Raw genomic sequence first — 57671 nt, forward strand, 5'->3', positions numbered from 1 at the left:
TGGTGGCAAAGAAGTAAAACTAAGCTTCAAAGCCAAAATCAAAGCAGGAGCGAACCTATCTGGATATGTGACTAAAGAAGGACAAACACAAGTACCAAACAAAGCACAATACAGAGTAGACCTTCCAAACAAACCAGGTGTAACAAAAGACTCAAACGTAGTACCAGTAACACCACCAACACCAAGCGAACCAGAGATCAAGAAAGATGTAAATGGAAAAGCAAGTGAAACATTACAAAATCGAGATGAAGAATTCACATACAACATAACTACAAAAGTACCAGAAGACGCAACAGCGTTTGAAGTACACGATACAATCGAAGGAGTATTAGAATTCTCAGGAGATAAAGGTGGAGCGAAAGCAACACTAAATGGAAAAGACTTAGCCGCTGAAAGAATTACAACAGATGGACAAACAATCAAAGTAACTCTAACAGAAGACGAAGTAAAAGCTAATGGAGGTAAAGAAGTAAAACTAAGCTTCAAAGCCAAAATCAAAGCAGGAGCGAACCTATCTGGATATGTGACTAAAGAAGGACAAACACAAGTACCAAACAAAGCACAATACAGAGTAGACCTTCCAAACAAACCAGGTGTAACAAAAGACTCAAACGTAGTACCAGTAACACCACCAACACCAAGCGAACCAGAGATCAAGAAAGATGTAAATGGAAAAGCAAGTGAAACATTACAAAATCGAGATGAAGAATTCACATACAACATAACTACAAAAGTACCAGAAGACGCAACAGCGTTTGAAGTACACGATACAATCGAAGGAGTATTAGAATTCTCAGGAGATAAAGGTGGAGCGAAAGCAACACTAGATGGAAAAGACTTAGCCGCTGAAAGAATTACAACAGATGGACAAACAATCAAAGTAACTCTAACAGAAGACGAAGTAAAAGCCAACGGCGGAAAAGAAGTAAAACTAAGCTTCAAAGCCAAAATCAAAGCAGGAGCGAACCTATCTGGATATGTGACTAAAGAAGGACAAACACAAGTACCAAACAAAGCACAATACAGAGTAGACCTTCCAAACAAACCAGGTGTAACAAAAGACTCAAACGTAGTACCAGTAACACCACCAACGCCAAGCGAACCAGAGATCAAGAAAGATGTAAATGGAAAAGCAAGTGAAACATTACAAAATCGAGATGAAGAATTCACATACAACATAACTACAAAAGTACCAGAAGACGCAACAGCATTCGAAGTACACGATACAATCGAAGGAGTATTAGAATTCTCAGGAGATAAAGGTGGAGCGAAAGCAACACTAGATGGAAAAGACTTAGTCGCTGAAAGAATTACAACAGATGGACAAACAATCAAAGTAACTCTAACAGAAGACGAAGTAAAAGCCAACGGCGGAAAAGAAGTAAAACTAAGCTTCAAAGCCAAAATCAAAGCAGGAGCGAACCTATCTGGATATGTGACTAAAGAAGGACAAACACAAGTACCAAACAAAGCACAATACAGAGTAGACCTTCCAAACAAACCAGGTGTAACAAAAGACTCAAACGTAGTACCAGTAACACCACCAACGCCAAGCGAACCAGAGATCAAGAAAGATGTAAATGGAAAAGCAAGTGAAACATTACAAAATCGAGATGAAGAATTCACATACAACATAACTACAAAAGTACCAGAAGACGCAACAGCGTTTGAAGTACACGATACAATAGAAGGAGTATTAGAATTCTCAGGAGATAAAGGTGGAGCGAAAGCAACACTAAATGGAAAAGACTTAGCCGCTGAAAGAATTACAACAGATGGACAAACAATCAAAGTAACTCTAACAGAAGACGAAGTAAAAGCAAATGGTGGCAAAGAAGTAAAACTAAGCTTCAAAGCCAAAATCAAAGCAGGAGCGAACCTATCTGGATATGTGACTAAAGAAGGACAAACACAAGTACCAAACAAAGCACAATACAGAGTAGACCTTCCAAACAAACCAGGTGTAACAAAAGACTCAAACGTAGTACCAGTAACACCACCAACACCAAGCGAACCAGAGATCAAGAAAGATGTAAATGGAAAAGCAAGTGAAACATTACAAAATCGAGATGAAGAATTCACATACAACATAACTACAAAAGTACCAGAAGACGCAACAGCGTTTGAAGTACACGATACAATCGAAGGAGTATTAGAATTCTCAGGAGATAAAGGTGGAGCGAAAGCAACACTAGATGGAAAAGACTTAGCCGCTGAAAGAATTACAACAGATGGACAAACAATCAAAGTAACTCTAACAGAAGACGAAGTAAAAGCGAATGGAGGCAAAGAAGTAAAACTAAGCTTCAAAGCCAAAATCAAAGCAGGAGCGAACCTATCTGGATATGTGACTAAAGAAGGACAGACACAAGTACCAAACAAAGCACAATACAGAGTAGACCTTCCAAATAAACCAGGTGTAACAAAAGACTCAAACGTAGTACCAGTAACACCACCAACACCAAGCGAACCAGAGATCAAGAAAGATGTAAATGGAAAAGCAAGTGAAACATTACAAAATCGAGATGAAGAATTCACATACAACATAACTACAAAAGTACCAGAAGACGCAACAGCGTTTGAAGTACACGATACAATAGAAGGAGTATTAGAATTCTCAGGAGATAAAGGTGGAGCGAAAGCAACACTAGATGGAAAAGACTTAGCCGCTGAAAGAATTACAACAGATGGACAAACAATCAAAGTAACTCTAACAGAAGACGAAGTAAAAGCCAACGGCGGAAAAGAAGTGAAACTAAGCTTCAAAGCCAAAATCAAAGCAGGAGCGAACCTATCTGGATATGTGACTAAAGAAGGACAAACACAAGTACCAAACAAAGCACAATACAGAGTAGACCTTCCAAACAAACCAGGTGTAACAAAAGACTCAAACGTAGTACCAGTAACACCACCAACACCAAGCGAACCAGAGATCAAGAAAGATGTAAATGGAAAAGCAAGTGAAACATTACAAAATCGAGATGAAGAATTCACATACAACATAACTACAAAAGTACCAGAAGACGCAACAGCGTTTGAAGTACACGATACAATAGAAGGAGTATTAGAATTCTCAGGAGATAAAGGTGGAGCGAAAGCAACACTAAATGGAAAAGACTTAGCCGCTGAAAGAATTACAGTAGATGGACAAACAATCAAAGTAACTCTAACAGAAGACGAAGTAAAAGCCAACGGCGGAAAAGAAGTGAAACTAAGCTTCAAAGCCAAAATCAAAGCAGGAGCGAACCTATCTGGATATGTGACTAAAGAAGGACAAACACAAGTACCAAACAAAGCACAATACAGAGTAGACCTTCCAAACAAACCAGGTGTAACAAAAGACTCAAACGTAGTACCAGTAACACCACCAACACCAAGCGAACCAGAGATCAAGAAAGATGTAAATGGAAAAGCAAGTGAAACACTACAAAATCGAGATGAAGAATTCACATACAACATAACTACAAAAGTACCAGAAGACGCAACAGCATTCGAAGTACACGATACAATCGAAGGAGTATTAGAATTCTCAGGAGATAAAGGTGGAGCGAAAGCAACACTAGATGGAAAAGACTTAGTCGCTGAAAGAATTACAACAGATGGACAAACAATCAAAGTAACTCTAACAGAAGACGAAGTAAAAGCTAATGGAGGCAAAGAAGTAAAACTAAGCTTCAAAGCCAAAATCAAAGCAGGAGCGAACCTATCTGGATATGTGACTAAAGAAGGACAAACACAAGTACCAAACAAAGCACAATACAGAGTAGACCTTCCAAACAAACCAGGTGTAACAAAAGACTCAAACGTAGTACCAGTAACACCACCACCGTCTGATCCAACGAAACCTAATATTGTAAAAACTGTTAATAACAAGCAACAACAGGTATTAAGTAAAATTGATGAGGAATTTGTATATAGAATTTCTACAACAATGCCGGAGAATGCGGAACAGTTTAATGTACTAGATAAATTAGAAAGTGTGTTAGAATTTAGTGGTAAACCTGAAGTTAGTGTTAATGGTAAGAAAGTTAATACGAAAATTACTCAAAATGATGGTGAATTAAATGTAGAATTTAAAGGCGATTTTGTTAAACAAAATGCTGGAAAATCTATTGAAATAGAATTTAAAGCTAAAATTACTAAGGATGCAGATTTATCAAAATACAGAGATTCTGGATATGCTGTACCGAATGAAGCTCGCTATATTGTAAATAATGATCCAAAAATTACTGGTAAAACACCACCAGTATTCGTTACACCACCACCAATTAAAATAGTACCACCAAAACTAGGTGAGAAATCAATTAACTCAGAAAATGGTGAAGAGAATGAAACTCTTAGAGAATTAAAAGTAAATAATGAAGTATTTAGATACGACATTAAAGAGCGCTTAGGGATTAATCAAGACTACAAACAATTTGCTATTAGTGACGATTTAGAAAAAGTACTAGATATTCTTAAAGCTGAGGTTCGAATCGATGGTGAAAAAGTAGATACTATAGCTGTAAATAAAGAATTAGCTAAATTAAATGATGAATTAACTAAAGTTCAAAATAAACTTCAACAAGCTAAAGGTGAATCAACAGCAAGAAAAGACGCGAGAGATTCAGAAATTAAATTAACTGATAAAAAACAACAATTAGAAGTAGTAAATTCTAAGATAAAATCTGAGAAAATTAGAGAAAAAGTTGTTGAATTAAATAAAGAAAAAGTTCTTCTTGAAAAAGATATAGAAACATTAACTAGTGAATTAGCTGAAAAACAAAAAACTATTGGAAATAATAGTATAAATAAAGAAGAATTGGAAAAAGTTGTCCATGATTTGAATAAACAAATTAAGGATTATAAAGAATCAGATAAATTTAAAGCAATTGAATTACTAAATAATGCTTTATCTACAAGAAATGATAAGAATACAATAGATAAAGAAGCGTTGAAAAAAATCGGAGATTTAGTAGTTAAAGATAATACTGTAGTATTTGAGGTTACAAATAAAGATATCTTAAAATTATTAGAAGGTAGAGAAGTTACATTATCAATCTATGCTAAGATAAAAGATAATGTAGATTTATCTAAATACAAAGATGAAAATGTGATAAAAGTACCTAATGAAGCTAAGATAATTTTTGACCATAAGCCAAAAGTTACTAATAAGGTATATGTATTACCGAAGCCTAAAGATCCGACACCACCGCCAGGAGAGGTTCCACCAATTCCTGAGATTCCAAAAGAACCGAAACCTAAGAAACCAACCCCACCAACACCAGAAATTCCAACACAACCAAAACCTAAGAAACCAACACCACAAGTACCAACTACAAAAGTGGAGAAAGCATTGGCGAAAACGGGAGTTACTACAAGTACAAGTACAGGATGGTTAGGAGTAATAGGGTTGATAGCTTTACTATTCGTAAGAAAATATTCTAACAATAGAAAAGATAAATAATAAATATGCACTTGATTTGTAAATAATCAAGTGCATATTATATAATCATAGTACACGCAAATATTCTTTACATATAAATTATATTAGTGATTAAAATGAGAGAAGGGGAATTATAAGGTGAGGAAGAATATTATAATAATAACAAGTATATTTTTATCTATATTGGCAATAGCTGTATTTTTATTTGTAGATGGAAATAATACTCAAAAGAAAGAAAAAAATAATATCTCGATTAATTATCAAGAATTTGTTAATAAGAAATTACCAGATATTACAGTGTATAGTAAAGAAAACAAGGAGATTTCAATAAAATCAATATCCTCAGGGAAACCAGTATTTATGATGTATTGGGCAAGTTGGTGTCCAGATTGTCAAAAACAGTTACCTATTATTAAAAAATTATATGATGAATATAAAGATAAGATAGAATTTATATTGATAAATATTGCGGATGGAGAGAGAGAGACGCAAGATAAAGCACTTTCGTATTTAAAAGACAAGGAGTATAATTTTAACTATTATTCCGCTACGGAAAACGCAATAGATTTATTAAAGATTAACACTATTCCTACAAAAGTGATAGTATCAAAAGATGGTATAGTAAAGAATATACATATAGAAGAATTTTCATCATATGAAAAATTAAAGAAAGATATAGAAGGTGAAATATAGCGATTCTTTAATTGCTGGAAATAGAATAGAGTGTAGTATGTTATTAACTACACTCTATTTTTATATTGTATTACGCATCAGATCTAGCGAATTTATTTTTCATATTACAGCTTGCTGTAAATAGTGCTTTATCTAATAAATCATCTGTTTGAACTTTAAGTTCTTTAGCAATTTTATCGTTAGCTTTTTCTAGATAATTTTTAGCAGCTTCTCTTGATACCTTAGTTTCTATAAACTCTTCATCATATTTATTAAGAAGTTCTCTTGATTGTGATTGGACTTTTAATTGATAACGTTCAACATGTGAAGCAGTATCTGCAAAATGAGCATCACAAAGAGCTGCAATTAAGCGATTAGTCCAGTAGAAGTTTTCTGTTGTTACTTGGTTAGTTGTGTTAGATAGGTATTCAGGTGTGCGATTAATGTTAGTGTAGAATGGAACAATAGCATTAAATACACAAGAACCAACAGCTAACCATTGAATAGATTTAAGTTCGTCAGGCATATATGGTCTTATTTGAACCAATCCTAAGAAGTTAGTACGATTTATACCGATTGGACGTAAAGTACCTTTTTTAACAGAATTAATGTTTTTAGAGTATGAATCGTATTCAGTTCCTTGGTAGTGGTGAGATAATCCATATTTAATATCTTCAACTGTTATTTTTTTCTCTGGTACTCTAGCCCAAGGTAAATTATCAGAGTCTGGTCGATAGTCAGAATTTATACCATCATAAGTGTTACTTGTTGGATTGAAATAACGTTGAAGAATCCAAGCACGCGGTGTATTGTATGTATGATCGGCATCACTACGGCTACCGAAAGCGTGACGTGGATTAAAGTTTCCATCGATTGATAAGTCTAGGTGATATTTATCAACAAATTCTTTTAAATCAGAAGAGCACATGTACTCTTTTCTAGCTCCAAAAGCATCTTCAAAATCAAATTTATCGATACCAAGTTGGTTTGGCATAATAACATAACTATCATCAGGAACACGGCGTGCCATCCAATGATGTCCACCTATAGTTTCAAACCACCAAATTTCGTTTTCATCTTGGAATGCAATTCCGTTCATTTCATAAGTACCATATTTTTCTAAAAGTTTACCTAGAAATTCAACACCTTCACGTGCAGTTGCAATATATGGCATTACTATTGTATAAATATCCTCTTCACCGATTCCACCTACTTGTTCAGGTACATAATCAGCGTCTCCTGGATTACCAACAGCAGGTTTATATTCTACTAATGGATCAGCTCCAAGGACACGTTCATTAGATGTAATAGTTTCAGTAGCGCTCATAGAAACATTATATTCATTAGCACCACATTGTCCCCAAATACCATTATCTAAAATAGCGTTAGGTACTGCAGTATAACGTACCGGATTATTAGGTAATTCGATTTCTACTTTTGAAATAACAGATTTATATTTACGAGGTTGTTCCTCTGGACTTACGTTTATGAATTTTTTCGATCTAAACACTCCTGAGGGTGAGTCCTCAGTACGAGCTACCATAGTTGAACCGTCGTAACTAGCATTTTTTCCTACAAGAATAGTTGTACATCCCATAATAATTCTCCTCCTAATTTGTAAATAATTGATTTTATATATGTTATGTAAAAATGTTTATTCTCGTAGAGTTTTTAAAAATATAATTTTCATAATATTTCCCCCTTAAATGAAATATTCTTTAATTTTATTGTAGTACTTATAAACATTTTATTCAAGCGATATGAAGAAATATCGTAAAAAAATAATTTTTTTAAAGAAAATAAAGATTTTATTAAAAGGAAAAAGAATAATAAAAAATTAAAAACATTATAAAATATAAAAATTATTGAAGATGAAAAAATAGAAAAATAAAATTATAAAAAGTATATTTTTATTACAATATTTATGATATAATAACCATGGAAACGATTAAAGAAAGGTTGGGAGATTAGAAGAAAGTAGTACAAATGATTTTAGAGAAGATTTTTATTAAAACTGTGTAATTATATATAGTTTTTTTATTTTGACTACCGTACTAATCATATTTAGGAAAAAGTGATGTATGAAAAATTATTAATGAAAACAGCCTTACTTGCAGGAAAAATCCTAATGGAAAATGGCGCTGAAGTTTATAGAACAGAGGATACACTAGAAAGAATTATAAGAAAAGGTGTAGGAGAAGTTAGAACGGATGAATATTATACACACGTTACCTTAACCGGTATTTTTATTAGAATAGAAGGACTAGGTACTGATTTCAGAAGGGTTAATGATAGAACGTATAATTTAACGAAGACAACAGCGGTCAATACACTATCTAGAGCATATACATCTGGACAGATCAGCTTACTAGACATGTATGATGCACTAAAAAGAGTACAAGAAGAAAAGAGTCCGATAAAAAATTGGTTTAAAGTTCTTTGTTCAGGGATTCTTAGTGGAAGTATTGTATTAATTTTTGAAGGAAGTTTTTGGGATGTAATTCCCGGAAGTATAGCTGGAGCAGTAGCATTTTATGTCTATGTAAAAGTTATAGGGTATTTAAAAGCTCCATTCATTTCAGAATATATAAGCACCTTTGCAGGAGGCGTAGCAGGTTATTTAGGTTTTGCATTGTTGAATGGTCAGTCTTTAAGATTAGCTATGATAGGTGCTGTAGTGCCACTTGTACCTGGTATTACGATAACGAACTCCATGAGGGATATTATAGCCAAACAATTTATTTCTGGAACAATTCGTTTTATAGAAACATTCTGTGTAGCTTTTGCGCTAGGTGCGGGAATTGTAACAGTTTATTATCTTGTTAGATTGTTAGGAGGTGCATTATAATGATGGCAGTATTAAGTCATGCTTTATTATTACTATATCACTTCGTTTTTAGCTTTATATCATCAGTTTCATTCGCAATTGTTTGTGATGTTCCTAAAAAAACTTTAGCTACAGGTGGAGTTATTGGTGCAATAGGTTGGTGTGGATATTGGGAAATGTGGAGTCATGGACAAAGTGTATTCATGTCGAGCTTAGTGTGTTCACTACTTCTAGCAAATATAAGCCAAATATGTGCGATTAAATTTAAAAATCCTTTAACAGTATACTTCGTACCTGGATTGGTTCCAGTAGTACCAGGGGTTACGATTTACGATGCATTTAGAACATTATTATTAGATGAATACGGAAACTCTGCAAAAATTTTCCTAAATAGTTTTTACGGAGCAGTAGGACTTGCAGTAGGGATAATAATCGCTGACTCAATATTTAGAGTGGTGTTAAGTCCGTTATTGCAAAAAAGACAAGAAAGTAAATAAAAGTTGATGTAAAAGTATCTTCACTTAAATAAAAAGAGTGGAGATATTTTTATTAACTAAAGAGATGATATACATTCTTTTTTTCTTCCAAAATATATAAGACTATGTTATATTTATATAAACACAAGGGATTAGCTTACGAATAAACGTAGTAGTATCGTCATTACGAAAGAATATTTTCCGGTGCTACTTTAAAAAGCGAGACTTGGTTGCTATGCAATCGGTCTCGCTTTTTTGTTTTAAGATTGGCTGAAAGGCAATCAAGTTACTTTGTAAAGAAATTATAAAGAGAGGGCAAAGCGATGAAATATTTTTATCAAAAAGATAGCGAAGAAATATTAAGTGAATTAGAAACTAGTAATTCAGGGTTAAGTGAAAATGAGGCAAAAAGCCGTCTAGAAAAGCATGGGTTAAACAAACTTCCTGAAGCGCCTCGTCCAAGTGCTTTTCAAATATTTTTAAACCAATTTAAAGACTTGATTGTGTTAATTTTAATAGTTGCGGCGGTTATTTCTGGATTTACAGGAGATCATGAATCTTCAATAGTAATTATTATCGTGCTAATTATTAATGCGATACTTGGAACAACACAGACGCTTAATGCACAACGTTCGGTTGATAGCTTAAAACAACTATCAGTTCCAAAAGTTAAGGTAATTCGTAATGGAGTTAAACAAGAGATTAATTCTGAACAACTAACAGTTGGAGATATTATAGAGTTTGAAGCTGGAGATATGATAGTGGCGGATGCGCGTATTATTGAAGCAAGCTCACTACAGCGGCTAGGTTGTTTATGATCTAGCCTCTGTAGTGTTTTTAGCAAGAAATAGATATCGCTATTTTTATAATATAATTGTTTTTGTAAGGAGTTAATATTTTTTTTATTTTAGGCCGATTTAATGCAGTTTAATAATGTTTTTTATCTGCTATGGGGTTAAAATCCTTATTTAAGAAATAATTGGACATGAAAAATTAGTTATGATATAATATTTTGAGACAGGCCTAGGATTAATAATTAAAACAATTGTTTCTTAAGGAGTAAAAAAAAGTTGTAGATTAAAAAAAAGTTGTAGATATAATAAAGCTAAGCTTTTGAACCGGAAAGTCTATGAGGCGCTGACTAAAGAAATTAAAAAGTATGATTTATTTTAATCGTACGTGTAGATTGGAAAGTAAGTGATAGTTATGCGATTTTGCATAAGGGAAATTACTTTAAATATGGAGCTTCCTAAAATTAAGGAGTAATAGTACCTAATAAAAATTTGAATTTGAAATCATCATAGGCATCCCACCTTAGTGTGATGATTAATTCAAAATTTTATAAAGTAAAGGAAGTAGCTAAGAAATATACAATGAATAATAAAAATACTAGGAGGTAGGATTTAAATGAAGAAAAGTAAAATTATTCAAAAAACGGTTAAACTTTTTTTAGCCTTTGTCATGTTCTTAGGGGTTCTTTTTCAAAATAGTAGTTTAACATCTGCGCAAGGAACAGAAGTGGATCGCGTTAATACAAAAATAACTAGATTTGAAATTAAGAATCATGATGGAACTCCTGCACCAGGATATCATTATTGGAATGAATATAGACTAGATATGGATTGGGATGCTAGTTCGTATGGAAATCAGTTAAAACAAGGGGACTATTTTATTGTTAAGTTACCAGAACAGTTTAAATTTCCAACAGACGGACCGACAGTAGATTTTAAGCTTTACGCACCAGATGGTAAAACAGTTATTGCTAATGCACATGTTAATTCTAATGGAGAACAAGGTGGGGGAACAGTAAAAGTTACATTTACAAAATACGTAGAAAATAGAGAAAACGTGAAAGGTAACTTATACTTACAAGCAGGATTTGCTCACAGTAAAATAAATGAAGGTGGAGACAATATAATTGATATACAAATAGGAAGTGTAAAAAAATCTACAAATATCAAAATAGGACCAAAACCTACTATAAAAAATGAAACATTTGCTAAATGGGGAGCGACAGTTCCTGGAAATGATAATCAAGCCAAATGGGTTTTACGTATTAATCATATAAAAGGTAATTATTCAAATTTAACTATCTCAGATAGACTTTACGTAGATGAAGGTAACTTGCCACCTACAATTCATTATATTAGAGATTCTTTTGTGTTATACGAACTTGAATATGATCAATATGGGTATACATCAAGAGTTGTTAATGTTTATAAATATAATGATCTTAAAGACTTTATAAAATTTTCTGGAAATGATACACAGTTTACCTTTGAGTATAGTAAAAAATTTGGAGATATAAATGGTAGACAATATCGCCTAACATATAATACAACATATATTCCACAACTTAAATTAAAAAATGAGGGTATTTTCAAGAGTACTGAAACAAATATAATATATAGAGCATGGTTTAATAATGCAGAAGCTGGTGGTACTGGACAAGGGGATTTAATCCAAAAAATTAAAATTTTTAAAGTTGATGAAAATGATAGGCAAATTAAACTTCCTAACGCAGAATTTTTAATTACAAAAGTGAAAGATGGATCTACTTTTACATTGAGAACAGATGCACAAGGAGAAGCTGTTTCTGAGAAATTAGAACCTGGGAAATATAAAATTAAAGAAACGAAAGCACCTGATGGCTATATACTTGATCCTACAGAAAAAGAAGTAAATGTAGTTGAAGGTGAAGTGTTATTTTGGACAGCAACAAACGCTAAAATAACAAATATAGATATTGCTGGCAAAAAAACATGGGATGATGCGAACAATCAAGATGGAAAACGTCCAGATAAGATTAAAGTAATCCTAAAAAAGACAGTAGATGGAACAACGACAACAGTAGTTGAAAAAGAAGTTAAAGCAGATGCTGATGGAAATTGGAAGTATGAGTTTAATAATCTACCAAAACATGAAAACGGGAAACTAATCACATACAGTATAGATGAAGAGGACGTGCCAGGATACGAAAAAGAAGTTACAGGCTACAATCTTAAAAATAGTCATACACCAGAAAAAGTAAGTGTAGCAGGAACAAAAACATGGGATGACTCAAACAACCAAGATGGTAAACGCCCAGACAAGATTAAAGTAATCCTAAACAAAACAGTAGACGGACAAACAACAAAAGTAACAGAAAAAGAAGTAACAAAAGACAACTGGAACTATGAGTTTAACGATCTACCAAAATATGAAAATGGAAAAGAAATCACATACAGTATAGACGAAGAAGCCGTACCAGGATACGAAAAAGAAGTTACAGGCTACAATCTTAAAAATAGTTATACACCAGAAAAAGTAAGTGTAGCAGGAACAAAAACATGGGATGACTCAAACAACCAAGACGGAAAACGCCCAGACAAGATTAAAGTAATCCTAAACAAAACAGTAGACGGACAAACAACAAAAGTAACAGAAAAAGAAGTAACAAAAGACAACTGGAACTACGAGTTTAACGATCTACCAAAATATGAAAACGGAAAAGAAATCACATACAGTATAGATGAAGAAGCCGTACCAGGATACGAAAAAGAAGTTACAGGCTACAATCTTAAAAATAGTTATACACCAGAAAAAGTAAGTGTAGCAGGAACAAAAACATGGGATGACGCAAACAACCAAGACGGAAAACGCCCAGACAAGATTAAAGTAATCCTAAACAAAACAGTAGACGGACAAACAACAAAAGTAACAGAAAAAGAAGTAACAAAAGACAACTGGAACTACGAGTTTAACGATCTACCAAAATATGAAAACGGAAAAGAAATCACATATAGTATAGATGAAGAAGCCGTACCAGGATACGAAAAATCAGTAGAAGGATATAACCTGAAAAACACACATACACCAGAAAAAGTAAGTGTAGCAGGAACAAAAACATGGGATGACGCAAATAACCAAGACGGAAAACGCCCAGACAAGATTAAAGTAATCCTAAACAAAACAGTAGACGGACAAACAACAAAAGTAACAGAAAAAGAAGTAACAAAAGACAACTGGAACTACGAGTTTAACGATCTACCAAAATATGAAAACGGAAAAGAAATCACATACAGTATAGATGAAGAAGCCATACCAGGATATGAAAAAGAAGTTACAGGCTACAATCTTAAAAATAGTTATACACCAGAAAAAGTAAGTGTAGCAGGAACAAAAACATGGAATGACGCAAATAACCAAGATGGGAAACGCCCAGACAAGATTAAAGTAATCCTAAATAAAACAGTAGACGGACAAACAACAAAAGTAACAGAAAAAGAAGTAACAAAAGACAACTGGAACTATGAGTTTAACGATCTACCAAAATATGAAAATGGAAAAGAAATCACATACAGTATAGATGAAGAGGCTGTACCAGGATATGAAAAATCAACAGATGGTTATAATTTGAAAAATAAATATACACCAGAAAAAGTAAGTGTAGCAGGAACAAAAACATGGGATGACGCAAATAACCAAGACGGAAAACGCCCAGACAAGATTAAAGTAATCCTAAATAAAACAGTAGACGGACAAACAACAAAAGTAACAGAAAAAGAAGTAACAAAAGATAACTGGAACTACGAGTTTAACGATCTACCAAAATATGAAAACGGAAAAGAAATCACATACAGTATAGATGAAGAAGCCGTACCAGGATACGAAAAATCAGTAGAAGGATATAACCTGAAAAACACACATACACCAGAAAAAGTAAGTGTAGCAGGAACAAAAACATGGGATGACGCAAATAACCAAGACGGAAAACGCCCAGACAAGATTAAAGTAATCCTAAACAAAACAGTAGATGGACAAACAACAAAAGTAACAGAAAAAGAAGTAACAAAAGACAACTGGAACTACGAGTTTAACGATCTACCAAAATATGAAAATGGAAAATTAATCAAATATAGCATAGATGAAGTAGATGTACCAGGATATAAAAAATCTATAAAAGGATATGACCTTACAAACAAATACATTCCACCAAAACCAAAATTACTTAATACAGGAAGCGCGCCAAGAGAAGTAGGAGGCTTAGGAGTATTGGGGTTACTAGCAGGATATGTGTTAATTAGAAGAAAAAATAAAACAAACTAAGTTATAGATATAGATAGTTTATTAAAAAATACGAGACATATAAAAAATATGTCTTGTATTTTTGTTTTCATTAAGTAAGTAAGAACTAAGCTTAATTGTGAAAGTATATAAACAGTTTGGAGAGATAAGCAAAGAGTTTAATCAAAGAAAAGATAAGAATAAAAATAAAAAATATAAGTGGATTATATTAGGGGAATATTAGAGTGACAAAATATTTCTTATTTAATTTATCTAGTAATTAAAACTATATGAGCAGAAAAATGATAAATAAAATAATTAATAATTATATTCTATACTTAATATTAAAGTTTGCTTTATGAATATAAGACTTAATTTAATTGATATTATCGTAATTTATTAATTTAAAGTTTTTAAATTTGGTAATTAGACATTAAGTGATAATTATGATATAATCTTAGCCAAGCAAAGTTGTATTTTTGTAAAAAATAGAGTTGTTAAAAAAGAAAAACATTATGATTATAGAGATGATAACTATATCTTTTGAAATAAAAAGAGCTAAGTAGACTGGCTATAAAAATTAATAAGCATAATTAACTTTATATTTTAATGTAGTGGGAAAGTTTATTGCAATCATACAATTTTGTCTAAGAGACACTGCTTTTATATTATACTCCTTAGTAATAAGAAATAACAACTTTAACATGATAACAAAAATATGGCAACAAAAAGTTGGAATAGAAAATAAAAGTTAATAGTGACGTTTTTCACAAAAATTAATTTACAGTATTTATAAAGTAGAAATTAAGTAAGTATTTAAGGGGTAGTAGGTATGAAGTAATAAAAAATATTATGAAGTAATAAAAATATTAGGAGATAAAGTTATAATGATAAAGAATAAAATTATTAAAAAAGCATTTAAGTTGTTTTTAGCTTTTTCACTGCTTTTAGGAATTCTGCTGCAAAATAGCAGTTTATCAGTTGTAAAAGCAGAAGAAGCAAATCGTGTTAACACAAAAATAACTAGATTTGAAATTAAAAATACTGATGGTAGTGCTGTTCCACCTGGGCAGGAATATGGTTATTGGAACCAATTTCGACTAGATATGGACTGGGATGCAAGTTCGTATGGAAACAAATTAAAAGAAGGGGATTATTTTATAGTTACATTACCCGACAAATTTAAATATCCAACAGATGGTCCGACAGTAGATTTTCCACTTTATACACCAGATGGTAAGACTGTTATCGCCAATGCGCATGTTAATTCTAATGGTGAAAACGGTGGTGGAACAGTAAAAGTTACATTTACAAAGTATGTAGAAAATAAAGAAAACGTAAAAGGTAATTTGTATCTACAAGCAAGATTCGCTTTTGATAAAATAAAAGAAGGTGAAAACAACGTAATTATTGTTTCAATCGGAGGCGTTCCAACTTCTGTTGATATTAAAATAGGGAAAAAACCTATTATTGAAAATGAAACATTTGCTAAATGGGGAGAAAAAGTTCCTGGAAAAGAAGACGAAGCTAAATGGGTTTTACGTGTCAACCATAAAAAAGGAAATTACAAAAATGTGACAATATCAGATAAACTTTATGTAAATACAGGATCTTTGCCACCGGAGATTCATTATATTGTAAATTCTTTTGTGATACATAAGGTTGAATATAATGAGTTTGGAAATACAACAAGAGTTGTTAGTACTCATAATTATGATGAATTAAAAGATTTTTTACATTTCTTTGATAATAATACAAGGTTTATATTTGATTTAAGTAAAAAATTTGGGGATATAAATGGTAAGCAGTATCTTTTTGAGTATAGATCTACATATACTCCACAACTGATGTTAAGAAATGAGGGAGTATTTCATAGTACAGAGAAAGATGAAATATCGCGAGCGTGGTTTAAAAATTCAGAAGCTGGTGGCGGTGGACAAGGTGATTTAACTCAAAAAATTAAAATCTTTAAAATAGATGAAAAAAATAATAAAATTAAATTACCTGATGCTGAGTTCTTAGTTACAAAGATAGCAGATGGGTCTACTTTTACATTAAAAACAAATGCACAAGGAGAAGCAGTTTCTGATAAACTTGACCCAGGTGTGTATAAAATTAAAGAAACTAAAGCACCTAAGGGTTATGAACTTGATGAAACGGAGCGAGAAATAACAGTAGTCGAAGGAGAGGCGTTATTCTGGACAGCGACAAATGCAAAAATAAAAGCGTCAGTAGAGTTAGGTGCTAAGAAAACACTTGAAGGAAAGGCGTTAGAAGCAAACAAATATAGCTTTACATTGAAAAAAGAAAATGGTGAAATTATAGAAACAGTGGAAAACGCAGCGAATGGAGATGTTAAATTCAAAGCTCTGACTTATGATCAAGAAGGAACTTATAAATACAAAATCTCTGAGGTTCAAGGAAATGAACAGGGTATAACGTACGATCAAACTGAACATGAAGTAGTAGTAACGGTAACAACAGATAACGCTACAAACAAACTAAAAGCAGAAGTATCAAAACAACCAGATCAAGTTAAATTTACTAACAGATACACACCAGCAGCAGATGTATCAGTAGAATTAGGGGCTAAGAAAACACTAGAAGGGAAAGCGTTAGAAGCAGAAAAATATAGTTTCACATTGAAAAAAGAAAATGGTGAAGTTATAGAAACAGTGAAGAATGCAGCGAACGGAGATGTTAAATTCAAGGCTCTAACATATACAGAAGCACAAATAGGAAAACATAAATACAAAATTTCGGAAGTAAAGGGTTCTGAGACAGGAATAACATATGATGAAACTGAGTATGAAGTAGAAGTAACAATAACGAAAGATAACGCTACTAATAAACTAAAAGTAGAAGTATCAAAACAACCAGATCAAGTTAAATTTACTAATATATACACACCAGCTAAAACTGAAATTTCAGTAACTAAAGCTTGGAAAGATGCAGATAATCAAGATGGGAAACGTCCAGAATCAATTATTGTAAAACTTTTAGCTGATGGAAACGAGACTAACAAAACGGTAGAATTAAATGCAGGAAATAATTGGACAGCGAAATTTACTAATTTAGATGCAGATAAAGGTGGAGTACCTATTAAGTATACAATAGCAGAAGTAAATGTTCCGGCAAGATATACTTCAGTAATAAGCGGAGAAGCGAAGACTGGACTTACTATTACAAACAGCTACACACCAGAAGTAATAAATGTATCAGGAACAAAAACATGGGATGACGCAAATAACCAAGACGGAAAACGCCCAGACAAGATTAAAGTAATCCTAAATAAAACAGTAGACGGACAAACAACAAAAGTAACAGAAAAAGAAGTAACAAAAGACAACTGGAACTACGAGTTTAACGATCTACCAAAATATGAAAACGGAAAAGAAATCACATATAGTATAGATGAAGAAGCCGTACCAGGATACGAAAAAGAAGTTACAGGCTACAATCTTAAAAATAGTCATACACCAGAAGTTGTAAATGTTCAAGGAACAAAAACATGGGATGACTCAAATAACCAAGATGGAAAACGTCCAGACAAGATTAAAGTAATCCTAAACAAAACGGTAGACGGACAAACAACAAAAGTAACAGAAAAAGAAGTAACAAAAGACAACTGGAACTACGAGTTTAACGATCTACCAAAATATGAAAACGGAAAAGAAATCACATATAGTATAGATGAAGAAGCCGTACCAGGATACGAAAAAGAAGTTACAGGCTACAATCTTAAAAATAGTTATACACCAGAAAAAGTAAGTGTAGCAGGAACAAAAACATGGGATGACTCAAACAACCAAGACGGAAAACGCCCAGACAAGATTAAAGTAATCCTAAATAAAACAGTAGACGGACAAACAACAAAAGTAACAGAAAAAGAAGTAACAAAAGACAACTGGAACTACGAGTTTAACGATCTACCAAAATATGAAAACGGAAAAGAAATCACATATAGTATAGATGAAGAAGCCGTACCAGGATACGAAAAAGAAGTTACAGGCTACAATCTTAAAAATAGTCATACACCAGAAGTTGTAAATGTTCAAGGAACAAAAACATGGGATGACTCAAATAACCAAGATGGAAAACGTCCAGACAAGATTAAAGTAATCCTAAACAAAACGGTAGACGGACAAACAACAAAAGTAACAGAAAAAGAAGTAACAAAAGACAACTGGAACTACGAGTTTAACGATCTACCAAAATATGAAAACGGAAAAGAAATCACATATAGTATAGATGAAGAAGCCGTACCAGGATACGAAAAAGAAGTTACAGGCTACAATCTTAAAAATAGTTATACACCAGAAAAAGTAAGTGTAGCAGGAACAAAAACATGGGATGACTCAAACAACCAAGACGGAAAACGCCCAGACAAGATTAAAGTAATCCTAAATAAAACAGTAGACGGACAAACAACAAAAGTAACAGAAAAAGAAGTAACAAAAGATAACTGGAACTACGAGTTTAACGATCTACCAAAATATGAAAATGGAAAAGAAATCACATATAGTATAGATGAAGAAGCCGTACCAGGATACGAAAAAGAAGTTACAGGCTACAATCTTAAAAATAGTCATACACCAGAAGTTGTAAATGTTCAAGGAACAAAAACATGGGATGACTCAAATAACCAAGATGGAAAACGTCCAGACAAGATTAAAGTAATCCTAAATAAAACAGTAGACGGTGTAACAACAAAAGTAACAGAAAAAGAAGTAACAAAAGACAACTGGAACTACGAGTTTAACGATCTACCAAAATATGAAAACGGAAAAGAAATCACATATAGTATAGATGAAGAAGCCGTACCAGGATACGAAAAAGAAGTTACAGGCTACAATCTTAAAAATAGTTATACACCAGAAAAAGTAAGTGTATCAGGAACAAAAACATGGAATGACGCAAATAACCAAGATGGGAAACGCCCAGACAAGATTAAAGTAATCCTAAATAAAATAGTAGACGGACAAACAACAAAAGTAACAGAAAAAGAAGTAACAAAAGACAACTGGAACTACGAGTTTAACGATCTACCAAAATATGAAAACGGAAAAGAAATCACATACAGTATAGATGAAGAAGCCATACCAGGATATGAAAAAGAAGTTACAGGCTACAATCTTAAAAATAGTTATACACCAGAAAAAGTAAGTGTAGCAGGAACAAAAACATGGGATGACGCAAACAACCAAGACGGAAAACGCCCAGACAAGATTAAAGTAATCCTAAACAAAACAGTAGACGGACAAACAACAAAAGTAACAGAAAAAGAAGTAACAAAAGACAACTGGAACTACGAGTTTAACGATCTACCAAAATATGAAAACGGAAAAGAAATCACATACAGTATAGATGAAGAAGCCGTACCAGGATATGAAAAAGAAGTTACAGGCTACAATCTTAAAAATAGTTATACACCAGAAAAAGTAAGTGTAGCAGGAACAAAAACATGGAATGACGCAAATAACCAAGATGGGAAACGCCCAGACAAGATTAAAGTAATCCTAAATAAAACAGTAGACGGACAAACAACAAAAGTAACAGAAAAAGAAGTAACAAAAGACAACTGGAACTACGAGTTTAACGATCTACCAAAATATGAAAACGGAAAAGAAATCACATACAGTATAGATGAAGAAGCCATACCAGGATATGAAAAAGAAGTTACAGGCTACAATCTTAAAAATAGTTATACACCAGAAAAAGTAAGTGTAGCAGGAACAAAAACATGGGATGATGGAAATAACCAAGATGGGAAACGTCCAGATAAAATCAAAGTAATCCTAAACAAAACAGTAGATGGACAAACAACAAAAGTAACAGAAAAAGAAGTAACAAAAGACAACTGGAACTACGAGTTTAACGATCTACCAAAATATGAAAACGGAAAAGAAATCACATACAGTATAGATGAAGAGGCTGTACCAGGATATGAAAAATCAACAGATGGTTATAATTTGAAAAATAAATATACACCAGAAAAAGTAAGTGTAGCAGGAACAAAAACATGGGATGACGCAAATAACCAAGACGGAAAACGCCCAGACAAGATTAAAGTAATCCTAAATAAAACAGTAGACGGACAAACAACAAAAGTAACAGAAAAAGAAGTAACAAAAGATAACTGGAACTACGAGTTTAACGATCTACCAAAATATGAAAACGGAAAAGAAATCACATACAGTATAGATGAAGAAGCCGTACCAGGATACGAAAAATCAGTAGAAGGATATAACCTGAAAAACACACATACACCAGAAAAAGTAAGTGTAGCAGGAACAAAAACATGGGATGACGCAAATAACCAAGACGGAAAACGCCCAGACAAGATTAAAGTAATCCTAAACAAAACAGTAGACGGACAAACAACAAAAGTAACAGAAAAAGAAGTAACAAAAGACAACTGGAACTACGAGTTTAACGATCTACCGAAATATGAAAACGGAAAAGAAATCACATACAGTATAGATGAAGAAGCAGTTGCTGGATATAAGAAAACTATAGATGGTTATAATCTGAAAAATACTTATATCCCACCTAAACCAAAATTACCTAATACAGGAAGCACATCAACTGAACTAGGTGGATTAGGATTTTTAGCTGCATTAACAGGATTGGTATTAGCTAGAAGAAAAAATAAAACTAATTAATAAATAGTTTATACGAGAAATACGAGACATAGAGCCAAAATATGTCTCGTATTTTTGATTTTTTATGATACAATTAGGATGGGATAAATAAATTAGAATTTATTGAGGAAAAGATGAAAATAGAAATTAGAGAAGTTATAAATAAGGAAGAAAAAGAAGAGATATCCAAGGAAGTACTTTATGATTTACCAGAATGGTTTGGACTTCCTGAAAGCACAGAAAATTATATTATAGATTCGTAAGATAAACCATTATTGGCTTTTTATGTGAATGATGAAGTCGCAGGTTATATTGTTTTAAATGCAACGAGTAAGGATTGTGCAGATATTTTTGTTATGGGTGTTAAGAAGAAATTTCATAGAATGGGTATTGGATTAAAATTGAACAATGCATTTGAAATCTTGGCTAAAAAATTAGGATATACATACTCACAGGTGAAAACAGTTAAGACAGGTTGCTACAAAGAGTATGATATTACCAATAAGTTTTATATAGCGATGGGCTATAAAGAATTGGAATGTTTTCCTACTCTATGGGATGAATGGAATCCATGTCAAATATATATCAAATACCTTGGAGAATAATAAATTTTGAATTATGAAATTATCAACAAAAATAGACTCTTTGTTAAATTCAATTGATGGAGAAAAATAGAATTATCTATATTGTTATATTTTATAAAAGGAACTTTTAACAAACGAAACTTAAGTATAAGTTAATTTATAATATCACTATGCTAAAAAATAATTATGTGATACACTGTAAATATAGATTAACGAGAAAGGGATATAGAAATGAAGAAGGGTAAGAGTTTAGAAGATTATGGATGGATAATAAATGTTTTAGCTCTGATTGTTGCTATTTTCAGTCTATGGTATAGTAGTCAATCTGCCAATTCTGCAAAAGAATCTGCTGATTTTGCAAAAAAAGCTAATATTATTCAGATAGAGACGTATAAATTTGAAGAATTAAATAAGGATATTGAGACAATACAAAGATTATATGCAAAGTATAAACATAATTCAAAACTAGTTTTGGAATCTAGTGACTTAGAAGAATTGGAAAAAGTTTTTGAAGGACTAACTGGACATATAGACATTGATGAAAAAGACGATTCAACTAATTATGCTAAAGTGAAGAAATCTGGAATAAAATTAAAAGAAGCTTGTGAACGTTATATTTAATTCTTAAAATCTACAGATAAAGAAGTATCAAATAATCAAAAAATTAAAGGCAAAGGTAAACTCGTCAATACAGGATCTCTACCAGAGTTAGAGAAATTGCTTAGTGAGTTTAAAAAAGAAAAAAGAGACTATTTAAAAAATAAATAAAATTTATAATATGGAATTGATTTATAGAGATGATAGTGATTGATCTGACCCCAAAAAGTTAGACTTAGGATAGCGTAGTAGTTATAATGACTGCGACGCTATCTTTTTTATATTTATACAGTCATATGTTTTATTCTATATTGCTTAGGACTTAACCATCCTAGTTTCTCTTTTATTCTCTCTTCATTATAATATTTTATATATTTTTCAATAGCTAATTTCAGTTCCCTATAACTATTATATGTTGTTCCATAGTATATCTCTTGTTTTAATATTCCGAAGAAATTCTCCATTATCGAATTATCCAAACAATTTGCTTTTCTAGACATACTTTGGTAAATACGTTCTTCTTTTAACCTTTTCGAGTATGCCTTCATTTGATAAGCCCATCCTTGATCAGAGTGGAAAGTTCTCCTATAAGGGGATTTAGCTGTGACTTTAATAGCTTTTTCTAGCGCATCCATTATATTTTTAGCTGATGGGCTCTCACTTATACTATAGCTTATTATCTCACCATTATATATATCCATAAATGGGTCTAAATAAAGTTTCTTTACTACTAATTTACCTCTCTCACTAACTTCATAATATTTAAATTCAGTTGTGTCTGTAGTGATTTTCTAATGTGGAATATTAGTATTGAATCGTCTTCTAATTCTATTCTTAGCTGTTTTTCTAATTTTCCCTTTATATGAATTGTATTTTCTACTTTTTCTAGTGAATGATGTAACCTGTAATCCTAATTTTTGTATAATTCTTTGAACTTTCTTTTTGTTTATAATATATCCTAAATTACGTAATGCACCACGTCTATAACCATAATCTTTGTTATTCTTTCTTATTTCTAATATTTTCTCTTCAATTTCTTTATTTGGATTAACTCTATCGAATCTCTTCTGCCAGTACATATACGTTGCTTTTGGCATTTTTGCATATAAAAGAAGGTCTTTAAGTATGAATTCTCCTCGGAGACTGCTTATAATTCGCGCCTTCTTTTCATTTCTGCTTCTTCCGCTAAACGCAATCTCCTCGCTTCTTTTAAAAATGCATTTTCTATCCTTAGTTGTAGTAATTGATCTTCTAATTCTTTTACATATTCTTTAGATATATTATCAATTGTGGTTTGACTTGTTGTTTCCTTACTTAACTTTTTAGTTGATTTAGCCATTGAGATTTCCCGACCTTTCCTTCGTTCTCTCAATGCATCAGGACCAGCTACTCTAAAGCGATTAACCCAGTTACAAATAAGTGCTGGATTATTTATACCTTCTTGTAAAGCTATGTCATTGTATGAGAGTTCACTTGTTAAGTATAATTCTACAACAAATATCTTTTTTTCGAAAGAATATTCTTCATTTTTTCTAGAACGACGTAATCCTTCATCTCCATATTTCTTATATTTGGCAACCCAAACTTCAATATTATTATGAGATTTTATAGCATACTTTTTCGCTAACGATCTTATGCTTATATTTTCATTTATATACTCTAGTACGACTTTCTTTTTAAATTCAAAATTATATTTAATCATAAAAATATCGACCTCCAAAAAGTTAGATTTTTTGGTCTAACTTTTTGGGGTCGGTACATTTATTATTATGTCTTTTTTTTTATTTGCAATGTATGGTGAGGTGTGGTACACTTTAAGTGAAAGATGTATGGTGGATAGTGGTACACTTAGAAAGGAGGTTACTATGTTTAAAATTGATTCATTATCAGATAAACCAATTTATAAACAAATAGTAGATCAAACTAAATCTATGATAAGCAAAAACTTATTGCAAGAGGGAGATAAATTACCATCGGTAAGAGAATTTTCTAAAATGTTAGGTGTCAATGTTAGTACGATACAAAAAGCTTTTCAACAGCTGGAAAGTGAAAAAATAATTATAACAATTGTAGGGAAAGGTACTTTTATCACTAATAACTTTGATAGTATTATCCCAAATTATAAATTAATAGATTCTATAATTGAAGAATTGGTTAGGGAAGTAAAGATAAGGGGAATCTCGGAAGAAGATTTATTAGAAAAAATTAAGTTAGAATTTCGAAAGGATGATTAATAATGAATAATAAGAAGATAGATGTAAAGTTAAAAGAATTAATCATGGAATGGAGATTTTTGGGATTATCGATGGAGAAATTGTGTGAAGTGATTTCTGAAAAGCTAAAGGAGAAAAATTATGAAACTTGCGATAAAGAATATTAATAAAAAATTTTCAATAAAGAAAGTATTAAATAATGTTAGTTTTACTGTAAATGCTGGAGAAATTGTAGCACTTGTTGGTAGAAATGGAAGTGGGAAAACAACTTTATTAGAGATTTTATCAGGAATATATAGTCAAGATTCTGGGGAAATAGAAATTGAAGGCATAGATAATAAAAATATAAGAAAACAACTGATTTATATACCGGATAGATTCGATTATTTCAAAAATTCTAAAATTAAAAAGGTTTGTGAATTTTACAAATTAGCCTATGAAAATTTTGATGAACAATATTTTAAAACAGAATTAGAAAAAATTAAATTATTACAGACTAGCAGATTATCTGAATTATCAAAAGGACAATTAGCCATTTTTAGTTTGATTTTGGGGATTTCATGTCGAACAAGGTTTATCTTTTTAGATGAACCGTTAGACGGAATAGATGTGATAAATACTAAAATGATAGTTGACTATATTTTGGATGCTCAAAGTGATGGGATTGGATTATTAATTAGTAGTCACCAATTAAATGCTTTAGAAAATATAAGTGATAAGGTTGTCTATTTAGATGATGGAATTGGAATAGGTGAAGAAATTAATAAGGATGAGTATAGTAAATATCAATTGGTGTATCAAGAAAAGATACCAGAGGAGTTACGTTGTAATCCTAATTTAAGAATTATTAGCAATATTGGAAGAGTTTATGTGGTTATTGTGAGGGGAAGTTATGATGCTACTCATGACATTATTCAAGATGAAGATCTTCTTCAATATGATAAACTACCTATTGTATTAGAGGATATCTTTTTATTAAATAGTAAAGGGGAAGATGAAAATGTGTAAAGATATTTTAAAAATCATTCGTATATACTTAAAACAATATTCAATAATGTTAATTATACTATTAATTGCTTTTTCGACATTTGCTGCTACAACTACTAATAAGCGATTAAATGAATTAAAAAATGGAGTTGCAGCTTATGATTTTCAATTAACAACAGGCATAGCTAAGGAATTGGAAATAAGAAAAGGAGCATCTAATGATGAATTAAATCAAAAAACACACGAACTGTATAAGTTAAAAGAAGAATATCAGAAAAATTATAAAGAAAAATTGTCAAAAGAAAAATTAGATGAGATGAAACATTCTTATGCGGTTGGAGCATATTTACATAATTTTCCAAGTTCTCCAATATGGACATTTTATACTAACAATGAGGATCTAAATGTACTTACAGGTGGAGGAAGTGAAAAATACAAACAATACTTAACTGAAGAAGAACTGAATAACGTTCCTAAATATAAAGAATGGTCACGAATGCAACCCGGTAGCAAGGAGTACTTTGATAAACAAGAGGAATTAGATAAAGTATATCCACCAGCATTAGATATTAGTAATGTAAAAACATTAACCTTCTTAAAAGAAAATTTAGAAGCTAGTAAAGTTAAGTTGAAAGAAACTATGTTTAGCGAAGGAACTAATATTGGTTATTATATTTTGATAACTTTAATCCCGTTGTTAATCTTTGGAGTTGAATATCATACTAATTTTGGTAAATTTGTAGCGAGCTTACCTTATGAAAAAGAGAAAGTATATTTTGCCAAAGTAATTTTATCATTTTTAACTTTAATAGTTACTTATATTTTAACAGGTCTAGTTAATATAGCGGTTATAAGCAATAGTTTGTTAGGAGAAATTTATAACGTGTCAGCGGTATTTGAAATAAACAATAAAGTATATATACTGGGAATAGGTCTAGTATTATTAGGAGCTATTTTATCAAGTTTTTGTGGAAGTATATTAAGCATAGGTGCGATGTATATTCCGGCTCTTACACTGATATATTATCCATTGGGAGTGTGGATTGCTATAGGAAGATTGTTCTTTGTAAATTATCTTCCAGATGGACCGTTTCTTAATAATATACCAAGGATGCCAATATTTTATTATTTCGGCTACACTCCTTGGAAGAATATTATTATTTATCTAGTTATTTTAACAATAATTATGCTGTTAGCAAGTAAGGTTTATAAAATACACAATGTAGAAAAAGAAGGTGAATTTTTCACAATAGAAAGACTGTCATTAGTGGGATATTTTATATTATTAATGGGAATATTTGCTTTTTCACTGGTAATGCTAACAGAAGTGTTTACTATTAGCCAAGGTGTATCCTTAGCATTAACGATATTATTAATACCAGCTATAGTTTGGAAATTAGTTAGAACAAAAATAAGAGTATAAAATTAAAAATAATTAGAAATCATTCTTTATTTTCCGACAATTCTATGGAGTTTTGTAAAGTTTTCAAGAGAAAATACACAATTTTTCAAAAAAATGGTTGACACATAAAAAATTTACTGATATACTTAATAACAAGTTAATGATTCACACGTCGATAAGATAAGTAAAAGTGAAAGATGGTAAAGAGAGTCTCGGTTGGTGAAAAGAGATCGTATTGGAAACTTTGAAAATGGTCTTTGAGTGTTAATGGTCGAATAATTAGGCCTTTACGGGTGAGCCCGTTATAGCTTCAGGGTATAACATCAAATTTGATGCGTACTTTTTGAGTTGATATTTGTGAGAATATCATAAAGTAAGGTGGTAACACGTAAATGATTAGACGTCCTTGCAGAAGCGTAAGCTTCTGTGAGGACTTTTTTATTTCTCAAAATAATCACAAGGATACTTAACTTACAAAATAATACAAAATTTCGGAGGAAAGTAACATGTCAGAATTACTAAATATTTACAAAACTTTAAAAAATAAAAAATGGGTGAACTTAAGCCACAAGATTGATGAAAATTCACCTAAGTTTCCAGCACTTCCTGCCCTAGAAAAAGAAAATGTCTTTACTTTAAAAGATGGTTTCTATGTTCAAAAATTCTCAGTAGTAGGTCAATATGGAACACACATTGATGCACCAATTCACTTCGTAGAAGGTGGACGTTGGTTAGATGAAATTGAACTTAAAGATTTACTATTACCTTTATACGTAATCGATAAAAGTAAAGAAGTGGCAGAAAATAATGACTATGTGATTTCTAAACAAGATATCCTTGATTTTGAAGCTGAGCATGGTGAAATATTACCAGAATCATTCGTAGCATTCAGAAGTGACTGGTCTAAACGTTGGCCTAGCTATGATGAAATTAGAAATCTAGACGAAAATGAAGTTCAACACACTCCAGGTTGGGGAAGAGATGCATTAGAATTCTTAATTAAAGAAAGAAAAGTTAAAGCTGTCGGGCATGAAACTCTAGATACTGACTCAGGAGTTACAGCAGCTGCTGAAGGACTTATTCAAGAGTATTACTTACTAGAACAAGATATTTATCAAATCGAAGTTTTAGCAAATCTTGATCAAGTACCTGCAACTGGATCATTAATTTCAATTGCTTATCCAAACTGGACAGAAGCAACTGGATCACCAGTAAGAGTAGTAGCGATACTACCAGAAGACGAATAGTACGGTCTTTATAAAAAAGTTTTAGTTTATGAAAAAAAATAGATATTAGAAAAGAGAAAAGAAGAAAAGTTTGAAGAGGAAAGTAACTGGAAGTTTATAATAAGGTCAAAATAATAAAGTCAGAAGAATAAAACAAAAAGAGAAAATAAATCAGTTAAACAAGAGGAGAAAAATATTATGTGTCAAGGATGTCAAAATAAAGTAGTAAAAAATGTAGCGTATAGAGTGGATCATGTAGGATCATTTTTAAGACCTAAAGAGTTAGTAGAAGCTCGTGAGAAATTCTCAAAAGGAGAATTATCACAAGAAGAATTAACAAAAGTAGAAGACAAAGTGATTGCAGAATTAGTTGAAAAACAAATTGAAAATGGATTAAAAGGAGTAACTGACGGGGAATTTCGTCGTGCATACTGGCATCTAGATTTCTTCTGGGGACTTAATGGTGTAGAACATGTTCAAGGAGAAAAAGGATATCCATTTAAAGGAATTGAAACTAAACCAGATACAGCAAAAGTATCAGGAAAAATCAGTGGAGAAAATCACCCATTCGTATCTCACTACAAATTTTTAAGAGACTTAGTAGCTAATAAAGAAGGTGTAACTGTAAAATTAACAATTCCATCACCATCACAATTATACTTTGAGTTAATTCGTACAGAAGATCATATCAAAGGATACGAAAAATTCTATCCAACATTCGAAGAATTAAAAGATGCTATTGTAGCAGCTTATAAACAAGTTATCGCAGACCTTTACAACGAAGGATTACGTGTATTACAATTTGATGATTGTACTTGGGGAGCATTAGCTGATGATGGATTTGCGAATCGTTTCCGTGATGCGCGTCCTTTAGAAGAAGTTCGTAGAGAATATGCAGCACGTTGCCTAGCTCTTAACAATGAAGTAATTGAAGGTAAGCCTGAGGACTTAGCGATTAATACGCACGTTTGTCGTGGTAACTTCGCTTCTAAATGGATTTCTCAAGGTGGATATCAAAATATCGAAGATGAGCTTCTAGCTGTAGAAAACGTAGATGCGTACTACTTAGAATACGATACAGATCGTGCAGGAGATTTCAAGCCACTAGCAAAAGTTGGAAAAGATAAAAAAGTTGTTTTAGGATTAATTACATCTAAATTTGCAGATTTAGAAGATAAAGAAGAAGTAATCGCAAGAATTAAAGAAGCTAGCGAATATGTACCATTAGAAAATATCTACTTAAGTACTCAATGTGGCTTCGCTTCTACTGAAGAAGGAAATGTGATTGCTGAAGAAGATCAATGGAAAAAAATTGGTCTAATCAAAGAAATAGTAGAAGAAGTTTGGGGATCAGAAAATTAATAATACTTTAGGTGCTGACAAAAAGGTCCTAAAATTTAACAAAGTTCATATGAGAATTCATAGACGCAGTGGTTTATTGATATCTAAATTCGCTTTATAAAAGCTTTTTAGATACCTAATAAACTGTGCGGGGGTGACTCGACAAAATCGATTTCTACAAAATCTCGATTTTTAAGTCACTCCCAATTAAGAGAATTATATAATTAAAGTAAATGATAAAAGTAAGCACATAAATTGACTTTCTTATCAATAATACAGTAAACTAAACTAGCATTGATTTCATTCGTTCAATGTATAAGTAATATCTGGTTTTATTTTTCACATTATAAAATATAGTCTATTTAATTAATACATGAGTAGCAACGTAAGTCTCTCGCTGCCAAATAGGCAAATGTATTTAACCATTATTAAATAGGGGTAACCAAAATATTTCATAGTTTGAAAAATAGGACTTAAAATCAAGGAGGAAAAAAGAATGAAAAAGAACAAATTGTTTATAGGAGCACTAGCGTTAGTAATGAGTGTTGTAACAGCATGTAGTTCAAAAACGCAAAACACAATTACCACTTCTCAAGATAAAGATACTTTCACGTATGCTATTAGTGATGATCCATCATCAACTAACCCAATTAAGGTTAGTGACCGTTGGGGGTTAACAATGACTAATATTATCTACTCACCATTAATTAAAGTTAATGGAGATGGTTCAAAAGAATATGCTTTAGCAGAATCTACTGAACTTGCAAAAGATGGTCTTAGCTTAAAAGTTAACTTAAGAAAAGATGTAAAATGGTCTGATGGACAAAAATTCACAGCTGACGATGTAGTTTTCACTTATCAAACAAAAGCTAAAAAAGAAAATGGAAACTTCAAAAACTTATGGATTAGTGATAAACCGATAACTATTGAGAAAGTAGATGACTACACAGTAGTATTTAAGTTCCCAGAGCCAAGTGCAGCTGCAGCAAATAACATTGCAAATGAAACTTATATTATTCCAAAACACGTTTATGGAAATGTATCTGATTTCTCAGTTAAAGAATTAAAAGAAACACCAGTAGGAACTGGACCATACAAACTAGTAGAAAACAAACGTGGAGAATACATTAAATTTGAAGCGAATGAAAATTATTACAATGGTAAGCCAAAAGTTAAAAATGTAGTACTACGTATTATTAAAAGTGCTGATACTACAAAAGTAGCATTACAAAAAGGTGAGGTAGATGCAGCATATGTATTACCTGCTGCAATTAAAGATTTAGATTCTAAAAACATCGATACTTATCCTTACAGTGAAAACCGTATTGGATACTTAGGACTAAACACAAACACAGATGAATTAAAAGATGTTAAAGTTAGACAAGCTATTTTATACGCATTAAACAAAGAAGATATGAATAAAGCTGCTTACTTAGACAGTAAATACTACCAAAACCCTTATTCATTCTTACCACCGAAAAATCCATTCCATACTGATGATGTAGAGAAATATACTCAAAATGTTGAAAAAGCAAAATCACTATTAAAAGAAGCTGGAGTTTCTAACTTGAAACTTAACCTAGGATATGCAAGTAACGATGCTGCAAATACTATCCAAGCAACATTCATCCAACAACAATTACAATCAGTAGGAATTAATGTTGAGCTACGTGGTGGAGATGAGACAGCTATCTTTACAGAATTAAGAAAACCTGGTTCTAAAGCTTACAACTTATTCTTAGGTGGATATATCATGGGTAACGATCCTGATTTATACTCTAAGCTATTTGGATCAAATGGTACTTCAAATTACTTCCAATACAGAAGTGAAAAAGTTGATGGATTATTCAAACAAGGTGCAGCTGAATTAGATGAAGCTAAACGTAAAGAAGTGTACAAAAACCTTCAACAAGAAATTGCTAACCAAGCATACCTGTACCCAATCGTAGATAACCAAAAAATCTTAGCGGTTAACAAACGTGTTGGAAATGTTAACGATGCTAAGTTAGTACCAATCTACACATTTGATGATTTATCAAAAATTACTCTTAAATAGTAATAGTAGTGGAAAATAAAATATAGTGTGAGGGGGAGTACGATAAAATCCTATTTATATAAGATTTTATAGTATCTCCCTCGCTTTATTAGTTTTAAGGGGAATGTTAATTTATAATTTACAACAAAAAGGTTTGCGATAAATTATAAATGAATTTCATAAAAATATAGTAATTAAAATTTAAAGGAGATTGTATGATTCGATATATTTTGAAACGTATATTACAAGCAGTACCATTACTTTTAGTAATATCGTTTATAGTATTTACTTTAATACATTTAGCGCCATATGATGCTATCGATGCACAGATAACGTCGAATATGTCACAAGAAGAAATTAATATTCTTCGTGAGCAAAGTGGACTTAATAAACCATTCTTAATTCAGTATGTGGATTGGTTAGGACAAGTATTGAGTGGAAATTTCGGTCACTCATTAGTAACTCACAATAGTGTAGGAGAGGAAATTCTATCGAAAATCCCTAATACAATATCATTAGTATTACCAGCGTACGTAACAGCACTAATAATCGCAATAGTACTAGGATTAGTGGCTGCAGCAAACAAAGGTAAATGGCAAGATAAACTAATCGATGCTGTGGCTTCATTAGGAATAGCTACTCCATCATTTTGGATAGCGATGATATTCATCTATGTTTTAGGATATCAATTAAACTTATTCCCAATAATAGGAATGCACACAATTGGTAAAGAGGATGATTTTGGTGATTTCTTACCACACTTTATTATGCCTTATCTAACATTAACAATTGTATTCTTCGCAGAACTTACACGTTATGTAAGGTCTTCAGCTTTAAGTCAAACAAATGAAGAGTATGTAGTGGTTCAACAAGCTTTTCAAGCGACAAAAACTCAAATCTTTACAAGGCACATTATAAAAAATGTATTAATACCAGTAATAACTCAAGTGGGTATGTCACTGCCGATGTTAGTAACTGGAGCGATTATTACAGAAACAGTATTTAGTTGGCCAGGAGTCGGACCATATATCACACAAGCAACTAGAGCGTTAGATTACCCTATAATAATGGCGGTAATGTTACTGTCAGCTACATTAGTAATAGTAGGTAATTTAATTTCAGACATACTTTACTCAATAGTAGATCCTAGAATTAGAAGAGGAGGTAAGTAAGATGAAAAGATTTATTAAAATAGTTAAAAGTTCAAAAATCTATATTTTTTCACTTATTTTTATTGCGATATTAGTGTTTGTATCATTAATAGCACCTTTACTTCCTATAGATCCAGCGGCTACTGATGTAGCGAATCTATCTCAATCACCGAGTTTACAACATTTATTCGGAACTGATGAGGTAGGTCGTGATTATTTCATTCGTGTAATCTATGGAGGACGTATTTCTCTTATAGTAGGATTACTGGCGATGGTGACTGCCGTAACAATTGGGACGATAGTAGGACTTATCGCAGGTTATGTTGGTGGAGTTGTTGATAGTTTACTTATGCGTTTAGTTGATGTATTATCATCTATTCCATGGTTAGTATTAGTAATTGTACTTAGTGTATTTTTAAAACCAGGAATTGGTTCAATAATTATAGTAATAGGATGTTTTTCTTGGATGCGTCTTGCGAGATTAGTTCGTGCTGAAACTCTATCGGCAAAAGAATATGATTATGTAGTATATAGTAGATTTAGCGGTGTAAAAACTATCTCTATCTTAAAGAAACATATTATTCCAGCTATAATACCAACTTTAGTAGTAGCGGCAAGTGCCTCAATAGCTAACGCAATAATGACAGAAGCGGCACTTAGTTTCTTAGGTCTTGGTATTCAACAGCCTATGACTTCTTGGGGAACACTTCTGCAAAATGCACAACAAAGTCTACAACGTGCACCTCATATGGCAATTATCCCTGGATTATTTGTAATGTTAACAATTTATTCATTCAATAATATTGGTAACCTACTTACAAAATATATTCAAAAGGAGGGAGAATAGTATGACAAACATAGTAGAATTAAAAAATCTAACGGTTAATTATAAACCAAATAAAGAAGTAGATAAACAGCTAATACATGGTATCGATATTAATTTAAGAAAAGGTCATATCACTGGTGTTGTTGGTGAATCAGGAAGTGGAAAAAGTATTCTGATGCGTAGCATAATGTCTATTCTTCCTAACAATATTTTTGATAAAAATGATAAGTTTATCTTTGATGGAAAGGAAGTCAAGAAGGGTGAAAAATTACCAATTTCTATGATTTTCCAAAACCCTATGACCTCACTAGATCCAGTTAGAACAATTGGTTTTCACTTAATAGAATTAATAGAAAGATTTCAAAATAAATCTAAAGAAGATGCGAAAAAACTAGCTATAGAGCAACTTGAAAAAGTAGGTATTCTTAACGCACCACTTAGAATGGAACAATATCCACATGAATTATCTGGTGGTATGCGTCAAAGAATATTAATAGCCATGGCGTTACTTGCTAATCCTAAGTTATTAGTAGCAGATGAACCTACAACTGCTCTAGACGTTACGGTTCAAGCACAGATTTTATCTCTAATTAAGAAATTACAAAAAGAAACAGAACTTAGTGTAGCACTAGTCAGTCACGACTTCGGTGTAATAGCTGGAATGTGTGACTATGTGTATATTATGTATAGAGGTAGAGTTGTCGAAAAAGGTAATGTTGAAGAAATCTTCAGCAATGCACAACACCCATATACAAAACAACTTCTAGCTGCAGCAAGATTAGAAAATACTAATAATGAGCTTCTGACTGTTGATTATAAAGAAGATGACAAACACTATACTTGGCAAAAACTTAGCGATACTCATGAGTATCTGAAAGAGGTGGAGTAATGAGTAAAGAGTATTTAAAACTGAAAAATGTACGAAAAGTTTATAAGTCTAAAGGAATAGGAAAAGAAATCAAAGAAACTATTGCGGTTAATGATATTAGTTTAGATATTTATAAAGCTGAGACGCTAGCTGTAGTAGGTGAATCTGGTAGTGGAAAGACTACTCTAGGTAAGGGAATTTTAAATATAGACCCATTTATTTCAGGTGATGTTTTTGTAGAAGGTAATGAAAAATCTTTAACTAAAATGTCAAAAAAAGAACTTGCAGAAGTTTATAGTAAGATGCAAATTATTTTCCAAGACCCATATTCATCATTAAATCCACGAATGAGCGCCTTAGATATAGTTATGGAAGCTTTACATAAAGAAGACAAAGAAACTGCGAAGAAAAAGGCGTTAGAAATCTTAGAGTTTGTTGGAATTTCTAATGAAGACGCGCTAAAATTATCAAATGCTTTTAGTGGAGGGCAACGTCAACGTATCGGTATTGCTCGAGCAGTTGTAACAAAACCAGACTTCATTCTATGTGATGAACCAACTTCTGCCTTAGATGCTTCAACACAAGCACAGGTAATTAATTTATTAAAAGATTTACAAAAAAAATTCTCTCTAACATATTTATTCATCTCACATAACTTAGGTGTAGTAGAGTATATCGCAGATAGAATAGCGGTAATGTATAGAGGTAATCTAGTAGAACTAGGAACAACAGAACAGATTATGAAAAATCCACAGCATGTTTATACAAAACGTCTTCTAAATTCTATGCCGATTATTGATCCAGTAAGAGCTAGAAAGATGTTCGAAGAATTTGAAGTCAGTGCAGAGGAAATAGTAATAACTGGTACTGAAAAATTTGAAGAAGTTGAAGAAGGACACTTTGTGTTAAAATAATAATTTGAATGCCAATCTCAAAGATTAGAAAGAAAGTCTAGTTCTTGAGGTTGGTATTTTTGCAAAATATTTAAAAGAGATTTTGACAGTAGGCAAACTTTGGAGTAAAATAATAATATTATTACATAATATGGAAAAGAGGAGCTATTATGGCTAAGAAAAAAGAACTAAAAACAAATGCTATGCGATTTTTAGATGAAAATGGTGTAGAGTACAATCATTTTGAATTTGATGCAGAAAGCGATGCTGCGAAAACTGGTGTAGGAGTAGCTGATATCATCGGGCGTGACCATAACCAAGTATTTAAAACAATTATGACTACAGATGGTAAAGGTAACTATGTTGTAGGAGTACTTATGAGTGAAGATAGCATAAACTTTAAAAAACTTGCTAAAGCAGCAGGTGTGAAAAGTTTATCAATGTTACCACTTAAAGACCTAACAAAAATTACAGGATATGTAAAAGGTGGATGTTCACCATTTGCGATGAAAAAACTATTCCCGACTTTTGTAGATGAAAAATGTCGTGAAGTAGAAACGATTATTGTTTCTGCAGGTAAAGTAGGTCACCAAGTAGAGGTGAAACCAGAAGTACTAGAGCAACTTATCGGTGCTCAAGTAGTAGACTTTAAAGCTGAATAATATAAAAAGAACGACTTTTAATAATGATAATTGATGTATCTTATTATTTGAGTCGTTTTTTATTTTTTAACAAAAATTAATATATATTCAGTAAAATTTAAATATTAAAAATTTATAAATTATTGTTGAAAAAAGATAACAAATCACTCTAAAAATTGCTGAAAACGTATGAAGTAACAATATTTATCTTAATTGAAAAAGTATTGTAACATAATTGAAATAGTTTAGATATTCTACTGAAACTTTGTTTTGTTATACTAATAAGAGTAAGGAGGCGTAGTATGTTATTTGATACGCATGCGCATCTAAATGATGATGCTTATTTAGAAGACTTAGAAGAAACTATTGCTCGCGCGAAAGAAGCGGGAGTTAAATTAATAAATATAGTTGGCTTCGATGATAAAAGTATAGAAAAAGCACTGGAAATTACAGCTAAATATGACTTTTTATATTTAACAGTTGGTTGGCACCCAGTAGAAGCAATAGATTTCACAGAAGAAAAATATGAAATGATAAAAAATATTGCTTTAACAAATGATAAAGTAGTAGCAATCGGTGAGATTGGTCTAGATTATCATTGGGATAAAAGTCCAAAAGATGTTCAAAAAGAAGTATTTAGAAGACAAATTCAACTAGCTAAAGAAGTAAATAAACCGATAGTAATTCACACACGTGATGCTATGGCAGATACAATACAAATACTTCAAGAAGAAAAAGCTAGCGAAATTGGTGGGATAATGCACAGTTTTTCTGGTTCTGTAGAAAGCATGAATATTATGCTAAAAGAGAAATTCTATATTTCATTAGGAGGTCCGGTAACATTTAAAAATGCGAAGACACCTAAAGAAGTAGCAAAAGCCTGTCCATTAGATAAGTTGTTAATTGAAACGGATTGTCCGTACTTAACACCAACACCATATAGAGGAAAAAGAAATGAACCTGCATATGTGTATTATGTAGCACAAGAAATTGCAGATCTTAAAGAAATGTCGTATGAACAACTAACAAAACAAACATTCAATAATGCATGTACGTTGTTCGGATTAGAAGATAAAAAGGAGATTGATTAACAGAATGAAATTAGGTAGAATTATTGCAGCAGCAGCAACATCAGGATTATTATTATCAGGAGCTTTCGTAGTAGCGGAAGAATATACAGGGCACAACGTTTTCGCCGTGAGTTTAGATAACGGAAGCAAAGTTGAGTTAAAAGCTAAAAAAGGAACAGTAAGAGAAGTTCTTATTGCTAATGACATTCCTTTTGGAGCAGACGATAGAGTAGAACCAGGACTAGATACAAAGGTAAACGGTGGGGAAACTATTAACATCTATAAAGCTCACGAAGTAACAATCGTTGATGGTAATACAACTACAGTAAGAAAAACTACTTACAAAAAAGTTGGAGATATCTTAAAAGAATTAAACATTACTCTTGGAGAAAACGATAGAGTAACACCAGATTTAAACAAAGAAGTAGCAACAGTTGATACTATTAAAATCGTAAGAGACGGAAAAGCTACAGAAGTTAAAAAAGAAGAAATTAAATTCGGAACAAAAGAAGAAAAAGATGATTCTAAATATGTAGATGAAAAAGTTACTAAAGTTGAAGGTAAAAACGGAGAAAAAGAAGTAACTTATAATGTTGTAAGAGAAAACGGAAAAGAAATTTCTAGAGAAGTTGTTTCAGAAAAAGTACTTACAGAAGCAACAACTAAAGTAGTTGTAGTAGGAACAAAACAACGTCCAGCAGATCAACAAAAATCAGCTAGTCAATCATACGCAGCTCAATCAACTCCAGCTCAATCATATTCATCAGCTGGTGGTTCAGTAAGATTATCAAATGGTAACACTGCAGGAGCAGAAGGAGCGGCAGCAGCTCAAGAAATGGCTCGTCGTACAGGAGTTTCAGCTTCAACTTGGGAACACATTATTGCACGTGAATCAAACGGACAAGTAAATGCTAGAAACGCTTCAGGAGCTAGTGGATTATTCCAAACTATGCCAGGATGGGGATCTACAGCAACAGTTCAAGACCAAATCAATGCAGCTACTCGTGCATACAAAGCGCAAGGGTTAGCAGCTTGGGGAATGAGATAATATAAACAAAAAGGCGATCGCTTGATCGTCTTTATTTGTAAAATTATATAAAGAAAATCTAAGTTATAATATTATGTAATTACACATGATTTTATAACTTAGATTTTTAATTTTGTATTCTCTTTTCAATCAATTTGAATGTTACAAAAGATATCACAGAACAAATCACTATTGCAATTGCACTAGAATGGAAGATATTACCAATTCCGACTAGTGGTGAAACAACCCCACCTAAGAAAAATGGTACGAACCCGAAGAATGCAGATGCACTACCAGCACGTTCACGCTCTAAACTCATAGCGATAGCAGAACCAGCAGGTAGTATAAAACCTAGCCCTAGTAAAAGAAGGAAGAATCTAGCTTCAATGAATAGGAAAGGTAATGTTAATGTTAATACGATTGCTAGATATATACTAACTGCTAGCATAAGTGATAATCCTAGCTTAATACTATTTTTTTCTTTAAAGCTACCAGCACTTTTACTTCCTAAAACTATAGCAAAACCATTAAGACCAAAACATAAACTGTACATTAATGGAGTTAAATTATAGTGTGTCTGTAAGATAAATGGAGACGCAGCTATATATGCGAACATTGCAGCTAAAGCGAATCCTTGGATGATAACTAGCGCAAAGAACAGTTTATTTTTTGCGACTAGGATGATTGAGTAATAAGTTTTAGTTATTGGAAGATTCAATCTTTTATCTGAATTTAATGATTCATGGAACTTAAAACTTACAGCTAATAAGATAATACCTATTACAGCAAGAGTTACGAAAATTCCTCTCCAGTCTGTAAGTTGTAGTAATAAACTCCCTAATATAGGAGAAAGTATAGGTGCTAATCCATTAACTGCCATAAGTAATGCAAAGAATGCAGCTAGTTCACGCCCTTGGTATAAATCAGTAGAAATAGCACGAGAAATAACTACAGCACCTGCAGATGAAATACCTTGGATAAATCTCAATGTTATCATTGCATAAACATTCGGAAAGATAATAATAGCCAGTGTACTGATTAAATATATAACTAAGCTTATTATTAATGGATTTTTACGTCCGTATTTATCACTGATAGGTCCAATAAGCAATTGCCCTATTGCAAGACCAACCATACTACCTGTTAGAGTAAGTTGAATTGTTGAGGTACTAGCATTGAAAAACGAGGTCATAGTAGGCAATGCTGGTAAATATAAGTCTGTAACAAATGGCCCAAAAGCCGATAAAGTTCCTAGAAATAGAACTAAAAATAATTTAGAATTTCTTTTTAATGTCATATTGACTCCTTTCTATTTTTTGAAATACGTTACGTATTATAGCATAAATAAATTTTTTTCGTAAGTTTTTTTCTTTAAAGAAGTAAAAAAATTTAATATGAAATTTTATAACTATTGATAATAAATCTTAAATAAATATTTTACTATTTTTAGATGTAGGAGATTCAATTTTTGTACTTAACATAAAAACATTAAACTTTATATTTTTAAATATAATTTTGTATTCAAAGTGCGGGGTGTATAATGTCTGTAAACCTCTTAAAAACAGTTGTATCAAGGGTTTATGTCTGTTAAAATAAAAGTATGAAGTACAAAAGGAGGTTGTTAATATGGTAAAAAATTCTCAGAAATTTAAGCATCCTAAGGGGCTGTGGCTTATTAATGTAATGATAGCCATTCAGAGTTATGCATCATATGCAACATCAGGATTTTTAATATTATTTTATACTTATTCTGTAGAACAAGGTGGATTAGGGTTAGATAAAACATTCGCAGGGGACGTTATGGCGTATCTTGGAACAATTGGTTCTCTTCTACCGCTTTTAGGAGCATATTTAACTGATAAATATATCGGTATGCAACGTGCAATTCAGTTTGGTATTCTATTTAACTCGATAGGGACACTGTTTACCGCATTTGCTCATGGTAGATTCTACATCTTCTTAATAGGGGTAATTATTAACTCTATTGCTGGAGCATTCTTCCGTGGTAACCTATCAGCTATTGTAGGGGAACTATACGATGAAAAACAAGTATCTATGAAAGATGCTGCATATAGTATCTTCTATACTTTCGTAAATATCGGAAGTTTACTTGGTCCAATTATCGGTGGTCTAATTTACCAAGATTGGGGAGCTACAAAAGGAGCAGATGGTAAAATTGCAGTTTATGGATTTACACCAGCATTCTTAATGGTTTCTATCTGTTTATTTGTCACATTCATATTATTTACATTTGGTAAAAATAAATTACTAGGTGATTCAGGAAGATATCCAGTTGGTAAAAATAAACATGAATCTGCTGAAGAAAATAAAGAAGACTTAAAAGGATCTAAATATGATAAAGGTCGTTTATATGCTGCCGTTATAATCTTTGTATTCTCTACAGTGTTTTGGTCAGCGTATTTCCAAACACAAACAACAATTACTCTTATGACAGATGAGCTTGTAAATTTAAATGTGTTAGGATTTGATATGCCGATTACTTGGTTAGTTTCATTTAATGGATTCTTATGTATAGTGCTTGCTCCACTATTTGGATGGTTCTGGATGAAAAAAGCAGAAAAAAATAATGACTGGAAAGTAGCTACGAAAATGGGTTGGGGTATGCTACTAACTGGTTTAGGATTTGTTTGTTTTGTACTAGGACTTCAATCATTAGGTGGAAAACTAGATGGATCAATAAAAATGAGCATTTGGTACGTATTAGGTGGATACTTCGTACTAACAGTAGGGGAATTACTAGTATCACCAATTGGTATGGCATTGTTCAGTAAATTATTACCTAAAAAATTCGCCGCTATGTCTATGGCGATGTGGTATTTCACATATGTTGTATCTTCATGGATCACAGGTAAAACAGTAGGTTGGACTGAAACTTGGGGTTATGAAAAAGTATTAACTATAATTGCAATAATTATGGGAGTATTAGGGGTACTGCTATTTATTATAGCTAATCCATTAGAAAAAATTATGGCTCTTGATAAAATTGGAAAAGAAGATGAAGAAGAGCTAGAGGTACAACAAGCTTAAAAATAATAAAAAACTGACTTAAATAATCGTAAGTGATTAATTTAAGTCAGTTTATTTTATATCAAAATCTATAGAATCAATATTCATAATAAGTTTGTTATTTATAAACCAAATTAATGAAAATACATAAACGGCATAAGTAAAAAATAATAAAGAAGAAAGAATAGTAATTTTATTATTTTTTAGGAATATGAAATTCAATAAAATTATTATTAAGTAAACAACAACAGAAATTAACAAACGTTGTTTATTTTTTTTTGCCCAATTATTGTATTTTTCCAATAATTCAGCTTTTTTAGCTTCGTTATCCACAAAATTCCTCCTAAGTTTTATATATAAAATTATAACAAATAAAAGACTATGCTGCAATTAAATAACTGAAGTGTAAAAAAGTGAATAATATTTGTATATATTCCCTATTTATGTTGATTGAATACAAATAAATATGGTATAATTAAGTTGCCATATTATACACAAAATTGGAGGCAATATGTCTTATACAAGAGATTATATATTTGAAAAAATAATAGAAAAACTACCTACTTTAAAAATTCATGAAAGACGAGAAAAAGATAATAGTGTTTTTATTTTAGAGTATGAAAATCGTCGTGCAAAAATAGATATAGATAGTTTTGTCAGAAAGTTAGGAGATAAGAAAACTAGCAAAGGGGATAAAAAAATAGAAGAGTTTGTCTACTATATAGTAGAAAATTTCAGTGCACAAACAAGTGTTTCTTTAGACAACATTAATGAAGAACAATTGTTGGAAAATATTTATCCCGTAGTTAGAGCTAGCAGTTTTAATAAAGATAAAGAAAAAGATCTTGTTAGTTTTGAACATACAAATGAAACAAAAATTTATTTAGCGTATGATTTTAAAGATGGCTATAAATTGCTAGATAGTAGTTTTTTAGATAAATTCTCAAAAAATAAGCAAGAAATTTTAGAGGTTGCTAAAAATAATTTAGAAGAATTACCACTTAAGTATAATGTGGATGAAGTTGCAGGGAATAAATTTTATTTCTTAAATGCGAAAGATGGTTATGATGGAGCTAGAATATTCGATAAAAATGTATTAGATTACTTCTATAAGAAAATAGGGGATTCATTTTATGTCGGCTTGCCACATCAAGATACGTTAATTATCGCAGATATAAATAATAAACAGGGATTAGAGATTTTGCAAAAAATGATGGTTCATTTTTTTACAGAAGGTCTAGTGCCGATAACAACAATTACATTTAAATATGATGGAAAAGAACTAGAGAGTTATTTTATTTTTGTAGAATAACTTTAAAAATAAAAATTAAGTATAGGAGAGAGAGTCATGTTATTTTTTTACAATAAGAAAATGTTAGGAGAAACATTATTAATTACTATTCAGAGTAAAGAAGAGGTAACATACGAAGATAAGAAAAATATCACTTTAATTAAAGATGAAAATGGCGCTTTAGTTGGGTTAAATATTTTTAACGTTGAAAACTTGAAATTAGATGGAGAAGGAAGTATTGATTTAACAGAAGAACAAAAAGAGATTCTTCAAAAACGTTTAGAAAAAAATGGAATAAAAATTGATTTAGAAGGAAACAATGACGATTTCTTCGTAGTTGGAGAAGTTTTAAGTTGTGAAAAACACCCAGATGCTGATAAGTTAAAAGTAACTGAAGTAAAAGTTAGTGAAGATGAGACATTACAAATTGTCTGTGGAGCGCCTAATGTAGAAGCAGGACAAAAAGTTGTTGTAGCATTAAGTGGTGCAATGATGCCAAGTGGTTTATTAATTAAAAAATCAAAATTACGTGGTGTAGAATCAAACGGAATGCTATGTTCAAAACGTGAATTAGGATTACCACAAGAAGAAGCACGAGGAATTTTAGTATTAGATGCTGACACTAAAGTAGGAACTCGAGTAAAAGATTTGAATCTTAAATAAAATCTAACTTAGGAGGTGTAAAGTATGGTTAATTGGAAAAAGTGGTTTTTAGAAGAAGATGAAGATGAGATATTCGAAGAAGAGATATCACGTAAAGAGAAGAAAGAAAGTCCTTTAGAAACTAGGGAAAGAAGAACTGAAAACAAGAGAAAAGAAAGAGTCTATTATGAAGATGAAGAAGATTTTGAAATAGACTTTAGTTCTAGAAAATCTAAGAGATCATTTGAAGATGATGAGTTTGAGTCAGACTCTAGAAATAGAAAAGGAAGAGAGAAAACTCAAGAAAAATTTGATGAATATGAAGAAGTAAACCTTGAGGATTTTGAAATAGATGAATTCGAAGATGATGATTATGAAGAAGACTTCGAACAAGAGAAAAAATCTAAAAAAGGAAATGGTTTCTTTGCTAAATTCAAAAATCTATTTAAACAAAATGATGAAGAATTAGACGATGACTTTTTAGATGAAGATCTTCTTGAAGAAGATGAAGATGACGAGGCTGAAGATTATAAAACATATCTAGAGCGTCAAAAACGTGAACAAAAAGAGAAAGCTAAAATAGCTGAAAAAACACAATCAAGAGTAGTCAAAGAAGAAGACTATGAAGATTATGAAGACGATGAGGAAGAGTACGAAGAAGGTAAAAAAGTAGGATTCTTCTCAAGACTTAAAGAAAAATTATTTAACGTGAGTGATGATGAAATCGATCAAGAAGAATTAGAAGCGGTACTAGATGATTTTGAGGATGAGGTAAAAGAAGAGGAAACTCCAGTTAAGAAAAAAACTCAAGTATCAGTTGAAAGATTTGATTCTGAACCTGAAGAAGAACTAGAGATTGAGTTTGTAGATGAAGTTAAAGAAGAAGCTAAGTTTGAAGAAATCGATATTACTAAATACGAAGAAAAAGAAGAAAAAGCTTCAGCTGGAACAGTTACAGACTTAGGGGATGCTCTTAAGAAACTTGGAGTTTCGAGTTCTGAAATAACTGATGTTGATATCTTTGATGAGAAACCATCAAGAAGAAAACACCCAACTCTTGCTGCTGTTCGTACTAAGAGATTAAAACAAGATCATAAGATTGACACTCTTGGAGACAGTGTAGTACTAGGAAAAGATGGTAGTGAATTAAAACAAGAAGTAGCTACTTCATTCAAAGGTCAAGCTAAAGAGGAAACTCAAGTTCAAGAAGAAAGAACTACTAAAAATAGAGAAGCTCGTAGAGAATTCGAAGAAAACTTTAATTCTCTAGAGAGAAGAAGCGATAAGATTGAAAAAGATAATCCATTATACGCTAAGAAAAACGAAAAATTAGAGGGTATCTTTGATGAAATTCGTGAAAAAGAGAGCAAAACCCACGAGAAAGAGGCTCCAGCACTAGAAGTTAGAGAACTTGATGCTGAAGGAAGCCGCCGTGAAAAATTAAAATATACTTCTGTACATGATGTATTAGAAGGAAATGAAGATTTATTCGAAGATGATATCGATAGAGTAAGCAAAAAACTTGTTGGTGAAAGATTCGAAGAAGGCCAAGAATCTAGCGAAGAAGTTGAAAACTTCAGAAAAGGTTTATATGAAGGTAAGAAATCTGAAAATACTCAAGAAAGAACAGCCTTAGATGAGCTTATTAAAACTGAGAATATTGATGTTTCTCCAAGAAAAGAAGAAACTCTTCCTGAAATAGAAGAACTTAATGAAAACTTAGCTGACCTTAAGAAAGAAAAACAAGAAGAAACTTATGTTGATTTAGTTCAAGAAGTGGCTAAAATAGAAGATGTTGAAGTTGAAGACTACGAAGAATTTAAAGAAGTTAAAAAAGATAGGCTTTCTGGTTACAGTGATTATCGTTTAGATGAAGAAGAAATCGAAGAATTAGAAGAACAAAACTATCTAGAAGAATCTGCAGACTCAGTAAATATCGATAGTTTATTAAGAGAAGTATCTCCAAACAATAAGATTATTAAAAAAGCTAATGATGTAGATAAATTCACAGATGAAAAAGTTGTTCCTAAAGAAGTAGCTGAGAAGAGAGTAGAAGACGCTAAAGTTCGCGAAGAAAGTGAAGTTGTTGAAGAAGTAGAACGCGGAATAGATTATACTGAAAAACTATATACTAATGATGTTTCTGAGTACTTCGATAAAGGTAATGGAACTAAATTAGGTGAATATAAAACAGTAGATCATGGATATAGACCAGTAAGTAAAGAAAAAATCGAAAATAATCAAAAAATTCTTGACGCAATTTTTGAAAAATATTCATCATCAGGAATTTCTTCATCGACTAGATCAGTAACGAGTCAAATGATGAGTTCAAATACTATTACACCTAAATCACGCAGTGTTGGTAAATTCAAACCATCTCCAGTATATTCTTCTGTATATGGTTCAGCAACACGTAATACAGCCGAAAATTCAAATAAACCAGTTGGTATATCAACTACAGGATTATCTATAAATAATCAAGTAAAAAAAGATGAACCAAAAATAGCCGAAAAAAAAGCAGTAGAAGCTAAAACAGCTACTACAGTAAAAAATAATGCAAATATCTATAAAGAAATTGCTTCACAAGAAGAGACAGTTTGGAATATAGGTTCAGCAAAACGAGTACCTAAAAACAAGGTGAAAAATAAAAAATAATTAGATAATCGATAAGAAAGAGGATGGCTCAAAAGTCATCCTCTTTTACTTAATGGCTTTAGCCAATTGCTGATATGAAGTCTCGGAAATAAATAAACCACCTCTTTTCAGGGGTGATCTTTACTTTGTTAACTTTTCAATCTATTACATATTCTCCAGGGCTTAGAGTGTTAACGATAGTTTCGAATAAAATAATTCCAACTACGTTTAACATTAATCTTGAACGAATTTTTTTTCTGTTTTTTGGTGCATCGTAGACTTTAATCAAATAATCGCTCATTCTTGCTAGTGGACTACTCACAAGGCTAGTGATTGATAGAATTGTTGCTCCATTTTGTTTTGCCTCCAAGACGCAATCATTAATGACGTCAGTATTACCACCTAGAGAAAATACTAAAATTACATCATCTTTTGTACAAATATCAGAGATTCTTTTAATAGAATAATGTTCAAAATAGTCATTTGACCAAAGGTTAATAAGCTTAAGTTTTCTATTGAAATCACTCATAACCATGTAGCTTGAGCCACTACCTATACAAAATATACGACGAGCATTAATTATTTTATCGGCAAAAGTATCAAAATCATCTTGATTAAGAATAGACATTGTTCGAGAAAATTCAACGCTAAGCTGTTCTTTTAAAGTAATAAAGTTAGAAGAAGTAGCGTTATTATTTTTAGCTAATTCTTTACTCATTTTCAAATCATATTTTAAATCGATAAATGTGTTATACCCCAACTTTTTACAAGCACGAATTACGGTAGAAGAAGAAACGAGAACAGCCTGTTTAATTTCTTTTAAAGTGGTATGTTCAATATTATCTTGCTTCATAAGATAATCGATGACTTGTTGTTCTGAAATGGATAGTCTATCGTAGTTTTCTTTTAAATTCTCAAAAAACATAAAAATGCCCCCTATAGTAAAATTTACCAATGAATATTTTTTCTTTACTCAGCATTAAGTATCATATCACAAAAATTTTAAAATGAAAAGTTATTTTATAAACGTTTTCTAGAATTTAGTAAAATTTTACTAAAATAGTAATAAGTTACAATAGAAGAAACTTTTAGGCAAAAAACTAAAAACCGTTTTCATATCTGTTATAATGTACCTATAAAAAATAACAAAGGAGAAAAGGTAATGGCAAAGAAAAAAAATAAATTCGTCTCTGCTTTTGAGCAATTCGGACGTTCGTTCTTATTACCAGTATCTGTACTTCCTGGTGCAGGTATTATTAAAGGAATCGGGACAGCCTTCAGTAATTCAAATACACTAAAAATGTTCCCAGCGTTAAAAAATGACATTATTCAATTTATTATGAAATTCCTAATCGTATTAGGGGATACAGCATTCAACAACTTACCAATTATATTTGCGGTTGGGGTAGCTGTAGGTTTAGCAAAACGTGAAAAAGGTTCTGCTGCGCTTTCTGGTTTACTAGGATTCATCGTATTACACTACGTACTTAACTTCCTATTAGTACAAAGTCACAAATTAGTAGATACTAGTAAATTATCAAGTAACGAAGCAAAATTAGCATTATCAAATGCCATGCAGACAAAAGTACTTGGTATTCAAACAATGGACCTTAGTGTATTCGGAGGTATCATTGTAGGTATAGTTGTATACTTCGTCCATAAGTGGGCTGTTAAAGTTCAATTACCAACAGTTATTGGATTCTTCAGTGGACCACGTTTCGTACCTATCGCAACTATCGTAATTATGTCGGCAGTTGCTACTGGACTATTCTTTGTATGGCCTCCAGTACAAAAAGGTATCAGTGTATTATCAATCTTCATCCTTAAATCAGGACCTATTGGAACGTTCCTGTATGGTTTAGTAGAGAGAGCATTATTACCATTCGGTCTTCACCACGGTTTAAACTGGCCAGTTCGTACAACTGAATTAGGTGGAGCTTGGGAAATTGGTGGACAACGTGTAGTTGGTACAATCAACGCTTACTTAGCTTCATTAGCTGATCCAAACGTACAACATGTAGATCCAAGTATCACAAGATTTAACGGCGGTAAGTTCGTTTACTTCATGTTTGGTCTTTCTGGTGCAGCTTATGCAATGTACAAAACAGCTGATGAGAAAAAACGTAAAGTTGTAGGATCATTATTATTCGCTGCAGCTGGTACTTCATTCTTAACAGGTATTACAGAACCAATCGAATTTACATTCTTATTCGTAGCACCAATTCTTTATGTAGTACACGCATTCTTAGCAGGTTCAGCGTTATTCGCGATGCACATGTTAGGAGCAGGGGTTGCTACTCCAACTGGACACGGATTTATTAACTGGGTAATCTACGGAGTACTTCAAGGTCCTAAAACAGCTTGGTGGTTAGTACCAATCGTAGGTGTAGTTTACTTCTTCATCTACTATGTAGTATTCAGATTTATGATTGTTAAATTCGATCTTAAAACTCCTGGTCGTGAAGACGGAGATGATGTTAAATTATCTAATAAAAACGAAGCTCGTGCTAAACTTGGTGTAGAAATCGCTACAATCGGTAAAGAAGAAGCACCAAAATCAGTAGACGTAGCTGCTGGTGATGATGAAGTAATGGAAACAGTACAAAAAACACCAGAAGGAATTAGAAAACAAGCAGTTGAATTAGTTAAAGCACACGGTGGTCCAGATAACATCGAAGCTGTAGATGCTTGTATAACTCGTTTAAGAATTAATGTAAAAGATAAAAACTTAGTAGATCAAGAACGTATTACAACGAAACTTGGAGCTATGGGATTTGCAGAAAGTGATATGCAAATGCAATCAATTTACGGATCTCATGCTAATGTATTAAAAATGGAAATCCAAGAAATGCTTGGTATGGAGGAATAATTTCATGAAGAATTTGTTTGTTACAGACTTAGACGGTACATATGTTAAGAATTCAGTGTTCGTAGAACAAGAAGATTTAAAAGCGTATCATGATGCGAAAGAATACGGGGATTTCTCAGTTGCGACTGGGCGTTCTGTTGAAGAAATCAAATATATTGCAGAAGGCAATGATATGGATGTTACACACATGATAGGGTTTAACGGAGCGGTCGTAACAAGACAAGATGAAGTTCTTTTTGAAAAACACATTCCTACTAAAGATTTAACTGGGATATTCGAATATCTAAAGGAAAGTAAATTAATATTTGATGCTTTAGATGGAAAACAACGTATCGGTAATTTTGATCATGAGAAAAAAGATAGATTGTGGAACATGGAACTAATTTGTGTTGAAAATCCTTTTGAAATACTAAAAGGAAAAACAATCTATAAAATAAATGTAAGACCAACAAAAGACCAATTAGATTATCATTACGATATAATGAAAGAAAAATTTCCAGAAGTAGAGATTTATAAATCAGGTTCAACACGTATGGAAATCACAGCAAAAAATATTTCTAAAGCTAGTGGTATTGAAGCTATCAGGTCAGGATATGATAGGGTAATAGCTTTAGGAGATTCAGGAAATGACGTGGATATGTTTAAAGTAGCTGATATCTCATACTGTATGAACCGTGCGCCACAAGAAGTAAAAGACCAAGCTACACACGTAGTAGAAGATTTTGCAGCGGCGATAAAACATTTTGTAGAGAACTATGAATAGTAAAAAAGAACCGGCAGAGATGCTGGTTCTTTTGCTATGTATTTAGTATTTCTCCAATATTTCACTTCTTACCGCTGAGATAAGATAAAGTGAACCTGTAATTAGAAGAATTTCATCATCTTTTAGATTTGGGATAATGTTGTTTAATGCAACTTCATAATTCTCATATTTAGTAACATGAGTATCACCGAAGCTTTGAACTAGATTATCAAGATTTGATTCTTTAATTTCGATTGGAACTTTTGTTGCCGAGAATTCAGCTGGGATTGTTTTTGATTTTTCGATCATATCTTTATAATCTTTGTCTTCAAGAATACCAAGCAGAATTTTCAATTTAGGGAATTTTTGCTTATCTAGGTAGGCTACTAAACTATCAATTCCATCATTGTTGTGCGCGCCATCTAGAAGAATATTTTCACGAATCCATTCTAAACGTCCTACCCAAACTGATTTACTTAGAGCTTCTTTTATAACATCATCTTCTATATCGATTATATTGCGTTTTTTCAGGTTAGATAATGCTTCTAGAGCTAAAGATGCATTAAAAGTTTGGTGTGCACCGACCATTTTAGTAGAATAATCTATACCTTTATATGAGAATACGTTACCTCTAGCTTCGACCTTCTTCACAACGATATCCTCTTCGTTTAAAATACTCAAGCTAGCATTTTTTTCTTCACATATGTCTTTTATTACATTTACTACACCTTCACAAGCAGGGTAAATTAGAACATTATCATTTTCTTGGATAATTCCACCTTTTTCATAAGCAATTTTTTCAAGAGTATCGCCAAGAATCGCAGTGTGATCTAGACCGATTTTTGCAATTATAGATAATACTTTTTCTTTAAAAATATTTGTTCCATCATATCTTCCGCCAAGACCAACTTCCATAATGACGAAGTCTGTTTTTTGCTCTTTAAAGTATAATAGAGCTACACCAGTGATAATTTCAAAGAATGACAGTTTATCGCTAGGATCTGGATTATTCTTGTCGTAAGTTTCTTGAACTAGTTTGAATAATCGATAAGCTTCTTTATATGAAATAAAATCATCGTTAACACGGATTCTATCGTTAAAACTCAGCATACCAGGACTTGTATATAATCCAACTTTATATTTAGTTTTTAAGACATCTTTCAAATAAGAACAAGTAGAACCTTTACCGTTAGTTCCAGCAACATGAATTACTTTAAGATCTTTTTCAGGATGATCAAAAAGTTCAAGAATATGTTCCATTCTGTGAAGACCAAGTTTCATCCCAGTACGTTCTATTTTATATGATGAAGTAATAAGAAGTTCTTCACAAACACATTCAACTGCATAGTTTACAATTTCATCTTCATCTAAAGTTAGAAGTTTTTCAGCAAGCTGTTCTAAACTTAGCTGACTAAAAAGCTCTAATATGTTATTTTTATCTTCTAAATTATTTTCTTTTAAATATTTCTCAAATTTTATTTTACAATTCAAATTCATAAATAAACACCAACATTTCTAATAATATACATTTAATTTTATAATGATAAAGATGAATTGTAAAGGATATAATTTTGGTGAATTTGATGGAGGGATTTAGCTAGGAACTGTTCCAAAAGTTCTAAAATTTAAAAAAATCAATAAGAGAATTCATAGACGCAGTGGTTTATTGATATCTAAATTCGCTTTATAAAAGCTTTTTAGATGTCTAATAAACCACTGCGGAAAGTGACTCTATAAAATCTTGTTTCTTAAGAAATCAAGATTTTTGAGTCACTCCCAATACAAAAAAGTGTATACTTTAATTTTAATTGTTAGTATGTTAGTATAATTAATGAAGAAGTTAGAGATAAAAAAGGAGAACAACATGATAGCAATAACAGGTGTAACAGGAAAACTAGGTGAAAGAGTAGCGGAAGTTTTAAGTGAGCAAGGGATAGAAACAGTTCATATCGCAAGAAATCCTATGAAAGCTAAGAAATACAGTAATGCAGAAATAAGAAAAGTAAGCTACGAGAATAGCGAAGAAAGTCGTGCGGCATTAACTGGAGTAAAAACATTATTAATGGTATCAGCGAAAGAAAATGCCAAAAGGGTGGAAGAACACATTGGATTTATTGATGCAGCTAAAACAGCAGGAGTAGAACATATCGTATATATTTCATTCTATAATAATAAAGAAGATGCAACATTTACTTTATCACGAGACCACTATCAAACAGAAAAATACATAAAAGAACAGGGATTACAATATACATTCCTTAGAGATAATTTTTATTTAGATTTCTTTTTAGATATGTGTTTAGAATATGGAGAACTTCGAGGACCAGCAGGAGATGGTTTAGTATCTGCAGTAGCTCGTAAAGATGCTTCAGATATGGTAGTGGCAGTTATGTTAAAAACAGAGGAATATAAAAATAAAGTATTAAACTTAACAGGTCCACGAAATTTATCGATGAAAGAAATTGCTGAGATTGTTAGTGAAAAAACAGGTAAGGAAATTACATATTACAATGAAACAGTAGAAGAAGCCTATAAATCACGCCAAAAATGGGAAGCAGAACAGTGGGAATATGATTCATGGGTAAGTACATATACAGCTATAAAAAAAGGTGAACAAGAAGGAGTTTCACTAGACATAGAAAAAGTATTAGGAAGACCAGCAACATCATTGGAACAACTTTTAGAGGAGTATGTTGGAAGAAAATAAAGTAGGAACAGAAATTTTCCAAATTTTTTCAACTTTAATTTCATTTTAATTATAGTCTAAAGTTCACGTAAGGTAAGTGGGATATAATATAAACATAACAAAACTTAATAATATTTTTTTTTCATAATATATGGCTCGTCGAAAGACGAGCCTTTCTCCATATCTAGAGATTATTTTCAAGCTTTTTCAACTTTAGTTTCATTTTAATTATAGTCTAAAGTTCATGTAAGGTAAGTGGGGTATAATATAAACATAACAAAACTTAATAATATTTTTTTCATAATATATGGCTCATCGAAAGATGGGCCTTTCTCCATTTCTGAGAATAATTTTCATTATTTTTCAACTTTAGTTTTATTTAAATTATAGTCTAAAGTTCACGTAAGGTAAGTGGGATATAATATAAACATAACAAAACTTAATAATATTTTTTTCATAATATATGGCTCGTCAAAAGACGAGCCTTTCTCCATTTCTGGGAGGACTTGACAAGTTATTATTTTTGTAAATATAATATATTTAAATTGATAATTAATAAATTCTATGAATACTCATGCTGTTAAGAGGTTAGCAAATGAGAGATATTTAGTATAGATAATATTTTAGAAGGTGTAGATATGAATATTAGTTTTGAAAAAGGAATAAACAAAAATAATGCATTAACGATCTGTGAATGGTCGAATGAGAAAGGTGAAGAATTTCAAAAGCAATGGATGGGATCAAAAATTTCTTATCCTTTAGATTTAGAAAAAATAAGAAAATTAGAGGATTTATTTTCTATTTTTCATGAAGAAGAATTTATAGGCATAATACAAATTATAAAAATTGAGGAAAATAATGCTCATTTAGGAAGATTTATTTTAAATCCACAAAAAGTAGGCCAAGGATTTGGAAAAAATGCATTAAAATTATTTGTTCATCATATTTTCGAAGATGAAAATATTAATAGTATAACTCTAACGGTATTTGATTCTAATATAACTGCTAAAAAGCTGTACGAGAAATTAGGTTTTAAAATTTATAAAGTGATAGAATTTCCAAGTTTGAAGTATATCATGAAAAGAACTAGATAGTTATTATTTTTAAATATTTTCAACTTTAGTTTCATTTTAATTATAGTCTAAAGTTCATGTAAGGTAAGTGGGATATAATATAAACATAACAAAACTTAATAATATTTTTTTTCATAATATATGGTCCATCGAAAGATGGGCCTTTCTCCATTTCTAGGAATAATTTTCAATCTTTTTCAACTTTAATTTCATTTTAATTACTGTCTAAAGTTCATGTAAGGTAAGCAGGATATAATATAAATATAACAAAACTTAATAATATTTTTTTTCATAATATATGGTCCATCGAAAGATGGACCTTTCTCCATTTTCAGAATAGTTTTCAAGTTATTTCTTGAATCTCTACCTCAAAGTGCTATAATATTATTTATGAAAAAAACATCAGTTAATTTATTAGAAGGTCCGATATTACGGGCAATGATTGCTTTTGCGATACCAATTATGATAGCGAATATTTTTCAGCAACTCTATAATACGGTAGATATTATGATTGTTGGTAGATTCCTTGGAGAAGAATCTCTTGCTGCTATTGGAGCTACTGCTGCGATATTTGAGCTTGTAGTTGGTTTTGCATTAGGTATAGGGAATGGTATGGGTATAGTTATTGCTCGTTATTATGGTGCTGGAAACTATGAGAAGTTAAAGAGTGCTGTAGCTGCCACGTTTGTTATTGGTGGAGTATTAAGTATAGTAATTGCTATATTAGGTAATTTTACCTTATATCCATTACTGAAATTACTAGGGACACCAAGTAATATTATTGATCAATCTTACGAGTATAGTTATCTTATAGTAGTATTTGTAGGTGTTACTCTTGCGTACAATTTGTGTGCGGGACTACTTCGAGCAGTTGGAGATAGTAAGGCTGCATTATATTTCTTAATTTTTTCAGCAATTATTAACATTGTATTAGATATATATTTTATTGCATATTTACATATGGGTGTGCGCTCGGCTGGAGTTGCAACAATTATCTCACAAGGTATTTCTGCAGTATTATGCTTTAACTATATTCGTAGAAAAACACCATTTCTTATTCCAACAAAAAAACATTTTACATGGAATAAAAAACTTTATTCTGTTTTATTTAGCCAAGGTTTGGCAATGGGACTTATGTTTTCTGTTGTTTCGATTGGTACAGTAATCTTACAAACGTCGATTAATGCCTTAGGTCCAGTAATTATAAGTGCTCAAACGAGCGCTAGAAGAATAATGATGTTCTCACTACTTCCAGTAGGATCTATGAGTGCGACTATAACGACTTTCACATCGCAAAACTTTGGAGCAAGACAATATAGTCGAATAGTTGAAGGGTTACGTAAGGGTGCGCTTGTTACGATAATTTGGTCAGTCTTCATCTGTATTACGCTATTTTTCGCAAGTCCATATTTAAATGAACTTATCACAGGAAGTAATGATAAAGAATTAATTTATCAAGCTTCACTATATCTTAAGATTAGTTCTGCATTCTATCCATTTTTAGCGATACTTTTAGTATTGAGAAATGCTTTGCAAGGATTAGGACAAAAGATGATGCCACTAGTTTCAAGTATTATAGAAATGCTAGGGAAAATATTATTTGTAATATTTATTATTCTAAGTGCAGGATATTTAGGAGTAATATTTGTAGAACCTATTCTATGGGTTGTAATGGCTGCTCAGCTGTATTATGCATTTAGAAAAGAGCCAGTTATTCGTTCATTGAAGAAAAAGAGTAAATAGTAGATTGAGGGCTGATTCAAAAGCTGTAAATTTTAATAAAGTGTATATGAAAACTTATAGGCGCAGTGGTTTATTGATATCTAAATTCGCTTTGTAAAAGCTTTTTAGATATCTAATAACCTGTGCGGGAGTGATTCGACAAAATCGATTTCTACGAAATCACGATTTTTGAGTTACTCCCTTTTTTACTGCAAACACAACAGTCACGTGATATAATAGTAAGGTATTTAAAAATAAACGATAAGGTGACAGAATGAATAAATTAAAACAATTATTAAATGAAAAAAAATATTTAATTATGGGGATATTGAACTTTACTCCAGATTCTTTTTCGGATGGGGGAGATTTTTACGATGTGGAAGCTGCGATAGATGGTGTTCGTAAGATGATAGCCGAAGGTGCGGATATTATTGATATAGGTGCTGAATCGACTCGTCCAGGTTCGATTGTAGTTAGTGAGGAAGACGAACTTGCAAGGCTGCAAAGCGTATTTCCAACTTTAAGAGAAACATTCCCTGATGTGTGCTTTAGTGTTGATACATATAAGCCTAATGTAGCTGAATACATGATTGAAGCTGGTGTCGATGTACTAAATGATGTAAATGGAGCTAAAGGAAGTACTATGGCTGATATTGCTGCTAAATATGATATGCCTATCTTCATCATGCACAATGGTGGTGTTGAAGAGGGGCGTGAGATTGAACAAGTTGTACGCGAACTTGGTGAGAGTGTTGATATTTGTTTAAATGCTGGTGTGAAGAAAGAAAGAATTATCGTTGATCCTGGAATGGGATTTGGTAAAACTGCAGAAGCTAATTTAGAAATTACACGTAAGCTAGAATTACTTAATTCACTAGGCTGTGAAATCCTATATGCGGTAAGTAGAAAGAGAACTACAGATTATGTGCTAGGTGGTAATAGTAATCCGAAAGATAGAGATATAGTAAGTGCTACTTTATCATTAGAAGCGGTGAAACGAGGAGCTAGAATGGTGCGTGTTCATAATGTAAAAGTTATGAAAGAAGCCCTAATAACTTATGAAATAATTAATGGATAATCTAACAGAAGGAGGTTGAAATGAAGAATACATTTGTTTATAATAATCATTTAGAAGCGAAGAAAGTTTTTAGTACGCTTGAGAGTGAATTAGAAATTTGCGATGAATTTATTTTCAGCGTGGCATTTATTTCAGAAAGTGGATTGACTAGTTTACTTCAGACTTTGAAGAATTTAGAAGAAAAAAATATCCGTGGAAAGATTTTAACGACGAATTATTTATATTTTAATACTCCTAAAGTATTAGAGAAATTGTCTAATTTTAAAAATATCTCTCTAAAGATTTATGATTGTGTAGAAAATAAACATGGATTCCATACTAAAGGTTATTTGTTTAGACGAGGTGACTCATGGAAAATACTGATGGGAAGTTCGAACTTAACGAGTGCTGCACTTACGATAAATAAAGAATGGAATACTTTTGTTGAGGGTGATAGAATTCTAACAGATACTGTCTTAGATGAGTTTAATAGTTTATGGGAGAAATCTAAGTCTTACTCTGAAATAAAAGATAAGTATGTTGAAGAATTCGCTACTAATAAGGTTGAGACTGTTACTGGAAAAATTATTTCCGAGGAAATCAAGCCGAATAAGATGCAAAGAAGTTTTATAGAAAATTTCGAAAAACTTCGTAATCAAGATAACAAGGGTCTTCTTATTTCCGCGACAGGAACAGGTAAGACATTTGCTGCTGCTTTTGCGATGAAGAGTATAGTTGCTAAGAGATTGTTGTTTGTCGTCCATAGAGAACAAATTGCTCGTCAGGCGTTGGAGACATTTAAGACTATTTTTGGAACTAGTCGTAGTTATGGTCTTCTTACAGGTAAAGAGAAAAATATAGAAGCGAATTTTATTTTTTCTACAGTTCAAACTATGTCTAAAGAAGATATTTTTAGGAGTTTTAATGATACTCATTTTGATGAAATTATAATAGATGAGGTGCATAGGGCAGGAGCTGATAGTTATCTTAGATTGATGGATTATTTCAAACCAGTATTTTATCTAGGTATGACGGCAAGCCCTGATAGAACGGATAGTTTTAATATCTATGAATTGTTTAACAATAATATTGTTTATGAAGTTCGTCTTAAAGAAGCGATGGAAAATTCACTATTATGTCCATTTCATTATTTCGGTATTAGTGATTTAGAAGTTGATGGTAAAGTTATAGATGAGCTGAGTGATTTTTCAAATCTAGTATCTAGTGAACGTGTTGAACATATTATAAATAAGATCAATTATTATGGTTATTCGGGGGAAAGAGTAAAAGGTCTAGTTTTCTGTTCATCGAAACAAGAAGCTAAGGTGCTTAGTGAAGAGTTTAATGCCCGTGGTTATAATACTACAAGCTTAACAGGTGAAGATAGTCAGGAACGACGTGAACAGGAGATCGCTAGGTTAGTTGCGAATGATGGAGAACAGCTGGATTATATATTTACTGTAGATATTTTCAATGAAGGTGTAGATATACCTGAGGTTAATCAGGTTATTATGTTAAGACCTACTCAAAGTTCTATTATCTTTATTCAACAGCTAGGTCGTGGTCTAAGAAAATCTGCAGATAAGGACTTTGTCGTAATAATAGATTTTATTGCGAATTATAAGAATAACTTTTTAATCCCTGTAGCTTTATCTGGAGATAATAGTTATGACAAAGATACTGTAAGGAAGTTTTTATCTCAGGGGACTAGGTATATTCCGGGGATGTCGACTATTCATTTTGATGAAATCTCTAAACAGAGAATTTATAGTGCGATCGATAATGTTAAGTTAAACACGTGGTTGTTCGTTACTGATGAGTATAATAAGCTTAAAAATAAACTAGGAAGAATACCTACGTATTTAGACTTTGAGGACTATGACGCTATAGATATTAGAAAGATTTTCGAAGTAGCTGGAAGTTATTATTCATTTTTAACTAAGAAGGAAAAACAGTTTAAATATAGTGGGAAACTGA

At 31.7% G+C, this 57671-nt stretch carries 39 protein-coding genes, 3 pseudogenes and 1 other annotated feature (2 of these 43 only partly in view); of the genes and pseudogenes, 36 read left to right on the forward strand and 6 right to left on the reverse strand.

What is annotated here, in order from left to right; all coding sequences use genetic code 11:
- Together FOC48_RS09360 and FOC48_RS09365 are read left to right on the forward strand one after the other, a co-directional pair.
- Window positions 1-5446, forward strand: partial view of an isopeptide-forming domain-containing fimbrial protein gene (locus FOC48_RS09360; protein ID WP_172497944.1) — the end only. It extends 6224 nt beyond the left edge of the window; the window shows 5446 of its 11670 coding nt (coding positions 6225-11670); its start codon lies off the left edge, out of view; the stop codon is at window positions 5444-5446.
- A 117-nt stretch (window positions 5447-5563) separates the two neighbouring features.
- Complete coding sequence (locus FOC48_RS09365; protein WP_003147644.1) at window positions 5564-6118, forward strand: TlpA family protein disulfide reductase; 555 nt, start codon at window positions 5564-5566, stop codon at window positions 6116-6118.
- A 70-nt stretch (window positions 6119-6188) separates the two neighbouring features.
- Here the strand turns inward: FOC48_RS09365 and FOC48_RS09370 are convergent, their stop codons facing one another.
- Window positions 6189-7694, reverse strand: a complete 1506-nt coding sequence (locus FOC48_RS09370; protein WP_003147645.1) for a C69 family dipeptidase — start codon at window positions 7692-7694, stop codon at window positions 6189-6191.
- 480 nt (window positions 7695-8174) lie between these two features.
- Here FOC48_RS09370 and FOC48_RS09375 point away from each other — a divergent pair, with 480 nt between their 5' ends.
- The 8 genes from FOC48_RS09375 to FOC48_RS09420 all read left to right on the forward strand — a co-directional run bounded on the left by FOC48_RS09375 (window position 8175) and on the right by FOC48_RS09420 (window position 22295).
- Window positions 8175-8945 (forward strand): threonine/serine exporter family protein, encoded by a 771-nt coding sequence (locus FOC48_RS09375; RefSeq protein ID WP_003147646.1) that lies wholly within the window; start codon window positions 8175-8177, stop codon window positions 8943-8945.
- Entirely contained in the window at window positions 8945-9421 is a 477-nt protein-coding gene (locus FOC48_RS09380) for a threonine/serine exporter family protein (protein WP_003147647.1), read from the forward strand. The genes FOC48_RS09375 and FOC48_RS09380 overlap by 1 nt, the downstream gene beginning before the upstream one ends.
- Window positions 9422-9723: 302 nt before the next feature.
- The gene (locus FOC48_RS09385) at window positions 9724-10218 is read left to right on the forward strand and encodes a cation-transporting P-type ATPase (protein ID WP_003147648.1); all 495 of its coding nucleotides are present in this window, start codon (window positions 9724-9726) and stop codon (window positions 10216-10218) included.
- Window positions 10219-10807: 589 nt separating this feature from the next.
- Window positions 10808-14488 carry a Cna B-type domain-containing protein gene (locus tag FOC48_RS09390; RefSeq protein ID WP_254263179.1) on the forward strand — a complete coding sequence of 1227 codons (3681 nt, stop codon included), beginning with the start codon at window positions 10808-10810 and terminating at the stop codon, window positions 14486-14488.
- Between the two features lie 845 nt (window positions 14489-15333).
- Window positions 15334-21111 carry a Cna B-type domain-containing protein gene (locus FOC48_RS10045; protein WP_254263180.1) on the forward strand — a complete coding sequence of 1926 codons (5778 nt, stop codon included), beginning with the start codon at window positions 15334-15336 and terminating at the stop codon, window positions 21109-21111.
- 113 nt (window positions 21112-21224) lie between these two features.
- Window positions 21225-21353 carry a hypothetical protein gene (locus FOC48_RS10215; protein ID WP_003148096.1) on the forward strand — a complete coding sequence of 43 codons (129 nt, stop codon included), beginning with the start codon at window positions 21225-21227 and terminating at the stop codon, window positions 21351-21353.
- A 24-nt stretch (window positions 21354-21377) separates the two neighbouring features.
- Entirely contained in the window at window positions 21378-21695 is a 318-nt protein-coding gene (locus FOC48_RS09415; protein WP_003148095.1) for a GNAT family N-acetyltransferase, read from the forward strand.
- Window positions 21696-21905: 210 nt separating this feature from the next.
- Window positions 21906-22295 (forward strand): DUF4363 family protein, encoded by a 390-nt coding sequence (locus tag FOC48_RS09420; protein ID WP_003148094.1) that lies wholly within the window; start codon window positions 21906-21908, stop codon window positions 22293-22295.
- 260 nt (window positions 22296-22555) lie between these two features.
- On the opposite strand, the pseudogene FOC48_RS09425 reads toward FOC48_RS09420, so the two are convergent.
- Window positions 22556-23973: pseudogene (locus FOC48_RS09425) on the reverse strand (IS3 family transposase).
- A gap of 163 nt (window positions 23974-24136) precedes the next feature.
- Here FOC48_RS09425 and FOC48_RS09430 point away from each other — a divergent pair.
- The 15 genes and pseudogenes from FOC48_RS09430 to FOC48_RS10060 form a co-directional block, all read left to right on the forward strand.
- Entirely contained in the window at window positions 24137-24505 is a 369-nt protein-coding gene (locus FOC48_RS09430; RefSeq protein ID WP_003148090.1) for a GntR family transcriptional regulator, read from the forward strand.
- Window positions 24506-24507: 2 nt separating this feature from the next.
- Window positions 24508-24651: a hypothetical protein gene (locus FOC48_RS09435; protein WP_003148089.1), complete on the forward strand. Its 144-nt coding sequence runs from the start codon at window positions 24508-24510 to the stop codon at window positions 24649-24651.
- A complete protein-coding gene (locus tag FOC48_RS09440; RefSeq protein WP_003148088.1) occupies window positions 24626-25492 on the forward strand; it encodes an ATP-binding cassette domain-containing protein in 867 nt (288 codons plus the stop codon). The genes FOC48_RS09435 and FOC48_RS09440 overlap by 26 nt, the downstream gene beginning before the upstream one ends.
- Window positions 25485-26894 carry a hypothetical protein gene (locus tag FOC48_RS09445; RefSeq protein ID WP_155801267.1) on the forward strand — a complete coding sequence of 470 codons (1410 nt, stop codon included), beginning with the start codon at window positions 25485-25487 and terminating at the stop codon, window positions 26892-26894. Before FOC48_RS09440 ends, FOC48_RS09445 begins: the two co-directional genes overlap by 8 nt.
- Before the next feature lie 142 nt (window positions 26895-27036).
- Window positions 27037-27284 (forward strand) — a binding site (T-box leader).
- Window positions 27285-27379: 95 nt separating this feature from the next.
- Window positions 27380-28120, forward strand: coding sequence for a cyclase family protein (locus FOC48_RS09450; protein ID WP_003148086.1), 741 nt, complete (start codon window positions 27380-27382; stop codon window positions 28118-28120).
- A 177-nt stretch (window positions 28121-28297) separates the two neighbouring features.
- Window positions 28298-29461: a 5-methyltetrahydropteroyltriglutamate--homocysteine S-methyltransferase gene (locus FOC48_RS09455; protein ID WP_003148084.1), complete on the forward strand. Its 1164-nt coding sequence runs from the start codon at window positions 28298-28300 to the stop codon at window positions 29459-29461.
- A gap of 475 nt (window positions 29462-29936) precedes the next feature.
- Window positions 29937-31496, forward strand: a complete 1560-nt coding sequence (locus FOC48_RS09460; protein ID WP_003148083.1) for an ABC transporter substrate-binding protein — start codon at window positions 29937-29939, stop codon at window positions 31494-31496.
- 194 nt (window positions 31497-31690) lie between these two features.
- On the forward strand, window positions 31691-32647 hold the full coding sequence (locus FOC48_RS09465; RefSeq protein ID WP_003148082.1) for an ABC transporter permease: 957 nt from the start codon (window positions 31691-31693) through the stop codon (window positions 32645-32647).
- A 1-nt stretch (window position 32648) separates the two neighbouring features.
- Complete coding sequence (locus FOC48_RS09470) at window positions 32649-33473, forward strand: ABC transporter permease (protein WP_003148081.1); 825 nt, start codon at window positions 32649-32651, stop codon at window positions 33471-33473.
- A gap of 1 nt (window position 33474) precedes the next feature.
- Entirely contained in the window at window positions 33475-34341 is an 867-nt protein-coding gene (locus tag FOC48_RS09475; protein ID WP_003148079.1) for an ABC transporter ATP-binding protein, read from the forward strand.
- Window positions 34341-35234: an ATP-binding cassette domain-containing protein gene (locus tag FOC48_RS09480; RefSeq protein WP_003148078.1), complete on the forward strand. Its 894-nt coding sequence runs from the start codon at window positions 34341-34343 to the stop codon at window positions 35232-35234. The genes FOC48_RS09475 and FOC48_RS09480 overlap by 1 nt, the downstream gene beginning before the upstream one ends.
- A 149-nt stretch (window positions 35235-35383) precedes the next feature.
- The gene (gene ybaK, locus FOC48_RS09485) at window positions 35384-35875 is read left to right on the forward strand and encodes a Cys-tRNA(Pro) deacylase (protein WP_003148077.1); all 492 of its coding nucleotides are present in this window, start codon (window positions 35384-35386) and stop codon (window positions 35873-35875) included.
- 281 nt (window positions 35876-36156) lie between these two features.
- A complete protein-coding gene (locus tag FOC48_RS09490; protein WP_003148076.1) occupies window positions 36157-36945 on the forward strand; it encodes a TatD family hydrolase in 789 nt (262 codons plus the stop codon).
- Between the two features lie 4 nt (window positions 36946-36949).
- Window positions 36950-37600 (forward strand): annotated as a pseudogene (locus tag FOC48_RS10055) (G5 domain-containing protein); the annotation flags it as partial.
- A 69-nt stretch (window positions 37601-37669) separates the two neighbouring features.
- Window positions 37670-37972: pseudogene (locus FOC48_RS10060) on the forward strand (transglycosylase SLT domain-containing protein); the annotation flags it as partial.
- A gap of 106 nt (window positions 37973-38078) precedes the next feature.
- Here the strand turns inward: FOC48_RS10060 and FOC48_RS09500 are convergent.
- Window positions 38079-39248 (reverse strand): multidrug effflux MFS transporter, encoded by a 1170-nt coding sequence (locus FOC48_RS09500; RefSeq protein WP_003148074.1) that lies wholly within the window; start codon window positions 39246-39248, stop codon window positions 38079-38081.
- Window positions 39249-39577: 329 nt separating this feature from the next.
- On the opposite strand from FOC48_RS09500, the gene FOC48_RS09505 reads away from it, so the two are divergent.
- Window positions 39578-40999 (forward strand): peptide MFS transporter, encoded by a 1422-nt coding sequence (locus FOC48_RS09505; RefSeq protein ID WP_003148072.1) that lies wholly within the window; start codon window positions 39578-39580, stop codon window positions 40997-40999.
- Window positions 41000-41050: 51 nt separating this feature from the next.
- Here FOC48_RS09505 and FOC48_RS09510 read toward each other — a convergent pair whose 3' ends face one another.
- Entirely contained in the window at window positions 41051-41311 is a 261-nt protein-coding gene (locus FOC48_RS09510) for a hypothetical protein (RefSeq protein ID WP_003148070.1), read from the reverse strand.
- 178 nt (window positions 41312-41489) lie between these two features.
- Here FOC48_RS09510 and FOC48_RS09515 point away from each other — a divergent pair, with 178 nt between their 5' ends.
- Genes FOC48_RS09515 through FOC48_RS09525 form a run of 3 tightly spaced genes read left to right on the forward strand, consistent with a single transcriptional unit; the run spans window position 41490 to window position 45566 of the window.
- On the forward strand, window positions 41490-42290 hold the full coding sequence (locus FOC48_RS09515; RefSeq protein ID WP_003148067.1) for a DUF1444 family protein: 801 nt from the start codon (window positions 41490-41492) through the stop codon (window positions 42288-42290).
- Window positions 42291-42326: 36 nt separating this feature from the next.
- Window positions 42327-42932, forward strand: coding sequence for a YtpR family tRNA-binding protein (gene ytpR / locus FOC48_RS09520; protein WP_003148066.1), 606 nt, complete (start codon window positions 42327-42329; stop codon window positions 42930-42932).
- 24 nt (window positions 42933-42956) lie between these two features.
- A complete protein-coding gene (locus FOC48_RS09525; protein WP_003148064.1) occupies window positions 42957-45566 on the forward strand; it encodes a hypothetical protein in 2610 nt (869 codons plus the stop codon).
- Between the two features lie 136 nt (window positions 45567-45702).
- Here FOC48_RS09525 and FOC48_RS09530 read toward each other — a convergent pair whose 3' ends face one another.
- Window positions 45703-46470 (reverse strand): MurR/RpiR family transcriptional regulator, encoded by a 768-nt coding sequence (locus FOC48_RS09530; RefSeq protein WP_003148062.1) that lies wholly within the window; start codon window positions 46468-46470, stop codon window positions 45703-45705.
- Between the two features lie 237 nt (window positions 46471-46707).
- On the opposite strand from FOC48_RS09530, the gene FOC48_RS09535 reads away from it, so the two are divergent.
- Complete coding sequence (locus tag FOC48_RS09535; protein ID WP_003148061.1) at window positions 46708-48414, forward strand: PTS transporter subunit EIIC; 1707 nt, start codon at window positions 46708-46710, stop codon at window positions 48412-48414.
- Between the two features lie 4 nt (window positions 48415-48418).
- Window positions 48419-49177 carry a Cof-type HAD-IIB family hydrolase gene (locus FOC48_RS09540; protein ID WP_003148060.1) on the forward strand — a complete coding sequence of 253 codons (759 nt, stop codon included), beginning with the start codon at window positions 48419-48421 and terminating at the stop codon, window positions 49175-49177.
- 42 nt (window positions 49178-49219) lie between these two features.
- Here FOC48_RS09540 and FOC48_RS09545 read toward each other — a convergent pair whose 3' ends face one another.
- Window positions 49220-50653 carry a bifunctional folylpolyglutamate synthase/dihydrofolate synthase gene (locus FOC48_RS09545; RefSeq protein ID WP_003148059.1) on the reverse strand — a complete coding sequence of 478 codons (1434 nt, stop codon included), beginning with the start codon at window positions 50651-50653 and terminating at the stop codon, window positions 49220-49222.
- Between the two features lie 367 nt (window positions 50654-51020).
- Between FOC48_RS09545 and FOC48_RS09550 the strand changes: the two genes are divergently transcribed.
- From FOC48_RS09550 to FOC48_RS09570, 5 genes are all read left to right on the forward strand, one after another.
- The gene (locus FOC48_RS09550; protein WP_003148058.1) at window positions 51021-51863 is read left to right on the forward strand and encodes an SDR family oxidoreductase; all 843 of its coding nucleotides are present in this window, start codon (window positions 51021-51023) and stop codon (window positions 51861-51863) included.
- Between the two features lie 617 nt (window positions 51864-52480).
- Window positions 52481-52936 (forward strand): GNAT family N-acetyltransferase, encoded by a 456-nt coding sequence (locus FOC48_RS09555; RefSeq protein WP_003148057.1) that lies wholly within the window; start codon window positions 52481-52483, stop codon window positions 52934-52936.
- A gap of 369 nt (window positions 52937-53305) precedes the next feature.
- Window positions 53306-54658, forward strand: coding sequence for an MATE family efflux transporter (locus FOC48_RS09560; protein WP_003148056.1), 1353 nt, complete (start codon window positions 53306-53308; stop codon window positions 54656-54658).
- 253 nt (window positions 54659-54911) lie between these two features.
- The gene (gene folP / locus FOC48_RS09565; protein ID WP_003148054.1) at window positions 54912-55715 is read left to right on the forward strand and encodes a dihydropteroate synthase; all 804 of its coding nucleotides are present in this window, start codon (window positions 54912-54914) and stop codon (window positions 55713-55715) included.
- Between the two features lie 20 nt (window positions 55716-55735).
- Window positions 55736-57671 carry the 5' portion of a DEAD/DEAH box helicase gene (locus FOC48_RS09570; RefSeq protein ID WP_003148053.1) on the forward strand. It continues 878 nt past the right edge of the window, so only the first 1936 of its 2814 coding nucleotides appear in the window; its start codon is at window positions 55736-55738; its stop codon lies off the right edge, out of view.

This window comes from Gemella haemolysans (assembly GCF_012273215.1).
Taxonomy (GTDB): Bacteria; Bacillota; Bacilli; order Staphylococcales; family Gemellaceae; genus Gemella; species Gemella haemolysans_A.

Bases quoted from the DNA above. Each gene is read 5' to 3' on its own strand.
- FOC48_RS09370 (WP_003147645.1), bottom strand. From the start codon at position 7,694: ATGGGATGTACAACTATTCTTGTAGGAAAAAATGCTAGTTACGACGGT.
- FOC48_RS09375 (WP_003147646.1), top strand. From the start codon at position 8,175: ATGTATGAAAAATTATTAATGAAAACAGCCTTACTTGCAGGAAAAATC.
- FOC48_RS09380 (WP_003147647.1), top strand. From the start codon at position 8,945: ATGATGGCAGTATTAAGTCATGCTTTATTATTACTATATCACTTCGTT.
- FOC48_RS09385 (WP_003147648.1), top strand. From the start codon at position 9,724: ATGAAATATTTTTATCAAAAAGATAGCGAAGAAATATTAAGTGAATTA.
- FOC48_RS09390 (WP_254263179.1), top strand. From the start codon at position 10,808: ATGAAGAAAAGTAAAATTATTCAAAAAACGGTTAAACTTTTTTTAGCC.
- FOC48_RS10045 (WP_254263180.1), top strand. From the start codon at position 15,334: ATGATAAAGAATAAAATTATTAAAAAAGCATTTAAGTTGTTTTTAGCT.
- FOC48_RS10215 (WP_003148096.1), top strand. From the start codon at position 21,225: ATGAAAATAGAAATTAGAGAAGTTATAAATAAGGAAGAAAAAGAAGAG.
- FOC48_RS09420 (WP_003148094.1), top strand. From the start codon at position 21,906: ATGAAGAAGGGTAAGAGTTTAGAAGATTATGGATGGATAATAAATGTT.
- FOC48_RS09430 (WP_003148090.1), top strand. From the start codon at position 24,137: ATGTTTAAAATTGATTCATTATCAGATAAACCAATTTATAAACAAATA.
- FOC48_RS09435 (WP_003148089.1), top strand. From the start codon at position 24,508: ATGAATAATAAGAAGATAGATGTAAAGTTAAAAGAATTAATCATGGAA.
- FOC48_RS09440 (WP_003148088.1), top strand. From the start codon at position 24,626: ATGAAACTTGCGATAAAGAATATTAATAAAAAATTTTCAATAAAGAAA.
- FOC48_RS09445 (WP_155801267.1), top strand. From the start codon at position 25,485: ATGTGTAAAGATATTTTAAAAATCATTCGTATATACTTAAAACAATAT.
- FOC48_RS09450 (WP_003148086.1), top strand. From the start codon at position 27,380: ATGTCAGAATTACTAAATATTTACAAAACTTTAAAAAATAAAAAATGG.
- FOC48_RS09455 (WP_003148084.1), top strand. From the start codon at position 28,298: ATGTGTCAAGGATGTCAAAATAAAGTAGTAAAAAATGTAGCGTATAGA.
- FOC48_RS09460 (WP_003148083.1), top strand. From the start codon at position 29,937: ATGAAAAAGAACAAATTGTTTATAGGAGCACTAGCGTTAGTAATGAGT.
- FOC48_RS09465 (WP_003148082.1), top strand. From the start codon at position 31,691: ATGATTCGATATATTTTGAAACGTATATTACAAGCAGTACCATTACTT.
- FOC48_RS09470 (WP_003148081.1), top strand. From the start codon at position 32,649: ATGAAAAGATTTATTAAAATAGTTAAAAGTTCAAAAATCTATATTTTT.
- FOC48_RS09475 (WP_003148079.1), top strand. From the start codon at position 33,475: ATGACAAACATAGTAGAATTAAAAAATCTAACGGTTAATTATAAACCA.
- FOC48_RS09480 (WP_003148078.1), top strand. From the start codon at position 34,341: ATGAGTAAAGAGTATTTAAAACTGAAAAATGTACGAAAAGTTTATAAG.
- ybaK (WP_003148077.1), top strand. From the start codon at position 35,384: ATGGCTAAGAAAAAAGAACTAAAAACAAATGCTATGCGATTTTTAGAT.
- FOC48_RS09490 (WP_003148076.1), top strand. From the start codon at position 36,157: ATGTTATTTGATACGCATGCGCATCTAAATGATGATGCTTATTTAGAA.
- FOC48_RS09500 (WP_003148074.1), bottom strand. From the start codon at position 39,248: ATGACATTAAAAAGAAATTCTAAATTATTTTTAGTTCTATTTCTAGGA.
- FOC48_RS09505 (WP_003148072.1), top strand. From the start codon at position 39,578: ATGGTAAAAAATTCTCAGAAATTTAAGCATCCTAAGGGGCTGTGGCTT.
- FOC48_RS09515 (WP_003148067.1), top strand. From the start codon at position 41,490: ATGTCTTATACAAGAGATTATATATTTGAAAAAATAATAGAAAAACTA.
- ytpR (WP_003148066.1), top strand. From the start codon at position 42,327: ATGTTATTTTTTTACAATAAGAAAATGTTAGGAGAAACATTATTAATT.
- FOC48_RS09525 (WP_003148064.1), top strand. From the start codon at position 42,957: ATGGTTAATTGGAAAAAGTGGTTTTTAGAAGAAGATGAAGATGAGATA.
- FOC48_RS09530 (WP_003148062.1), bottom strand. From the start codon at position 46,470: ATGTTTTTTGAGAATTTAAAAGAAAACTACGATAGACTATCCATTTCA.
- FOC48_RS09535 (WP_003148061.1), top strand. From the start codon at position 46,708: ATGGCAAAGAAAAAAAATAAATTCGTCTCTGCTTTTGAGCAATTCGGA.
- FOC48_RS09540 (WP_003148060.1), top strand. From the start codon at position 48,419: ATGAAGAATTTGTTTGTTACAGACTTAGACGGTACATATGTTAAGAAT.
- FOC48_RS09545 (WP_003148059.1), bottom strand. From the start codon at position 50,653: ATGAATTTGAATTGTAAAATAAAATTTGAGAAATATTTAAAAGAAAAT.
- FOC48_RS09550 (WP_003148058.1), top strand. From the start codon at position 51,021: ATGATAGCAATAACAGGTGTAACAGGAAAACTAGGTGAAAGAGTAGCG.
- FOC48_RS09555 (WP_003148057.1), top strand. From the start codon at position 52,481: ATGAATATTAGTTTTGAAAAAGGAATAAACAAAAATAATGCATTAACG.
- FOC48_RS09560 (WP_003148056.1), top strand. From the start codon at position 53,306: ATGAAAAAAACATCAGTTAATTTATTAGAAGGTCCGATATTACGGGCA.
- folP (WP_003148054.1), top strand. From the start codon at position 54,912: ATGAATAAATTAAAACAATTATTAAATGAAAAAAAATATTTAATTATG.